Source organism: Corynebacterium sp. HMSC078A10, from assembly GCF_001811565.1.
Classification (GTDB): domain Bacteria; phylum Actinomycetota; class Actinomycetes; order Mycobacteriales; family Mycobacteriaceae; genus Corynebacterium; species Corynebacterium hesseae.
On sequence record NZ_KV805195.1, the window covers coordinates 1 to 56,465 of the forward strand.

A 56,465-nucleotide genomic window follows, 5' to 3' on the forward strand; every position below is an offset into this window, starting at 1 on the left:
AGGTGGAAGGAGTGTGAAGATGGATAGGAGAGATGCCGTTTGCCAGATGCCTTCTGCAGGACGCCTTCCTGGCTTAGGCAGTGATTTACTGCGGAACAACCCCATCCCTCTGCCGAACAACACCAGGTAGCAGTGCCAAGAGTGGCGTTGCTCATCCGCCCTGACCTAAGTCAGGTGCGCAAGGATTCTCAGCTCATAGCCAACACTGACCAGAAGCCAACGGTGGACGTGGCTACCGTGCTTTATGGCTTCACGATGCGCGGCGTCGAGCCTTCGCGTTAACTGAGGGCATCTGTTCGTGCCTTTTTGGACTCCTCATGGTGCCTGGCGTGGGCAACCCTGGCACTATGGAAAGCATGAATACTACTTTTCTGTGGATTGCGATAGCAGTCATCGTCCTGATTCTGCTGGTGGTCTTGTTCATTGTTCTGGGCAAGAAGCGCGGCGAGTCAAAGAAGGTCTCCTTTGAAAAGCCCGCGGAGGAGCCGAAGGAGCTGACCCAGCAGCAGAAGTCCGGCAACTACCAGGCCAAGTCTGGTTTTAATTTTGCCCCGGCTGGCGGCGGCGCTACCAAGGAACCTGTGCCTGCGGCTAAGGCTGACAAGCCCGCACCGGCCGAGCCCAAAGCTCAGCCGCAAGCGGAGAAGAAGTCTGAGCAGCGCGATGCCACCGAGCTCGCTAACGCTCAGCTCAAGGGCACGGAGGAGACTCAGAAGGCGGCGAAGCCTGCGGTGGAACCGACGCCTGAGGCAGAGCCGAAGCCTAAGGCAGAGCCCAAGCCGGAACCGGCTGCACAGAAGGACCAGGTAAAGGAGGAAGAGGATAAGGATTCCTCCGCTGGCCTAGCCGCTGCAGGAACTGCGGGCGTTGCTGCCGCTGGTACTGCTGCTTCCGGCGCCGCTGCCGTTGAGAAGGATGAAGAGGACACAGAGGAAGCTGTCCCGGCCACCGAACCGGAGACTGCTGAACCGGAGCCGGTAGTTGAAGCCCCGAAGGTAGAAGAGGAGGCTCCGGAAGAACCTGAGGTTCCGGCTGCGGAGGAGCCTTCTGCTCAGGTTGAAGCCGAAGAAGAGGCAGCGGAAGTGGTAGAAGCACAGCCTGAACCAGAAGCGCAGCCCGAGCCAGAGGAAGCTGAAGCAGAGGAGGCCGCTGCGGCGGCGGGGGCCCAAGCGGCGTCGGCAAGCGCGGCACTCGAGGCTGAGCCGGAGGAACTAGAGGTATCCGACGACGCTGAGGTCGTCGAGGCCCCGGCAGCCCAGCCGCAGGAGGATATTGCGCCGGCTGCCGGCCGCTTGGGCAAGCTGCGCGGGCGCCTGTCGCGTTCGCAGAATGCCATCGGCCAAGGCCTCATGGGTATTCTCTCCGCAGGTGACCTGGATGATGATGCCTGGGAGGAAATCGAAGACACCCTCATCATGGCGGATTTGGGTACGAAGTCCACGATGCAGGTTACAGACTCCCTGCGCGACAAGATTGCGGAGCGCGGAGTGAGCTCCGAGGCGGAAGCCCGCGCCATGCTGCGCGAGGCCCTCATCGAGGTGGGCCACCCGGAGATGGACCGTTCCATCAAGGCCATGCCGAATGAGGGCAAGCCGGCCGTCATCATGGTTGTCGGCGTCAACGGCACTGGCAAGACCACCACGACGGGCAAGCTGGCCCGCGTGCTCGTATCCATGGGACACAACGTTTTGCTCGGCGCGGCGGATACCTTCCGTGCAGCGGCCGCGGACCAGCTGGAGACCTGGGGTCGCCGCGTGGGCGCTACCACCGTGCGCGGCAAGGAAGGCGCGGACCCGGCTTCCGTGGCCTTCGACGCCGTGGCCGCTGGCGTAGATCAAGGAGTGGACGTCGTTCTCGTGGACACCGCTGGTCGTTTGCACACCTCCGTGGACCTCATGGACCAGTTGGGCAAGGTCAAGCGCGTGGTTGAGAAGAAGACCGACGTCGATGAGGTCTTGCTCGTGTTGGACGCAACGGTCGGGCAGAACGGCCTGACCCAGGCCCGCATCTTCCGCGATGTCGTCGACATCACCGGTGTTGTTCTGACCAAGCTCGATGGCACCGCTAAGGGCGGCATCGTCTTCCAGGTTCAGGAAGAACTGGGCGTGCCGGTCAAACTCGTGGGCCTTGGCGAGGGTGCAGATGACCTCGCGCCGTTTGAGGTTGAGGGCTTCGTGGATGCCTTGCTGGGGGAGAAGTAAGTCCTTATAGATCCCTGGGCTAGACCTAAGTTCTTTCGAGACGCAGCGCCTCCTTTGCGGGGCGCTTTCGTCGTCTTCGTCCCATTAAAGATGTGCTTTGGGGGAGGTCACAATGGTAGTCTAGGACAGTCCTGTCTATGTGAGGCTGATTAAACAGCCCTAACAACGGTTCGTGAGGCTACTCTTTCGTGACACTCTTGTATGTCGTCCTCCTCGCAGCTGTCGCAGTGGCGCTAGCACCAGTAGCCGTCAAGGTTGCTGATCGCGCAGCCGGCTACCCGCTAGCCGGCATTTTTATTATCGCCGCGGCACTGTTGGCTAAAGAATTTCCGGCACTGGCCCGGGGCGAAGAACTGTCCTATTCCGTGACGTGGGTGCGCGATGTCATCGCGCCAGGCGTTGACGTTAATCTCGCCTTCCGGGGCGATGCACTGGGCATTTTCTTTGCCATGTTGGCTCTCGTCATCGGCGCAGTGGTGTTCACCTACTCTGCGGCCTACCTGCCCAAAGGTAAAGGCAACGTCAGTTTTTATGTGCTGATGACAGCGTTTACGCTGTCGATTCTCCTGCTCGTGCTGGCTAACGACGTCGTGGTGCTCTTCCTGGCTTGGGAGCTGGTATCGCTGGCGTCGTTCATGTTGATCGCGCGCAGCGGCAAGTCCGGTGAGGCCGGTTCGCAGCGCACGCTCATCCTGACCTTCATCGGCGGCCTCACCTTGCTGTCCGGCGTGGCGATTGCCGCAACGGCTGCGGGGACCACGAGCCTCGAGGGCATCCTCGCCTCTGATGTGTGGGCCGAGCGCCCAGGCCTGACCGCCGGGGTTGCCATTCTCATTGCGGTCTCGGCGTTTACCAAGTCCGCGCAGTTCCCCTTCCACTTCTGGCTGCCGGAGGCCATGGCGGCCGCCACGCCGGTCTCGGCCTTCCTGCACGCAGCGGCCGTGGTGAAGGCCGGCGTTTATCTGTTGATTCGTTTCTCCACCATCTTCCATGATGTTGCAGCGTGGAACTGGCTGCTCATCGTCGCCGGTATGGGTACCGCAGTGATGTCGGCGGTCTTTGCCGTGCAGAAGACGGACTTGAAGAAGCTGACCGCGTACTCCACTGTGTCCCACCTGGGATGGATTGTGGCCACGATTGGTGTTGGCACCCCGTTCGCTATCGCAGCGGCCCTCGTGCACACGCTGGCGCACGCGTTGTTTAAGTCCTCCATCTTCATGCTCATTGGCGTCATCGACCACGAGGCTGGTTCACGTGACATCCGCCGCCTTGGTGTGCTGTGGAACAAGATGCCGTGGACCTTTGGCTCCATGCTCATTGGTGCTGCCTCCATGGCGGCGGTCCCGCCGCTGTTTGGCTTCGTGTCGAAGGAAGGAATGCTCACCGCCTTCGAGGAGGCACCAATTGGCTCGACCGGCCAGGTGCTGCTGCTCATCGTCGCCGGCGTGGGTGCGTTCTTCACTTTTACCTACTCCGCCAAGATCATCTTCGGTGCCTTCTTCGATGGCCCACGCAACATGTCGCATGTTCATGAGGCGCCGGTCAGGCTGTGGCTGCCCGCGGCGCTGCCCGGTGTGATGTCGGTGCCGATCATCTTCGTCATGGGAGCGCTCGATAAGCCGCTCGATAACATCGTGGCGGCCATCGGCATGGAGGGTCATTCCCACCTCGCGCTGTGGCACGGCCTGAACGTTCCGCTGCTTATTTCCGTGGTGGTGCTTATCGCTGGCATCATCGCGTTGTTCTTCCGTACGCCGCTGTGGACCGCGATGGAGGAGCGCCAGCTCCTGCCGCGCACCGGTAACCAAATCCTGAAGTGGATCCAGGACGTGTGCGCAGCCTTCGGCCGCTTCGTCGGCCGCATGTCGGATACCCACAACCCGTCGAAGCTCATCCTGCCGATTGTCCTCCTCGTCATCATTCTTGCGGGCTCCACTTTGGTGTCGACGGGCGTCGACGGCGTGGCCTTGAACCCGCGCGTGGATGGCCTGGACAACCCGTGGGATCTGCTGCCGCTGGGCATCGTGGCGCTGTCGATGTTTGGCTTGGTTCGTACCCGCAACCGCCTCACGGGGGCGGTCATGATTGGTACCGCGGGTACCGGCGTGACCTTGCAGATGTTCCTGCTGGGTGCACCGGACGTTGCCTTGACCCAGTTCACGGTGGAGGCGCTGTCCGTCATCGTCATGATGATGGTCCTGCGCTACCTGCCGGAGAAATTCCACCCGGTACAGAACACCAACCGTAAGGTTGGCTCCATCGTGGTGGCGGTGCTCGCCGGACTCACCGCATTCCTTGGTGTGTGGGCGCTGATGGGCCGCCACGAGCGCTCCGACTTGTCCATGTGGTACCTCAATAACGCCCCAGACATCACTGGCGGCGATAACGTCGTGGCCACCATCATCGTGGAATTCCGTGCGCTTGATACCTTGGGCGAGCTGTCGGTGCTCGGCATGGCCGCCGTCGTGATCGCCGCGGTCACCTCGACGCTGCCGCGCTTCCCGTTTACCTCCGGTACGCGTCCGGCGCCGTTCGGTCAGTCGCAGCTCAACTCGGTTCCGCTGCGTAAGGGAATTTCCATTGCCATCCCGATTCTGGTGGTCATGTCCTTCATCGTGTTCTACCGCGGGCACCAGGCTTCCGGCGGCGGCTTCCCGGCTGCTCTCATCATGGGCGCGGCCATCGGCCTGACGTATCTCTCACGCGGCACCGATGAGATTGTCTTCGGCCGCATGACCCCGATTCACCTCACCGGCGTGGGCATTATCGTGGCGCTGGTAGCTGGCTTCATCGGCTACATCCCGACGTCGCATAGTTCCGGTGGTTTCTTGACTGCCATCCACGGCCACGCCCTGGGGCAGCACTGGACCACGTCGCTCATCTTTGACCTGGGTATCTACCTGGCGGTCCTGGGCATGCTCACGATGGCCATCAATGCTTTGGGTGGCTATCTGCGGCCAGGCACCGAGCGGGACTTCTTGCCGTGGGTCCACGATGATGATTCCGCGTTGCCGAACACGCCGCGCGTGGTGCTGGAGGATGTCGATGACCCCTACCCCGAATCCATCAACCCGTCTTCGGACCCAACGGCGTTGCTCAATGAATCCGAGGCACGCCGCCGCGCGTCCTCGCCCCACCACACTTCGGCTACAGAGGAGAAGAGCTCATGATCCTCGCACTGACCATTGCATTGCTCATCGGTAGCGCTGTCTACCTCATCCAGCAGCGCGGCCTCGTGCACATCGTGCTGGGCATGATGGCCTTCGGCCACGGTGCCAACCTCATGCTTCTGGCCACCGGCGTGTACTCTTACCGCGGAGAGTCCTTTCCGTCGCAGGTGGGCATGGACCAGATGGCTGACCCGCTGCCGCAAGCCTTTGTGCTGACCGCCGTGGTGATTTCCATGGCAACCTCGACCATCCTGCTGACCATGGCGGCGATGGGCGCGAACGACGACACGGACGTCGTGGAGCCTGTGGATGACAACACCATTGACCACGCTTTCTCCACTCTGGGACGAGATACCCAGAACCGCGAGATTCTGCAGCGCTCGGCCAACAAGATGGATCGTTTGAAAGAACTCGAACAAGAGGAGGACAACTAGATGTATGACACCGTAAGCGCCCTCCTCCCGCTCTTCCCGGCGGTTCCCCTCGTATCGGCGGCGCTCGCATTGCTCGCGCCGTGGCATCGTGTGCGCGATGCCATCATGCTCATCGTTCCGGGCGTGGGTATCTTCGCTTCCTTTGCGCTGCTGCTCTACACCATGAACAACGGTGTGGTGGCGCATAGCGTGGGTAACTACGTGGGTAACGCAGGTATCGCCTTCGCGGCCGATACCTTCTCAGCACTGATGCTCATCACGACGATGATCGTGGCCTTCGGCGCCAACTGGTTTGCCATCGTGGGCGGCGAGACTAAGTCTCGCTACTACCCATCGCTGACGCTTATCTTGATCACCGGCGTGTGCGGCGCCCTGCTCACCGCTGATCTCTTCAACTTCTTCGTGTTCATCGAGGTCATGCTACTGCCGTCCTATGGCCTCATCACCATGTCTGGTACCTGGTCACGCTTGGCTGCCGGCCGCGCCTTCGTGCTGGTGAACTTGTTCGCCTCCACGCTTTTGGTGGTCGGTGTGGGCTATATCTACTCGGTGGCTGGCGTGGTCAACCTGGCGGCGCTCACGGGTGCTGCCGCCGGTAATGGTCCGGTGACGGTGGCCTCGGGCATCATCGTTATCGCCATCGCCGCGAAGGCCGGTGTGTTCCCCGTGCAGTCGTGGCTGCCGCGCACCTACCCGGGAACGTCCGCTGCCGTCATGGGCCTGTTCTCTGGCCTGCACACCAAGGTCGCGGTGTACATGCTCTACCGCCTGTGGGTGCAGCTCTTTGATATGGACCAGCGGTGGGGGACACTCATCATCGTCATCATGATCATCTCCATGCTGGTTGGTGCTTTCGGCGGCCTAGCTGAAAACTCCATTCGCCGCGTGCTGGGCTACCAGATGCTCAACGGTATGCCCTTCATCCTCGTGATGATGGCCTTCACTACCCATGATGCCCAGCGCGCGCTGGCTGCTGGAATCCTGTACACCATTCACCACATGCTCACGGTGGGCTCGCTTATTTTGGCCTCCGGTGCTATTGAGGAGACCTACGGTACGGGCAGGCTCAACAAGCTTTCTGGCTTGGCGCGCCGTGATCCGATTATCGCGTGGATCTTTGCCGCCGGTGCCTTCTCCGTCGTGGGCTTCCCACCCTTCTCCGGTATGTGGGGCAAGGTCCTCATCGTCGCGGAAATCGCCCGTACCGGCGGGGGATGGGCCTGGACCGTAATCACGGTGATCATCATCGCGTCCTTCGCGGCATTCCTTGCCATGTTGCGCGTGTGGCGCCGAGTCTTCTGGGGCAAGGACCTGCCCAAGGAGAAGGTGCCCGATGAACTTGTGATTCGCAAGAAGCTGATGGCGCCCTCGGCAGCGCTCATTTTGGGCTCGCTGACCATGTTCGTTCTATCCGGTCCGGTCATCAGCGTCACGATGGAAGCCTCAGCGGACTTGTTGAATACGGAGGCTTATGCAGACGCAGTGCTTGGCGACGGCCCCGTAGCCCTACCCGACATCGACTCCCTTCAGGAGGGCCGTTAAATGAAGACTGCAGTGCATGCCGTTGTCTACGCGCTATGGCTGATCAAGGAAATCTTCGTCGCGGGTTTCTCGCTCGCCGCGGAATCCTTCAAGCCGCAGAATAACTACCGGCCGGTAGTGGTGCGGTACCCCTTGCGCGTGACTAGCGCGTGGGAGATCTTCTGGTTCACCTCGTCCATTACGGCAACCCCGGGGACGCTGTCCTTGGGTTTGCGCGAGCCGGTGGCAGAAGGCCTGCCGCGCATCGTGCTGGTTCAGGCGGTCATGGGGGATGACCCAGCCAGCATCATGGAAGATCTGGCGGATATGGAGGAGCGCCTCGCCCCGCGGGTGAAGGGAATTGACTATGGCGTTCCTGGTCAGGGCCCCACAAAGGAGCTCGCGCCCACGTTTTACGAGTACCCGCTGGATACGCTGGGCCGCCATATGCGTGCACCCGATATCGCGAAGACGGACGATACCCCGCTGGCCGCGCATGATGTGGAGAAGTATTCCGTGTGGCCCCTGCGCCAGGTTGCGCAGAACAAGGATGCCCGAAAGGATGATAAGAAATGATTGATTTTTCCTCGATGAGCGCCTTTCAATGGGTAGTTTTTGTCTGTATTTTCCTCATTGGTGCATCGGTGTGCGCGGCGTTGGTGCTGGCGTTGCGCTCCCGCGATGAGCTCACCCGAACCGTGATGAGTGACATGGTCTTTTACGGCATGCTGTGCATGTATATTTCGTGGTCCATGACTAATCACGCGTCCATCGTCTATGACATCGCCATGCTCGCGGCTATTGCGGCCGGCGTTCTGCCGACGTTGTCGATGGCCCGCATCATCTCGAAGGGTAGGAGGTAAGACCATGACTATCGCGGAGATTATCGCCTCGATTCTGTTGGTCGTAGCCACGGTCTTGGTCATTGGGACCGCCATCGCCTTGTGGCGTGCGCCCGATGCCCTGACCCGCGTCAACCTGCTGGGGCCGACGGTCGGTTTGGCCGTTCCGCTGCTGCTTGTGGCGAAGTTGGTCGTGGATTTTGCTGAGAACGGGTTTTCCCTGTGGTCGCTGATCAAGGTCATGATCGCGTGTTTCGGCGTGTGGATCATCGCGTCGGTGGGCTCCTTCTACATGGGCCGTTCCATCTACGGCGTGACCGTCACGGATGTGAAGTACGCCAAGCGCATGCGCAAGAGTATGCAGACAGTTGAAGCCTCTGAGGAAGAAATCTAGGGGAGAAGCTTCAGGAAAGCGGTGAGGATAGTGCTGTTCTCACCGCTTTTTAGATCGTGGATGTGATCTAGGACTCATACTTCTTCCTAAATCTATAGAGCTATAGGTATTTTGGGAACTGTACCTATCAAGTTATAGAAAAGAGGTTAGTTGAACTATGACTCCTGATGCATTCTCGTCCGGTGATGCAGCGTGGATGCTGATCAGCGCATCCTTGGTGCTGCTCATGACCCCCGGATTGGCATTGTTCTACGGCGGAATGGCGGGCAATCGCCACGTCCTCAACATGATGATGATGTCCTTCGGCGCGTTAGCGCTGGTCCCAGTACTCTACGTCCTGTGGGGATGGTCAATGTCTTATGCGGGCAGTTCGCTGGCGGGAATCGTGGGCAACCCGTTTGAAGCCTGGGGGCTGCGCGGCCAAATCACCGGGCCCGCCGCCGAGTACATTGCCGGTAGCGCTGGTTATCCCAACGTCATCGACATCGGTTTCCAAGCCACGTTCGCCATTATTTCGATAGCCATCATCTCCGGTGCCCTCGCCGGCCGCGTGAAGTTTTCCGCGTGGTTAACTTTCGCAGGCGTGTGGGTGACCTTCGCCTACTTTCCGCTCGCCCACATGGTGTGGGGCGGGGGGAGTGCTCTCCCATGCCCCGCGCTCACTCGCAGCGTGGCTCTTCGGTGTATCAAACGGTGAGGCCCTCATCGCTCCCATCGACTTCGCCGGCGGTACCGTCGTGCACATCTCCGCTGGTGCGGCTGCCCTGGTTCTGGCCATCGTCGTGGGCCCGCGCGCGGGCTTTCCGAAGCACATCGATAGGCCCCACAACCTCCCGATGGTGATGCTGGGCGCTGCGCTTCTGTGGTTCGGCTGGTTCGGTTTCAATGGCGGTTCCGCCTTCGCTGCGGATGGGCTAGCAGGCTTGGCATGGCTCAACACCACTGTTGCGGCGGCCGCAGCGATGCTCGGCTGGATGCTGGTCGAACGCATCCGAGACCACGCCGCTACTTCGCTTGGCGCAGTATCCGGCGCTATTGCGGGACTCGTCGCCATCACCCCGGCGGCAGGAGCGCTCAGCCCGCTCGGTTCTCTCGCCCTCGGCTTCCTCGGCGGGATTATCGCCTGCCTGTGCATCGGCCTGAAGTACCGTTGGGGCTTTGATGATTCCCCGGATGTCGTTGGAGTCCACCTGTGCGCTGGTCTGTGGGGAACCGTCGGATTGGCCTTCTTTGCCACGGATAACGGCATCCTCACTGGGCACTTTTCGGAAGGCCTCAAGCTGCTCGTCGTCCAAGCGCTCATCGCGATCGTCGCGATGCTGTTCTCAGCTGCTATTACTCTGGTGGCGGCACTCATCATCCGCGCCACCCTGGGGTGGCGGATTGATGATGAAGCCGAAGGCATCGATCTGTCTGAGCACCGTGAGACCGCTTATGATTTCCGTGAGTCCGTGGCGTCGCACCGCCGCCACACCCACGACGCTAGGATTAATCCTGCACCAACCGTCCAGCCGCGGGTCGACACCGCCGGAGCTAAGGAGTAACAGATGAAGCTCATCACTGCCATCGTCAAACCGTTCACGCTGCCGGAAATCCGTGAGGCCTTGGAGCAGCACGACGTGCACGGCCTGACCGTGACCGAGACCCAGGGTTTCGGTCAGCAGCGCGGCCACAGCGAGGTCTACCGTGGTGCCGAGTATGCCACCGACTTCGTACCCAAGGTCAAGCTGGAGGTAGTCACCTCCGACGAACAGGTGGAGGATATCCTTTCTGCCATCGTTGATGCTGCCTATACCGGAAAGATCGGTGACGGCAAGATCTGGATTACTCCTGTTGAGGACGTCATCCGCGTGCGCACCGGCGAGCGCGGCGAGGCAGCCCTGTAAGAAGTGTCTACGGCCGCTCAACTGCGTGAGGAAGCCTATGCCTCGGCGATAGATCTCACGCAGTCCCTGCAGCTTCCGCCCGGCTGTGCGCTTGCCGCCACGGGTTCCTTCGCCCGCCGGGCGATGGCCCCTTTTTCGGATCTCGACCTCATCCTCCTTCACCCGGATGATATGGAGCTGCCCGAAGATGTGGTCGCCGAAATCTGGTACCCCATCTGGGATGCCAAATACCGGCTTGACTACGCTGTGCGCACTCCGCGCGAGTTCGGTGCCATCGCCGGTTCTGATCCCGCCGCCGGCTTCGCGCAGCTGGACCTGGCCTTCGTCGCCGGCGATAAGCAGCTGGTAGATTCTACCCGCGCCCAGGTCTATGCCTCGTGGCGTCGCCTGCTGCAGAGCAACTTCGACGCTTTCGTCGACCTCGCCATCACCCGCTGGCGCCGCTCCGGCACCCTGGCCACGATGACCCACCCGGATATTAAAAATGGGCGCGGCGGCCTGCGCGATATCCAATTCCTGCGGGCGCTCGCCCTCGGCAACCTCGCGGATGCCCCAGCACTTGAGGAGGAGCAGGCCTTGCTTCTCGACGTCCGCACGCTCCTCCACGTCACCGCCCGCCGGCACCGCGACGTCCTCGACCCCGAATTCGCCGCGGAGATCGCCCACGAGCTTGGTTTCGCCGACCGTTATGAGTTGTCCGCGGCCGTCGTCACCGCTGCTACTGCGGTAGACAAAGCCGTGGAGAGGGCATTGGCGACTGCCCGGGGAGTCGTATCCAAACGCAGCCACAACCGCACACGCAAACCCCTCGATATCGGGGTGGTTGATGCCGGGGGCGAGATCCGTCTCGCACGCACCGCCAACTTGGATGAGCCGTGGTTGCTTTTGCGCGTGGCCGCCGCCGCAGCGCGCTCGGGCAGAAGCGTCCCGCCTCATGTCTGGGAACAGCTGCGCGAGTTGCCGGAACTGCCCGAACGCTGGCCCGCCGCTGCGACGGATGCATTCTTCAGTTTATTGTCCTCGCCCCTCAACACTCCGCGCCTCATCCAGGAGATGGACGCGCATGGCCTGTGGGAGCGAATCGTCCCAGAGTGGGAGCACATTCGAGGCTTGTTGCCGCGGGAGCGCACGCACTCTCACACCGTGGACTATCACTCCATCCTTACCGTCGCGCGCTGTGCAGAAGCCCGCACCTCCGTGGCGCGGCCCGATCTGCTGCTCTTGGTGGGGCTCTACCACGATATTGGGAAAGGATATGGCCGCCCTCACGAGCTGGTGGGGGCGGAGATGGTGGCGCGTGCCGCGGCCAAGCTTGGTCTCGACCTGGCGGATCGCTCCCGCGTGCAAACCGTGGTCGCAGAGCACACCACTCTGGCGCGCATCGTCTCCCGCACGGACCCCTTATCCGATGAAGCGCGTGACGAGCTCCTCGAAGCCGTGCGTTATGACTACCTGACTCTGGCGCTCCTCGTTGTGCTCGCCCGCACCGATGCCGAGTCCACCGGTCCTAGCGTGTGGAACCGCAGGCTGGAGAAGGGAATCGAAGCGGTCAGTGGCCGCGCTTTCGCACAACTGGAAGCACTTCGACCAGTTCGTCCTCTGGTTGCCGCCGACCGTGATATCGGACTGCGCCACAACCCCGAGGATGACAGCTTTACCGTCCTGTGGCGCGGCAGCTACCAACGGGAGGCTGTGCGCGCGCTGGCGCTCATCGCAGCGTTGGGCTGGAACATCCTCTCCTCGCGCCTCGTGCGCACTGAGGAGGGCTATGCTGGCGAATTCGATATCCGCGCCCTCCACGGTGCCATCGATCTCGCAACGGTAGAGGAACGCCTCGTGCAGTCTTATAAATCCGGAACTTACACGGTGCTGCCGGATTTTGTACCAGGGCCCGCGACTGCGATGTGGACCAGGGGAGTCTTCGAGGTTCGAATTGATGACTACCCAGGTACCCTAGGCCACGTGCTGGCGCTGCTTCCGGAGTGCGAGTGGCTATCCACCACCACACCGGGCGCCACGATGGTGCTTCACGCAGTGCCGCTTGGCGACGTCCCCCGTGCCACCCTGGTCCGGAATGTGACCCAAGCACTGGTCAACGGCTAAGCTGGGGAAGTTATAAATTTATCCACGATAGTTGAGGGAGCACTTTTAACGTGTTTGAGTCTTTGTCTGACCGCTTGCAATCAGCCCTGTCCGGCCTGCGCGGCAAGGGCAAGCTGACCGAGGCGGACATCAATGCCACAGCACGCGAAATCCGTCTGGCGTTGCTGGAGGCGGACGTCTCGCTCAACGTCGTGCGCGGCTTTATTAAGCGCATTAAGGAACGCGCGGCAGGTGCCGAGGTTTCTGAGGCACTGAACCCGGCGCAGCAGGTAGTCAAGATCGTCAACGAGGAGCTCATCGAGATTCTCGGCGGCGAGACCCGCCGCCTGAACCTGGCGAAGAACCCGCCGACGGTCATCATGCTCGCCGGCCTTCAGGGTGCTGGTAAGACCACCTTGGCGGGCAAGCTTTCCAAGCATCTGGCTTCCAAGGGGCACACCCCGATGCTGGTGGCTTGTGACCTCCAGCGCCCGGGCGCGGTGCAGCAGCTGCAGATCGTCGGCGAGCGCGCCGGGGTAGACGTCTACGCTCCGGATCCTGGCACCTCCCTGGATTCCCACGAGCATGAGATGGGTACCTCTCATGGGGATCCGGTGGACGTCGCCAAGCGCGGTATCGAAGAGGCCAAGCGCACCCAGCACGATATCGTCATCATCGATACCGCCGGCCGCCTCGGCATTGATGAAACCCTGATGACGCAGGCCCGCAATATCCGCGACGCCGTCAACCCGGACGAAGTCCTCTTCGTCATCGACTCGATGATCGGTCAAGACGCAGTGCAGACCGCCGAGGCCTTCCGCGATGGCGTGGACTTCACCGGTGTCGTCCTGACCAAGCTGGACGGTGACGCTCGCGGTGGTGCGGCGCTGTCCATTCGTGAGGTCACGGGCAAGCCCATCATGTTCGCCTCCACCGGTGAGAAGCTCGAGGATTTCGATGTCTTCCACCCGGAGCGCATGTCCTCGCGAATTCTGGGCATGGGTGACCTGCTGACACTGATTGAGCAGGCGGAATCCAAGCTGGATCAGTCCAAGGCGGAGGAAGCCGCCAAGAAGATGGGCTCCGGCGAGATGACGCTCAATGACTTCTTGGACATGATGCTCATGGTGCGCAATCTGGGCCCGATGGGCAACCTGCTCAAGATGATGCCCGGCGGCAACAAGATGAACCAGATCGCCGACATGGTCGACGAAAAGCAGCTCGACCGCATCCAGGCCATCATCCGCGGTATGACGCCGGAGGAGCGCGAGAACCCGAAGATTCTCAACGCTTCGCGCCGCAAGCGTATTGCCCTCGGTTCTGGTGTGAGCGTTTCTGACGTCAATCAGCTCATCGAGCGCTTCACCGAAGCCAAGAAGATGATGTCGCAGATGGCCGGTCGTTTTGGCATGCCGGGCATGGGCGGTGGGCGTTCCGCTACCAAGAAGAAGCCGAAGGGCCGCAAGGGCAAGAATGGCAAGCGCAAGCCGCCGAAGCGTCGTGGTGGGGGAATGCCTGGCATGGGTGGCGGGATGCCGTCGATGCAGGAACTGCAGAAGATGCAGGAACAGCTCGGCGGCGGCATGCCCGGGCTAGGCGATATCAAGATGCCCAAGGGCATGGAGAATATCGACCTCAACAACCTGGACTTTGGGCAGGGCAAAAAGAAATAACGAAGAATGCAGCAGCATTCTTCGTTAAGAAAGGGCCGGCGCTTTTTAGCGCCGGCCCTTTTGGACTAAATGGCTTTATCTGCTGGATATGCAGGATAGGGGATAGGCACCGCGGGTGTGGCCGGTGACGTCTCAGCGGTCTGGGGCACCATGGGACTGTCCGTCGGAATCTGCGGGGGCTGCTGCTGCACCGTCTCGCCATTGAGGAAGGGGGTGATGGCTTCACGGATGAGCGGGATGGCCGAATCCGCAAAGGCCTTGGTGAAGTGGTGCATATCGCGGTAGACCATGATGTTGCCGATGATGACCGGGCAATCGCCGTTGGCATCGCAGAACCACTTCGAGGTGTCCACGGCCAGCATGTTCTTGTACTGGGAGAGGACTTCGGCGCCGGGGTCATAGGGAGCGTAGACCTCTTCGAAACGCATGCCGCAGCCGAGGGAATCCTGGGTGGCTACGTAGCATTCATCAAACTGGAGGCCATTGCCGTGCTCATCGAATCCCCACGGGTTATCACGGAAACCCAAGAAGGGAATATCGTGCTTGGCCAACTCGTCCCAGAAGGCCTTATAGCCGGGCGGGACAGCGTCTGGGCCGTGACCCAAGGGCTGACCGGGGCGCGTTGAATTAGAGACTACGAGGGCCGGGTCCGCGTCGATAATGCGCTTGACCGCTTCCTTGCTCCACTCGGCGCAAGAAGGCTTGACACTCAGTTCATCGCCGAGCTCAATGGGGCAACCCACGCGGGTGAGCGGAACCAGCTTGAAACCCATCTCGCGGCCCAAGTGATCCAAGGCCGAAGAATACTGCTCCGCGTGCGAACCGCCTACCAAGTAGACCTCGACGTCGGAATCAACGTCACCAAAGATGCACGGCGTCACGCCGTCCTTCTGGGTCTCGATGAAGTAGTCCGTTGGCTCTTGTTCCGGGATGAAGCACCAGTTATCGGCGACTGGCGGCTGGATGCCACGCGCGAGAATCGGATCAGGCTTGATCTCTACGTTCTCAGGCGGCGTGATGTTCTCGACGAAGGTCGTTGCCCCTGGGTAGAGCTTCGGGTCGAGGATTTCCTGGTTCGCCTCCTGTAGGCTGCGCAGCCACAGCGGTTGAACGGCCACGAGTGCAACGGTGCAGGCGGCGACGACGACTCCGCCAACGCCGCGCAGAGCGCCGGTGCGCGTGCGAAGGTCGGCGAAACCGCGGTGGACGGGGAGGTCGTCGGCAAGCGGGCGTTTGCGGTGCTGGCGCAGGGGCTTCTCGACGAAACGGTGCGTCACGTCCGCCAAGCCCAGCGACACCACGATGATGATGGATCCGAGCCACCACGGAGGAGTCTCAAGACCGAGCGCGGCGATGGAAATGATGAGTAGCGGCCAATGCCACAGGTAGAGCGGGTAGGCGATATCACCGAGCCAGCGAGATACCCGGGTGGTGAGCACCCGCGAGAACGACCCGCCAGAACCAATGATGATGAGTACTGCACCGCCGATGGGCAGAAGAGACAGCGGCCCAGGGAAGGCCAAGCTGTCGGAGATAACTAGGCCGGTACTAGCCAGAGCCGCCAAGCCGAGAGCCGTGGCGAGGTTGGACAGGCGCTGCGGCATGCGCAGGTGCGAACCATAAATGACGAGCACTGCGCCCAAAGTCAGCTCCCAAGCGCGAGACCATGTGGAGTAGTAATTTTCGGGGGTGCCGAAGAGTCCGTCGCGGGATGCATAGGCAAAAGAGACGACGGTAACTACGAGGAGAATCGGGCCAGCGATGGAATTAATGGAAGAGAAGCGCTGTTCTCGCAGCCCCGTGTTCTTTGGGCGCAGGCGCATGAAAGCGGCCAAGCCAAGGGCGAAGAAGATGCCCAGTAGGTAGAACTGGCCCTGCACTGCCATGGACCACATGTGCTGCAGAGGCGATGTTGTTGCTGAAGCGGCGGCGTAGTCAGCGTTCTGCCGTGCCAATTCCCAGTTCTGGTAGTAGAAGACCGTCGCAGTGATCTGCTTGGTGAGCTCCGTGTTCATGAGCTTCGGCGCGAAGAGCCGGACAAGCACATAGCTCACGCCGATGACGAGCACGAGGGAAGGAACAAGCCGGCGGAGCGTGCGCCAGATGGGCCACCACGGGTTCAGGGAGGCATTCGGCCGTGCGGCATAGCGCAGCTGCGAGCCTAAGAAGAAGTAACCGGAAAGCAGGAGGAAGACATCGACGCCACCTGAGACACGACCAACGAAGACGTGGTACAGAACAACCAAGGCGATCGCGATGCCGCGGAGGCCGTCGAGGTCATAACGGTAGCGGAATGTAGAGGGGGCTTGTTTATTCATAAAAAGAGGATTGTGTGGCGTCGAAATAACCGCATTACAGACTACCCCCTTCGCGGGGTAAGGCCTAACCACGCAAGAGCTAAGGGGAATTTCCTATCTCGTGTGGGTTCCGCTAAAGTTGTTGAGGTTGTTCACGCACCGCGTGGAGGACACGTAAAACTTCATCTCTGCGTAACGTCGGTACCGCCTACGGACGGCCGGCACGTCACGCGCAGGATAAAATTCAAGGGTTGAACCGGCGCGCCACCAAGCGGCGCGTGTCTGAACTGCCCGGTGACTAGAAAAGGAGCCAATCATGGCCGTTAAGATCAAGCTGCAGCGTATGGGTAAGATCCGCAACGCTGAGTACCGTGTCATCGTTGCTGATGCACGCACCCGTCGCTCCGGCAAGGCTATCGAGAACATCGGTATCTACCAGCCGAAGCAGGAGCCGTCCCTGATTCAGATCGATTCCGAGCGCGCTCAGTACTGGCTGGGTGTCGGCGCACAGCCGACCGAGCCGGTTCTCGCACTGCTCAAGGTGACCGGTGACTGGCAGAAGTTCAAGGGTCTGCCGGGCGCAGAGGGCACCCTGAAGGTTGCTGAGCCGAAGCCGTCCAAGCTGGACCTCTTCAACGCTGCACTGGCTGAGGCCAACAACGGCCCGACCATCGAGGCTATCACCGAGAAGAAGCGCAAGGCCAAGGAAGAGGCCGAGGCTAAGGCTGCCGCCGAGAAGGCTGCTGAGGAAGCCGCTGCTGCTGAGGCTGCTAAGGCCGAGGAAGAGGCTGCTAAGGCTGAAGAGGCCGACTCCGCTGAGGCTGAGGAGTCCGCAGAGTAAGTTCTACTCGGCTAAAAGATTAACCCCGCTGACCTGTAGGTCGCGGGGATTATCTAGTTTTTCGGCCGTGGGAGGCGGACCTCCAGAGGATTTTCGAAGTCCAACCCGCGGACAGCGGAGGCAATAACCGACTGCGCCATAGCTTCCACCTTTTCCTCCGGTAGCGATCCCAAATGACCGCTGAGGCACAAGACTGTGAAACCGTGCACCGTGGACCATCCGGCTAGGCAATTCTGCATCATGTGCTGCCTATTGGGTTCCTGGCCAATCGAGCGCGCGTACTGTGCCATGTAGCCGTAGAAATTGAACATGGCTTGTACACGGGGGTCTTCGCCGGGCCCCTCAGCCGCGGCTACGAGCCCGGCCGGAATATCAAAGCTGCTCGCGGCCATCATGCACATAAAGAAGTGCGGCTCTTCCAAGGCATGGTGGAAGTAGGTGAAACCGGCCGCCATCATTTTGTCAATGATGGTGCCCTCCGTCGTTTCGAAGGTATCGCTGAGCTTGGTGATGAGTTCGTAGGTGGCGACGGTCCCGACGGCGTCGAGAAGCGCGGCTTGGTCCTTGAAGTGACGGTAGGCGGCTGTCGGGGAGACGCCGACCGCGCGCGTTGCCGCGCGAATCGTCACCGCCTCCGGTCCACCTTCCCGGCCGAGCTTGATGGCCTCCCGGAGGATCTCTTCATGCAAATTTCCATGGTGATACGGCTTCGAACTACTCACAATAAAAGTATCGTACTAAAAGTCTAGACATTCGCGCCAATGTTCGGCGTTAACATGGTGAGCAGCATGAGTGCAGGTTGATCGCTGCAGGACACCGCATGTGGTATGCGCGCCGGAAGGTGCACGATTTGTCCGGGAACGAGCAGGTGCTCTTCTTCTCCGCAACTAAAAGTCACCGCTCCTTGTAGCACTTGGACAGTGATAGGGTGCGCGGCTTTGTGGTCAGGTAGGTCTTGTCCAGGTAGGAACGAAAAGAGGATGAGGTTCGCACCATCGGCGCTGAGGACCCGCTTAACGGCTGGTCTGGGGCGCGATGGGTTCGGTTCAGGCGCCTCATCGAGCAGGTTTAGCGTTGTGAGGGCGGCGCTGTTGTGGGAGGCGTCGCCAAAGGTGGTCACATCATTGATCGGAAGCTCAGTCATGCCGCCCCAGCGTAGCCCGTTAAGCTAGCAGGCATGGAACTACTCATTGGTCGCGTGGTGAAATCCCACGGCATTAAAGGCGAGGTCTCCGTCGAGGTGACCACCGATTCCCCTGAGACCCGATTCGCCGTCGGCGAGGTTCTCCACGGCACACAAGGCAAGAAGGAACACGAACTCACCATCGCTGCGGTGCGCGCCCACAAGGGGCGCCTGCTCATCACGTTCAAGGAAGTCCCGGACCGCACGGCCGCGGATTCCCTGCGCGGCACCCAGTTCTTCGCCGAACCCCTGGATGACCCGGAAGACGACGGCTTCTATGACCACGAGTTAGAAGGTCTGCGCGTTCTCCTTGATGGTAGTGAGGTGGGCGAGGTGACCGGCGTAACGCACGGACCCACGCAGTCCCTCCTTGAAATCACTCTCACCGAAGGTAAAGAAGCGCTCGTTCCCTTCGTGGAGGAGATCGTGCCGGAGGTTGATTTGGAGGCGGGGACCTGCACCATCACCCCGCCGGAAGGGCTGCTCGACCTATGAGGATTGACGTTCTCACCATTTTTCCGGAGTACCTCGACCCGCTGCGCCACGCGCTGCTGGGCAAGGCCATCGAGCAGGGAAAGCTTGCGGTGGGCGTGCACGACCTGCGCCAGTGGGCCACCGACGTGCACAAATCCGTCGACGATTCCCCCTATGGCGGCGGCCCAGGGATGGTGATGAAGCCTGAGGTATGGGGGCCCGCGCTTGACGACGTCTCCTCCGGCACCGCCTCCACCCAGGACCTGCAGAGCGCTTTGCCGCATCTGAGCAAGCCGCGCCACGACGACATCCATGGCGTCGAGGCACGCTCCTATGGCGAAAGCGAGAATTCGGACAAGCCGCTGCTTATCGTGCCGACTCCCGCGGGAGCGCCTTTTACTCAGGCCGATGCGCAAGCGTGGTCCGCGGAGGAGCACATTGTCTTTGCGTGCGGGCGCTACGAGGGCATCGACCAGCGCGTCGTCGACGATGCGCAGCAGCGTTACCGCGTACGCGAGGTCTCCATCGGTGACTACGTGCTCATCGGCGGTGAGGTAGCTGTGCTGGTCATCGCCGAGGCCGTCGTGCGCCTTATTCCTGGTGTGTTGGGGAACCGGCGCTCGCACGAAGAGGATTCTTTCTCCGATGGCCTGCTGGAGGGGCCCAGCTACACCAAGCCGCGCGAGTGGCGCGGCCTCAAGGTCCCGGACGTGCTGACCTCTGGTGACCATGCCCGCGTGGACCGGTGGCGCCGCGAGCAGTCGCTGGCGCGAACATGGCAGCGCCGCCCAGAGCTGCTGGACGCGGCAGAGTTAAGTGACAGCGATCGCGCCTACCTGGAAACCCTAAAGGAGGATTGAGATGGACGTGAGTACTGACTTGTCAATACTTATGACTGAGGCTGAATGGAACAAGGTCCTCAAAGACATGCCGCAGCGCCTGCACGAAGGCGGAGTCGAGCCACAGGACATCAACGCCGAGGTCGTGTCATTTACCTGCGAACCCGACAACATCTTGGTCAATGAGTACATGGATAAGCACGGCCAGCCGCCGGTGAGCGAACACGTGTGGCGCGTCATCGTCAACGGCGCCTCTGAACTGCCGCTGACCAAGGTCACCGCCGCCGTCGCGGAGTGCTTGCCGCCGCACACACTCTGGTACGGAACCTCAGAGATTGGTCACACTGAGTTTGGCCTGGGCACTTCCTGCGCGTGGCAGGGCGGGGTATAGGGTGAGAAGGTCTTAAGTCCCCGACCCAAAAAGAGGTTTTGTGAATATCGCAGCCACCATCGCTGGAGAGCTGGGCGTCAAAGAACAGTTTGTCGAAGCCGCCCTCAAGCTCATGGCGGAGGGTAACACCGTTCCGTTCATTGCCCGTTACCGCAAGGAAGCCACCGGCGGGCTGGATGACTCCCAGCTGCGTATCATCGAGGAACGCTCGACGTACCTGCGTGAGCTGGAAGAGCGCAAGGAAACGGTGCTCGCTGCGATTGAGGAGCAGGGCAAGCTTACCGATGAGCTGCGCGCACTGATCCAGGGCTGCGAGACCAAGGCGCGCCTGGAGGATCTGTACCTGCCGTATAAGAAGCGCCGCAAGACCAAGGCGGATATTGCGCGCGAGGCAGGACTGGAGCCGCTGACGGACAAGCTCATCGAGGACCCCTCGGCGGACCCGGCCGAGCTGGCGGGGGAGTACCTCACCGAAGGTTTCGAGGAAACGAAGAAGGCCCTCGATGGCGCCCGCGCCATTCTGGTGGACCGCTTCGCACTGGATGCGGATCTGGTGGGCGAGGTGCGCGAGCGCATGTACACCAGCGGTTCCATGAACGCCAGCGTGGTCGAGGGTAAAGAAACCGAGGGCGCGAAGTTCAAGGACTACTTCGAGTTCTCCGAGCCTTTCGAGAAGCTTCCCTCGCACCGCATTTTGGCGCTGCTGCGCGGCGAAAGCGAGGGCGTTCTGCACCTCAACCTCGACGCAGGCGATGACGCCATGTACGAGGGCATGATCGCAGACCGCTTCGACCTGGACGTGTCTACCTCACGCTGGCTTGCCGACGCCGTCCACTGGGGCTGGCGCACCAAACTCTCCATCTCCTCGGGCCTCGACGTGCGCATGCGCCTGAAAGAGAAGGCCGAGGAAGGCGCACTCAAGGTTTTCGCCACCAACTTGCGCGACGTTCTGCTGGCGGCCCCAGCGGGCCAGCGCGCGACGCTGGGTTTGGACCCGGGCTACCGCAACGGCGTCAAGTGCGCGGTCGTCGACCCGACGGGTAAGGTCCTTGCCACCACCATCGTCTACCCGCACCAGCCGCAGCAGAAGTGGGCCGAGGCGGTGAGAGAGTTGGCGTCGTTAAGCGCGGCTCATTCGGTGGACCTTATGGCGATTGGTAATGGCACTGCTTCGCGTGAGACGGAGAAGCTTGCCGGTGAAGTCGCGGACCTCATCGCGCAGGCGGGTGGGAAGCGGCCGAACCCGGTCGTGGTCTCGGAAGCCGGCGCGTCGGTGTATTCGGCTTCGCAGCTGGCAGCCGATGAATTTCCCGACATGGACGTCTCCCTGCGCGGCGCGGTCTCGATCGCGCGCCGACTGCAGGACCCGCTGGCGGAACTGGTGAAGATTGACCCGAAGGCGATTGGCGTGGGGCAGTACCAGCATGACGTCAACCAAGTCGCACTTGCGCGCACGCTCGATGGCGTGGTGGAAGACGCGGTGAATGGCGTCGGCGTGGACCTGAATACGGCGTCGGCTCCGCTGCTGGAGCGCGTGGCTGGTGTGAACTCCACGATTGCGGCCAACATCGTGGCCTACCGCGATGAGAATGGCACGTTTGCCTCGCGCAAGGAGCTGAAGAAGGTGCCGCGCTTGGGGCCGAAGGCCTTCGAACAGGCGGCGGGCTTCCTGCGCATCAATGGCGGTAAGGACCCGCTGGATGCTTCGGCCGTGCATCCGGAGGCGTACCCGGTGGTGGCGCGCATCGCGGAGAAGACCGGTCTGGGGGTTTCGGAGCTCATCGGCAATTCGCGAGTGTTGACGACGCTGTCGCCGGCAGACTTCGCCGACGATACCTTCGGTGTGCCGACGGTGACGGATATCATCGCGGAGCTGGATAAGCCGGGCCGCGACCCGCGCCCAGAATTCAAGACGGCTACCTTCAAGGAAGGCGTAGACAAGGTCTCGGACTTGAAACCGGGCATGATTCTGGAGGGTACCGTGACCAACGTTGCGGCCTTTGGTGCCTTCATTGACGTCGGCGTGCACCAGGACGGTCTTGTGCATGTGTCCGCGATGAGCCACAAGTTCGTCTCTGACCCGCACGATGTGGTTCGTTCGGGCCAGGTGGTGAAGGTGAAGGTCATGGAGGTAGACGTGGAGCGCCAGCGCATTGGCTTGTCGCTGCGGCTTGACGACGAACCCGGCCAGCCCGCCCCCAAGCGCCGCAACGGCGGTGGGCGTTCCGAGGGGCGCGGCGGCCGCTCCGACCGTCGCAACTCCCGCCGCGACGGTGGGCGTGGCCGCTCGGACCGCGGCGGCGGTGGTTCGATGGCCGATGCCCTCAAGAAGGCCGGCTTCTAAAGTTCACCTAGTTGCGCACCAAACCCCCTGACTGTTCAAACGGTTGGGGGTTTGCGAGTTTTCAGCGGCTTCTTCTGTACGGACGGTGGGTTGGACAAGCCCGTGGGGTGGAGCGATCGCCGAAGGCGCGGAGGACCTCGCAAACGTTGAGGTTTCCGCGTGGCGCAAGGCTGAGTCCGCCGAGTTAAGGGGGTCGGGGTGCCGGTTCGGCGTGCGGACGTGTGCGGTTAAGCTGCGGCGAAGATTATTCGTGCGGCGGCGCAGTGGTGGGTGGTGATGGGCGTATGTCCGGCGGATCGGGTGGTTGGCTTGTAGGGGTGCTCGTCGGGCTTGCGGCCTGTCGATTTACGGCTTCTTGGTAGGCCGGCTGCGCTGTAATCGGCGTTCCCCAGGGCGGGATGTAGTCAACCGGTCCTTTCAACCGAAAGACGTAGCCTCTGCCGGTCGGGCTTGTCGGGTCATCGTCGTTGATGCCATTGTGGTAGGCGCACAGCATGGTTAGGTTGGGCGGATTGGTTTCCCCGCCCGCTTGCCAGGGGACGATGTGGTGGACTTGGCAGTAATCGGCTGGCTTGTTGCAGTCTTCGATCGCGCAGGTGGGGTGCTCCGCGCTGGCCATGATGCGCTGCTCGAGGCTGGCAAAGCGCGAAAGCCGGTGCAGCCACACCGGGCCGATGGTGGGGTGGACTAATGTGGCGTAGCCAGTCTCGGCGAATTTGTAGGTGAGAAACTCCGCGCCGCTCATGCGCCCGCCGTTGGTGAGTTCGAGCTCGATGTCGTCGCCGTCGTGGCGGATGATTTTGTCAAGCTCGTCGAGTGTTATCACGACGTTTGTTCCCACTGCCGGCCGAGACCCCACTCCTTCTTTAAAGAAGACCTGGCGGGTGGCGTCCAGGAGGTCGGTGGGGTTAATGGACTCCAGGGTGCTGCGCATGGTGGAGATGTTGAGCGCGGAATCAGTAACCGTGAGCGAGTAAGGACCATTCTTGCGGTAAGTCAGCCGCACTCCTGGTGAAGGCACGCGTTTCGGTTTGAGTTCCTTCACTCGCTGCGCCGCCACTGAAGGCACCCGTTCCGAGGGCACGGAGGCGAGCGCGACGCGCAAATTCCAGACGTCAACCTGCTTCTTCAGCTTCGCGGTGTAGGACTCAATCAGGCTCAGCGTGGCCAGGTCGTGGCCTTGGCGTTGGGCCGCCTGGCGGGCGGTGCGCTGCTTGCCGGTGAAGCGGGTATCGCCGAAATAGATGGCATGAAGCGACGCCAGCTCCTCCGCATCGCCGTGCGAGGCGCCAAGTGCGCGCAAGCTTTCGGGTGTGCTGGTTGCTGCTTCCACCAGCGCAATCCCCGAGTTGCGAAGGCGGATGTAGGTTTCAATATCCCCCATGTGCACAGAGCCTAAAACAGGCCACGCGGCCCCGCAACCGGAGAAGAAAACGCCCTGCCTACAGGCTGTAAAGGGCAGGGGCTTGCCGGATGAAAGCCCGATTCGAATGCACTCGCCCGCCCGTCACAGGGGAGTGCTGGGTGATGTAACTCAGGTGGTGCGCAGCGCGGCACAACGAGACGAATGGCTATAAGTTCACAATGTCAACTTAATCGGTGGTATGTTTGTTGAAACAAATGACTTAGTGGCCTCGCTCACGTTTGGGTGTCTAGCTTTAATGGCTGGATAAACGAATAAAAGCGGACCTGAATCATCACGTCAAGGAGGCAGGCATGAGCCGTGAGGATGAATCCAACCGGGAAGCAGGGGCGAATAGCGCTTCGCGCAGAATGCCGTACGAGGGGAGCGCTGCTACCCAGAGCGCGGCAGGCCACGACAGCGAGGCCATGGGGTGGCACCGCGTCCTCGATTGGCGCCCCACGAGTACCTTGTCGCGCGTGCTCATCGTTTTTCTCCTCGTCGCACCCATCGTTATCGCCGGCACCATGATGTGGGCCATGTGGGACCCTTCCAAGTACATGCGCAACATTGACTTGGCGGTGGTGAATGAGGACGCGGGCGTCGAGAAGCAGGGCACCTATACCAACTACGGTGACCAGGTTGTGGAAGGCCTGATGGAGACGCAGTATCTGAATTTCGCTGAAGTCAGCAAGGGCGACGGGGATGAGGGTCTGCTCAAGGGCAAATACCTCATGGTGGTGACCATCCCGAAGAACTTCTCGGAGCAGGCCGTCACCATCATCAGCGATAAACCGGTAAAACCGGAGATTCACTTCGCTACGAATGACTACTACGGCACGAATGGTTCGGTGATTTCCTCCAGCCTCATCCCGCAGGTGCAGACCAGCGTGGAGAATGCGATTTCCAAGAAATACGCCGATCAGGTCATCGAGGGGCTGAATAAACTCAGCGATGGCCTGGGCACCGCCGCCGAGGGCGCGGGCCGGCTCGACGAAGGCGCGGGGAGGCTGCAGGAAGGCGGCGGGCGAGCGGTCGAGGGAATCGCCAAGCTGGACGCCGGCGCGGGCGATCTCAACAACGGTACGGGCCAATTGCTGGACGGCACGACCCGTCTCAACGAGGGCGTGGGGCGCTTGAGCGGTGGTGCGGCGCAGCTGGATGATGGTGCCGCCCAGCTTGCCGACGGCTCCGACAAACTGCTCGCCGGCACCGGCCGCCTAGCGGATGGCGCGGGCCAGATCGATGGCGGTGTAAACCAGCTCACCGGGATGCTCATCCCGGTGCTCAAGCAGGCGCAGGCTGTGGCCCCGGCGCTGCTGCAGCTTGTCGACGTCCTCCGCGGCCTCGGCATGCACCAGCAAGCTGAGCAACTCTATTCCCTGGTGTCCAAGCTCGACCCGGCTGCCAGTGGAAACATGGTGGCGCAACTGGAGAAGCTCTCCGCCGGCACCGGCCAGCTCTACTACAACCTGTCCGATCCCAATTCGGAGTACCTGGGCGGCATGATAGCGCTCAATGACGGCGCGCACCGCTTGTCCGATGGCTCGCAGCAGTTGCGGGCAGGCGTCGGCGAGCTGAGCAACGGCGCTGCCCAGCTGCAGGATGGTGCTTCCCGCTTGCACGAGGGAACCGGCACGTTGAAGGATGGCACGAGCCAGTTGGCCGCCGGTGGCACGGAGCTCAAGGACGGCATGGACCAGCTCAAGGCCGGCTCCAATGAATTGGCCACTAAGCTTGCCGACGGCGCCGCCAAAGCCCCCTCCATTACCCAGCCGGATACGTCGGCGCAGAACATGGCCGTGCCCATCAACTTCACCTCCTCTAACCTCCACCCAGTACAGACGGTGGTCAGCCCGGTCGACCCGACCGAGAAGAACATCACGGGCGGCGCCTCGCTACTCTTCGTGCTGGTCTTCGGCTTCCTCGTTATGCTGCTTCTGGCGATGACGCTGCCGTATTACCTGGGCCGCCACGGCGAGTCGGCCACGAGCCCGGTGCGCGGCATCCTTGCAGCCTTTGGCGTGGTGGCGGGTCTGAACTTCCTGGTCTTGGCCTTCATGGGTCTGATGTCCTCCACCATGGGCTGGAGCCCCGCTAGCTGGCCGATGATGCTGCTCGTCATCGCAGCGATTGCCGCCGTGGGCGCGGCGACTTACCAGTTCTTCCTCGTAACCTTCGGCCGTAAGATTGGTGCCGTCTTCGCAGTCGGTGCTTTTGCCTTAGGCGTCATGGTCTTCGGCGGCGTGTGGCCGGTGGCGGCTATTCCGCGGCCGCTGAGCATCTTGCATCCTTTCCACCCGATGTCCTATGCAAAGAATGCCTTTACCCGCGCGACCGACGGCATCCACGATGGCACCTTCTGGGCCGGCATCGCGGTGCTGTTCATCGTGACCGCCCTGGCGTTGGTGGCCTCCTGCGTGATTTTCCGGGCTCGCCACCATGGCACGGCGCGCATCCTGGACGAACATCTCTTCCGCAGGCCGGCGGTGGCCGGCGCCTAGAAATCGTGTGCTGCGAGCCCGCCGGGGAGGTTGCGCAGCTCGATGCCCATTCCTGCGGCCAGATCGGCGTAGCGCAGGACAAAGCCAGCGCTGCGCCCGCCGGAGGGACAGGCCACGTAGATCAATTCGGAGGCGCAGGCGGAAAGCGCTCGGCCCACGGAATCATCATCGGTGACGGTGTGCCAGGGCAGCGACACCGTGGCATGGGGAAAGGCCGGGTCCTCAGATATATCGAGGAGGGCAGCGTGGCCGGTGACAAGTTCCGGTGGCAGGGAGCGCCGGGCAGGTAGAGCAGTAACGAGGGGGCGGTCGGGATCGGCACCCACCCGCAGCGTGCGGAAGCTACCGGGGAGCGCATCGTAGGAGGTTACGCGTCCGACCATGTCCCGATGATCTGGGAGTGCGCCGAGCGTGGCGACCGCCGCGGTGGCCATGAGCCCTGCAATCACCGACGTCGTTGCGCCCAGCACCCCGGCCGTCGAGCACTCGAGAGCCTCGCCGTTAGGCGGGGCGGGGAAGAGATCACGCAAGCCCACGCCGCGCCCGTCAGCACATGCATTGCCGGAGTGCCACAGCGCGGCCTGCCCGCCGTAGCGCAGCACGGTTCCCCAGGCCAGCGGGGTAGAGGTGAGCTCGCAGGCATCGGCGACGAGGTATTTCGTGTCGAAGGTATCGGAACCGTCGAGGACGAGGTCAGACCCTGCGCAGAGGTCAAGAACGGTGGAGGAAGTCAGCCGCGCGTTGAGCGCGGTGATCTGTAGCTCGGGGGCAAGCTCGCGGGCGCGCGCAGCGGCCACCTCTGCCTTGGGCTTGCCGACGTCCCCCGCACCAAACAGCACCTGCCTGTGCAGGTTGCTGATATCGACGGTATCGGAATCAATAATCGTGATGCGCCCGATGCCAGCCGCCGCTAGCTGCTGGAGGGCCGGGCAGCCCAGCCCGCCGGCGCCCACGACGAGCACGTGCGCGGCATTGAGCCGCTCCTGGGCCGCATCCCCGAAGCCAGGCAGGAGGCGTTGGCGCGCGGTGCGGGCGAGTTCATCTTTGCTGAGCATAGGTCCCTCTCGCGGCGGCGATCAGTGCCACAGGTCTAGAGAACTTGGTCGGCCCAGGAGGCTAGGCCCTCGAAGGTGGAGGATGCCTGGGCATGTTCGCGCTGCGGGATGCGCCCTGCACTTCGGGCTAGTCGTCCCGCTTCGACGGCGTGGCGCATGGCGGTGGCCATGGCCTCGGGATCCTGGCAGCGGTTGACTGCGCTGGCGAGCAGCACACCGGAGCACCCGAGCTCCATGGCGAGGGTGGCATCGGAGGCGGTGCCGATGCCGGCGTCGACAAGCACGGGCACTGAGGCGCGTGAGCAAATGAGCTCGAGGTTGTGCGGGTTGAGGATTCCCAGCCCAGTGCCGATGGGAGCGCCCAGCGGCATGACGGCCGCAGCGCCGGCATCTTCGAGGCGCTGGGCGGCCACGGGATCGTCGCTGGTATAGGCCAGCACGGTGAAACCTTCGGCGCTTAGGAGCTCGGTGGCGTCGAGGGTCTCCACGACATCGGGCAGCAGCGTGTGTTCATCAGCGATGACCTCTACTTTGACCCACGTCGTGCCCAGCGCCTCACGGGCCATGCGGGCGGTGAGGACGGCTTCGTGCGCGGTGCGACACCCGGCGGTGTTGGGGAGTGGGGCAATGTCTAACCGACGCAACAGGTCGAAGATGCTCTCACCACCACGGGTACCAGCGTGGCGGCGCATGGCCACGGTAGTCAGCTCGGTTCCGGAGGCGACGAGCGCACGCTCAAGGGCGTCGTGGCTCGTGGCCCCTCCGGTGCCCATGATGAGGTGGGAAGAAAAGGTGGTATCGGCGATGGTCAGCATTTAACCTCCTTGGACTGCGGTGAGGATTTCCACGGCTGCGCCCTCGGTGAGTGTGGTGGACTCCCACTGTGAGCGGGGAACGACCTGTTCGGCCACGGCCACCGCGGTGCCGTCGGCGGCAATGCCTTTTTCATCCAGCAGCTGGGCGACGGTGCCCGCTGCCGTGTCATAGGGCTGGCCGTTGAGGATGAGGATCATTGTTGCTCCTTGAGGTGTCGTAGGGGGCTGCAGGCCGCGAGATCAATGCTCGGTTCGGTGCCTTCGATGAGCTCGCGGGTACAGCGCGCGGCCAGGGCCGTGAGCAGAATGCCGTGGCGGAAATAGCCGGTGGAGATGACGAGCTTGTTGCTGACGCGGCCGAGGTACGGCAGATCGTCTGGCGTGCCGGGGCGAGCTCCCGCGCTGGCCTCGAGGAACTCGCATTCTTCGACGGCGGGGAGGACGCGGATGGCGTCGCGAAGCAGCGCGTAGACACCGCCGGCCTGGGCCGTGGCAAGAGTGTCCTCGCGGGTTGTAGCGCCAACCGCCAAGGTTCCATCGCCGCGCGGGATGAGGTAGATGGGGCGGTCCTCCACGAAGCCGCGCACCACGCGGGTGAGCAGCGGCTGGAGCTCTTCCGGTACGCGCAGGCGCAGGATATCGCCGTACACCGGGCGCAGGTGGAGCGGGGACTGTTCAAGCCCGGCCGAGGCAGCCCACTCGATCTCGCGTGCTCCCAGGCCTGCTGCGAGCACCACCTGTTCAGCTTCGAACTCGCCGACGGCCGTCGTGACCACGCCCGTGTCAGCATTGATTGACTGTGCTGCCGTGCGGAAGAAACGCACACCGAGCGCTTGGGCAGCGCTGAGCAGTGCAGCTGTCCATTGACGGGGGAAGACCTGAGTGTCACCCGGGATGCTCACCGCAGCAGCCAGACGTGGCGAGAGCAAAGGTTCCGCGCGCCGGGCTTCGCGCACGGTGATGCGCTCGACCTCCATACCGTGGAGGGACTGATAATCCGCTAGCTCGGTGAGGTGCTGAGCATCCGCGCGATCAGCCGCGACGACGAGGGTCCCTTCGGCGCGGTAGCCGGTGGGGACCTCGGTGTGCTGAGCCACGAGATCGATAAGCTCCGGGTACCACGCGCCGGAGGCACGCATCAGCGGGAAGAGTGGATCCTGCTGGTAGACCACCTCTGCGGCGGGGGCGAGCATGCCGCCGGCATAGTGCGAAGCCCCAGAGGCCGGGGCCGGATCCAAGACCGTGACCTCATGGCCCTGGGCGGCCAGTTCCACGGCGGTGGCCAGGCCAATGACGCCCGCGCCGACAACGATGACTGAAGAATCAGAGCTAGTACTCATCGCGCACCTTCGTCGAAACCGGACAGCAGCTCGCGGCAATAAATTTCCGGGTCATCGGCATGCATGATGCCGCGCACGACGGCTAGGCCGGCCACGCCGGTTGCCGCAAGATCGGCTGCATCGTTGGCGGTGACATCCCCGATGGCCACGAGGGGGACGCGGGAGAGCTTCACCAAATCCGGGTAGGCATCAAGCCCCAACGGGGTGCGCCCGGAGTCTTTCGTCGGTGTGGCGCGGAACGGGCCGCAGCCGATGTAATCAATCAGGTCTGCTACTTCGTTGGCGGCCTCGACTAACTCGCGTGTGCCGGTGGTCAAACCGATAATCGCGTCCGGCCCCAACAGCGTACGGGCAGCGGCCACGGGCAGATCATCCTGGCCGATATGCACGCCGTGCACCGGCTCGCCAGCGTGGCGGAGGGCGGCGGCGACGTCGACGCGGTCGTCGATAAGCACGCGCGTTTTTGGGTTGGCCTGCTCCACCGCGCGGGCCACGTCGCGGCCTAAGTGGTAGAGGTTGCGGGCGGAAATCGGCTTGGAACGAACTTGTACCACCCCGGCGCAGCCCCGGGCCGCAGCGGCAGCGATGCGCACGACGTCCTCATGCGAGCCCGCGCCCGTGACGAAGTAGCAGCGAAGATCAGGCATGTGTGGTCTCTTCTTCCTGATAGAGCTGTGAGCCCTGGGCCTTGAACTCCTCCGACATCTGCTTCTCGCCCGCGCGGGCAGCTGCCACGACCTCCGGATCGATGGCTCCCTTGCCCGGGAAACTTGGCATACCAAGGGAGTCGGAGAAGGTATCCCGAATGTCCTGGCTGATGCGCATGGAACAGAACTTCGGCCCGCACATGGAACAGAAGTGCGCGGTCTTCGCCGGCTCCGCGGGCAGGGTCTCATCGTGGTAGGCCTGCGCGGTGTCTGGGTCGAGGGAGAGCGCGAACTGGTCGTGCCAGCGGAACTCAAAGCGGGCCTTGCTCATCGCATCATCCCAGGCGCGCGCCCCTGGGTGGCCCTTGGCCACGTCGGCCGCATGGGCGGCGAGCTTGTAGGTAATCACGCCGGTCTTCACATCATCGCGGTTGGGCAGACCCAAGTGCTCCTTCGGGGTGACGTAGCACAGCATGGCTGTTCCTCCCATGGCGATGTGCGCCGCACCAATGGCGGAGGTGATGTGGTCATAGCCCGGGGCAATATCGGTGACCAGTGGGCCCAGCGTGTAGAAGGGCGCATCCGAAGCCCAGTCCTGCTCCAGCTCGTTGTTTTCTTGAATCATGTTGAGCGGGACGTGGCCCGGGCCTTCCACCATGACCTGGACGTCATACTCCCAGGCGCGCCGGGTGAGCTCACCGATGGTCTTGAGCTCAGCGAATTGGGCGGTGTCGTTGGCATCCGCCAGCGAGCCGGGGCGCAGGCCATCGCCCAATGAGAAGGCGACGTCGTAGCGCGCGAAGATCTCACACAGCTCATCGAAGTTCTCGTAGAGGAAGGACTCCTTGTGGTGTGCCAGGCACCAGCCCGCCATGATGGAGCCGCCGCGGGAGACGATGCCGGTGACGCGGTCCGTGGTCAACGGCACATAGGGCAGCAGCACGCCGGCGTGAACGGTCATGTAGTCCACGCCCTGCTCGCACTGCTCGATAACGGTATCGCGGAAGATTTCCCACGTCAGGTCCTCAGCTACGCCGTTTACCTTTTCCAACGCCTGGTAGATGGGCACGGTGCCGATGGGCACCGGCGAGTTGCGCAGAATCCACTCGCGCGTGGTGTGGATGTCATCGCCGGTGGAGAGGTCCATGACGGTGTCCGCGCCCCAGCGGGTGGCCCAGCGCAGCTTCGACACCTCTTCCTCAATGGAGGACGTCACCGCGGAGTTGCCGATGTTGGCGTTGATCTTGGTGAGGAACTTCCGCCCGATGATCATCGGCTCCGACTCCGGGTGGTTCACGTTATTGGGCAGGATGGCGCGGCCGCGGGCGATTTCGGAGCGCACAAACTCCGGGTCGCAGTGCTCGCGCAGGGCCACGAACTCCATCTCCTTGGTGATGATGCCCTGGCGCGCGTAATGCATCTGGGTGACGCGCTTGCCTTCCTTCGCGCGCAGCGGCTGGCGACGCTCACCCTTCCACTCCTGGGAAGCCGCACCGCGGCGCTCGGCCGAGCGGCCATCGTCAGCGAGGTTGCGTGCGCGGCCCTCGTACTCTTCGACGTCCCCGCGCTCCGCAATCCATTCGGCGCGCAGGGCCGGCAGACCTACCTCAGGCTCGCACTCTGGGCCGCGGGTGCGGTAGATGCGGAAAGGTTCATTCGGGCCGGTAGGGGAATCATCCAGCTGGATCTCGGTCTCCGGTACCTCCAGGCCGTGCTCCCGTATGGGGGAGTAGGAGTGCTTGGGGTGGATCTCGCCGGAGTCAGAATTCTGAATAGGGGTATGGATAGCCGTCATGGCTGCTCCTCTCTTCCTTCGCTGGTGCTAACCAGACAGGTTCAAACGGTGCAGGCGCGGTATCAGCGCCACTCTCAGCCCACTTCCCGTGGGCACCCGTGGGGTATCAGTGCGCCACCCACCTTAGAGCCCGCAGTAAGGAGATGTCAGGCGTTTGGAACAATTTGTTCTGCGGGGGTGGGGTGTGGAAAGATGGCGATGTTCTGTGTAATAGGCACGAACCGGTCAGCTGCCGCGAGGTGGCGCTAGGGTCCTCTGTCTTAAACTGAAAAGGAAAACACCAATGGCAAACCTCATTGACAAGGTTGATGCAGCTTCGCTGCGCGACGATATCCCGTCCTTCCGCCCGGGCGATACCCTTGACGTCAATGTCAAGGTCATCGAGGGTACCACCGAGCGTACCCAGCTCTTCAAGGGTGTCTGCATCCGCCGTCAGGGCGACGGCATCCGCGAGACCTTCACCGTGCGTAAGGTCTCCTTCGGCATCGGCGTTGAGCGTACTTTCCCGGTTCACTCCCCGAACATTGCCTCCATCGAGGTAGTTCGCCGCGGCCGTGTCCGTCGCGCCAAGCTGTACTACCTGCGCGACCTGCGCGGCAAGAAGGCCCGCATCAAGGAGCGCCGCTAATCTACGGCGCGTCACAGCCCTTCGCCTTTCTCTCATCGCGAGGAATGGCGAAGGGCTTTTGTGATCCACGTTTGGCGGCAAAAAGGGATGTCAACACCACGCCGCGGACCCGCAAGGCCCGTGAGCTTAAGGTGCATTGCTAGGATTTAGCCCGTGGAAAAAGAAAACGACATTACTGAAGGTCCCCAGGAAGTTGGGGGAGAGACGTCGGAAAGCACGGCGCCCCCAGCTGAGGAAAAGAAGCAGATGCCCTGGTTGCTGGAGACGGCCCTCGTGGTGGTCTCTGTGCTCGCGGTCGTCGGCATTTTCCAGAACTTTGTGGGCCGGCAGTACGTCATCCCTTCCGGTTCCATGGAGCCGACGTTGCATGGCTGTGAAGGCTGCAATAATGACCGCATTTTTACCGAGAAGGTTTCGTATTACGGCGATAACAGCCCGGAGCCCGGTGATGTCGTGGTGTTCAAAGGCACCCCGGACTGGGACAGCAATTGGGTATCCCCGCGTTCCGATAACCCGGTCATCCACCGCATTCAGGACGCCCTGAGCTATGTGTCGCTTACCCCGCCCGATGAGAACACGCTGGTCAAGCGCGTCATTGCCACCGGTGGTCAAACGGTGTCCTGCCAAGAAGGGGATCCGGCAGTCATGGTGGACGGCAAGCCTATTGAGCAGGACTATGTGCAGGATCCACCGACCTATCGCGTTGATGAAACCACTGGTTCCTATGCCTGCGGCGGCGCGTACTTTGGCCCTGTGACCGTGCCGGAGGGCAATATCTGGGTGATGGGAGATAACCGCACGGCCTCCGCAGACTCGCGCTATCACATGCAGGATGAGTACCAAGGAACGATCCCTCTGGAGAACGTTCGCGGTAAGGTCATGTTCGTCTTCTTCCCCTTCAACCGCATTGGTGGAGTCGATGACCCGGACATCCAGTCCTAGAGTCCGCGATATTCTGTCGGCGCTAGCAGTCACCTTCGTGGCGCTGGCGCTGATTCAAGCTTTCGTGGGAAGGCTGTACCTTATCCCGTCTTCCTCCATGGAGCCCACCTTGCACGGTTGCCCGGGATGCACGAATGATCGCATCGCCGTGCAGAAGGTGAGCTACTACTTCAGCGATCCACGTCCCGGCGAGGTAGTGGTCTTCGCTGGTCCGGAATCCTGGAACACATCTTTTGAGGTCAAGCGTTCCCGCAATGTGATTGTGCGCGGTGTCCAAAACATGGCTGCCGTCGTGGGGCTAGCACCCAACGGCGATAACATTCTGGTCAAACGGGTCATCGCGACTGGTGGCCAGACCGTGTCCTGCCAGGAAGGGGATTCGGCCGTCATGGTGGACGGCAAGCCCACCAACCAGGACTTTGTCCTTGACCCGCCGGAGATACCCGTCGATGAGCGCACAGGCTCGCTGGCCTGCGGGGGTGCCTACTTTGGGCCCGTCACCGTTCCCGAGGGGCACCTGTGGGTCATGGGGGATAACCGCACAAATTCCTTGGATTCGCGCGCACACCTAGGCGATAAGCTCCAGGGCACCGTTCCAGTGGAGAACGTGCGCGGGAAGGTTGCTGCCGTGGTGGTGCCGATTAGCCGTGCGCACACTATCGAGGACATGTCCCTCTAACCGCTATGCGCCGTCTGAAACAGAAAAGGACCTATGAGGTTGCGCTCTCCAAAGCAGGGCTGGGGCCTGTCGCCGGGGTGGATGAAGCCGGGCGCGGAGCTTGCTGCGGACCAGTGACCATCGCTGCGTGCATCTTGCCGGATCGCATCTTGCCCGGCTTGGAGCGGCTTGATGATTCGAAGAAGCTCACGCCGGCGGCCCGGGAAAAGTTGGAGCCGGTGATCAAACGCCGCGCGCTGGCCTGGTCGGTGGTGCACATAGGCGCGAGGGACATCGATGCCTTTGGCATTCAGCACGCCAACTTGTCAGGGATGCGCCGTGCGGTGGCCCAGCTGGGGATCCGTCCGGGCTACGTGCTAAGCGACGCCCTCTTCGTCCCCGGCCTACCTGCCCCGCAGCTGCCGATCATCGGTGGCGATACCGCCGCGCGATGCATCGCCGCGGCCAGTGTTTTGGCCAAAGTTTCCCGGGACCGCCTCATGGTGGATGCGGCGAAGCAATACCCGGGCTATGCTCTGGAAACCCATAAGGGCTATGGCACAGCTGTGCATCAGGAGGCCATCGCCCGGCTGGGGGCGACGCCTGAGCACCGCATGAGTTATCGCAATGTTGCTGAAGCTCATGCGCGATTCCTCGCGCGCGCCTGAAGGCTTAGGCGGCAAGTGCGAACTAAGCTGGTGCTCAATCTGTGACACCGTGATCCCGGGTAATTGTGAGCGAAGGAGAAGCACACCGTGAGCGCTGAGGAACTCGATAACTACGAGGCTGAAGTCGAGCTGTCGCTGTACCGCGAATACCGTGATGTGGTCAGCCAATTCTCCTATGTGGTGGAAACAGAACGCAGGTTTTACCTGGCCAATGCGGTGGAGCTCATCCCGCACACATCGGGCCCTGACGTCTACTACGAGGTCCGCATGTCCGATGCGTGGGTGTGGGATATGTACCGCTCGGCCCGCTTCGTGCGCTACGTCCGTGTTATCACCTACAAGGACGTCAACATTGAGGAACTGGACAAGCCGGATTTTGTTCTTCCGGAATAGAACTCTAGGAAAGCGTTCTGGATTAAAGAAGGCGGGGAACGCCACGTTGGTGACCCCGGACTAGTTATCCACAGATTTGCGGTGGCGAGGCATTAAGCCCTCGCCATATTGCAGTTAATGGGGTGTTCTGGAAGTGCCGTAAGGGGTGTGCGGCACGGGGATTTTCTTGTGTCGTGCTTACGGCGTGTTGTGTACACGTTCAATTCCAAGGAGCACCATAGTGACAAGAAATCTAGCAACCACTTTGCATTCACCGACAGTGGGCCAGACCATCCGCCCGGCGGATGCACTGGGAAAAGCGGGGGAAAAATTCGCCGCTGACTTTTATCGTGCGCGCGGGGCGCAGGTCATCGCTGCGAACGTCCACTACCGCGTGGGCGAGCTCGATCTCGTCGTGCGTGAACCCGATGGGACCATTGTCTTTTGCGAAGTAAAGACTCGGGCAAACCGCAACTTCGGCGTCGCGGAAGCGGTAACCCCACGCAAGTTAGCGCGCCTGCGCAAGGCGGCCGCGCAGTGGCTGAGTGCCGCGCGGAGTGAAGGGCAGGCGTTGAACAAGGTCCGTTTCGACGTCCTCGGGCTGGTAGCCACCGGGGCGAAGTCGGGGGAGGCGTTTGAGGTGGAATACTTCCAGGGAATCGATCATGGCTCTCGGTAGATGCGACACGATTGCGCTGGATGGAGTCCTTGCCCGGGTAGTCACAGTGGAGGCCAACGTTGGCCCCGGGCTGCCCGGAGTCCACGTGGTGGGGCTGGGTGATGCCGCGATCTCTGAGTCACGAGACCGCATTCGCACCGCGGTGAGCAATTCGCATTTGCCATGGCCCAAGACGAAGGTCGTGGTGTCCATGTCACCGGCGTCGCTGCCTAAAGCCGGGGCGCATTTTGATCTCCCGATGGCTCTGTCCATCCTGGCGGCAGGGCAGAGCGACAAGAACCGGCTCAGCGGGGCGCTCGTGCTCGGTGAGCTAGGACTGGATGGGCAGGTGCGCCCAGTTTCCGGCATCATTCCGGCCATCCTGGCGGCACGCTCGCAAGGCTATGACACCCTCATCATTCCTGTAGGCAACGCGGCGGAAGCGGCATTGGTCCCCGGCATGACAGTGCTCGTAGCCGAGACCCTGTGGGATGCTTTCGCCTGGGCATGCGGGAGTGATTGTTTGCCGGATGCGCGTCTCATCGCCCATACGGAAGTCCCAGCCCGCGAACAGGTGGCGGATTTCAGTGAGGTGGCTGGCCAGAGGGAGGCCAAGTGGGCAGCGGAAGTCGCTGCCGCCGGCGGTCACCACGTGATGATGGTGGGACCGCCCGGTTCTGGAAAGTCGATGATTGCCTCGCGCTTGCCGAGTATTTTGCCGCGCCTGAGCACGGAACAGGCCGTCGAAGCTACAGCCATTCACTCTGTGGCCGGCGCTGTCGGCACCGCGATTTCCCGGGCCCCCTTCATTGCACCGCACGCTTCGGTCACCAGGGCCGCGCTGATTGGTGGCGGTTCGGGGCGTCCGCGGCCAGGTGCGGTGAGCCTAGCCCACCATGGTGTGCTCTTCCTCGATGAAGTCAGTGAGGTTCCCGCGCAGGTTCTCGATAGCTTGCGCGCCCCTTTAGAAGAAGGTCAGGTGCGCCTGACGCGAGCGAGCAGAGAAGTCATCTTCCCCGCACAATTCCAACTGGTACTAGCCGCGAACCCTTGCCGGTGTGGTGCCGAAGAACCCGCGCGCTGCGAATGCCGTGCGGCTGACAGAATGAACTATCTGTCGAACCTTTCAGGGCCGCTGCGGGATCGCCTCGACATCATCGTGTCGCTATCGGGGCAATCCGCAGTGCTTCATGCCGAAGGGGAGGAAAGTTCCGCGGACATAGCGCAGCGCGTGACTGCCGCCCGGGAACGGATGAAAGCGCGCTGGGAGGCTGACGGGTTGGGTAGCGTGGTCAATGGCGCCGTGTCCGCTTCTTATCTGAGGCGCCACCGCCCGGCGGCGGAGTCGGCGATGATTATGCTTTCCGCTTATCTAGCGGAAGGTGAGCTGAGCCAACGCGGAGTAGATCGGGTGCTGCGTCTGGCATGGACCTTGGCAGACCTTGATGGCTCCGCACGCCCCGAGCTGGACCATGTCAGTCGGGCGCTGGATCTCCGCGGCGCCGGAACCATCGAAAGGCTGGCAGCATGAGCGAGCTTAACCTTTTGACTAGTCGGCACACGTGGGCCTATCTCAATCGCGTGGTGGAGGGTCCTTCACCAACTCTTCACGCGCTGTTGACCCAATACTCGGCTGAGGAGATTGCTCGGGGAATCTACAAAGGAGAGGATTGGATTGGGCCCCTGAGGCAAGCCACGGCTTCGCGGCGTGAGTGGCTGCGGCAAGACGAAGACCTGGCTGTAGCAGATGCGGAAGGCGCTCGGCTTATTACGCCCGCGGATGCTGAGTGGCCCGGGGAAGAGTTCTCCCGTGCCTTCGGTTTCTATCATCAAGGGGTGGTTGATGCCCCGGCAACGTTTGATGACCAAGCAGTTCCACCGCACAGTCTGTGGGTACGCGGTGGAAACCTGCGCGAAGCGGTATCCCAATCTGTGGCCCTCGTGGGCACGCGCGCGGTGAGTCGCTATGGCTGGGAAGCTGGCACCCTTTTAGCTAGCGGTCTCGCCGCTCATCACTGGACAGTAGTCTCCGGCGGGGCGGTGGGCGTTGATACAGCAGTCCACGAAGCTGCTCTGGATGCAGGAGGCTTAACGGTGGCGGTAGCGGCGTGCGGCATCGATATTTCCTATCCGGCGCGCAATGCCGCACTCTTTGACAGGATCGCTGGGAAAGGGTGCATCGTGTCTGAATTCGCGCCGGGCACGCGGCCGCAGCGTCATCGTTTTCTATCCCGTAACCGTCTTGTGGCGGCGATGACGAGCGGCACCGTGGTGGTTGAGGCAGGATTCCGTTCTGGCGCGCTCAACACCTTGAATTGGGCGGAAGCATTGGGCAGGGTTGCCATGGCAGTACCAGGCCCTATAACGACGTCTGGATCGCTGGGCTGTCATCAACGCATCCAGGATGGGCGGGCCCAACTGGTGGCTTCGGCAGACGAGGTTCGGGGGCTGGTTGGCAAAGCAGGCGAGGTGGACGTGGCGGGTCAGTATGAACTGGAATTTCAGCCGACTGCGGTGCAGCGTCTGTCTCGCAATGAACTTCGGGTGTATGACTCCACACCGCCGGAAACCGCGGAGGAAGGCGCGAGCGCAGAGGATATCGCGGCGGCTGCAGGAATGCGGGTGGCGCTGACTATTCACCTGCTCGTGGCGATGCAGAAGATGGGGGTGATCACCCGCTCAGGAGCGATGTGGCAGCGCACCTGAGTACACTCATGAGACATGAGTGGTGAAAGTGGCAGTAGTGAGCGGAACGTGGGCAGCCAGCTCGAAGAGGCGATCGAGGACTTCGCTGAATTCCAGCGCATCGTTCGCGGCCGCTCTGAAGCGACCGTCCGCGGCTATTGCTCTGACCTGCGCCTGCTGGCAGCGGAAGTCCCCGAATTCGCAGCATTTACGCTGAATTCTCTGCGCGAATGGTTAGCCCACGCCGTTGCTGAAGGTAAGTCCCGCTCCACCTTGGCGCGTCGGACCGCCGCGGTGCGCGCTTTTTCCACGTGGGCTGCGCGTGAAGGCTTCCTAAAAACTGATGTGGCGCAGCGTCTTGCCACGCCCAAGGTGGGCAAGCATCTGCCCACCGTGATGTCACCCACCGCGGCGGGGGAGCTGATGGGCAATGCGGTCTCTACCGACGAGATTCACTTTCTGCGCGATAGTGCCATGCTCGAATTCCTCTACGCCACCGGTGTGCGCGTGGCGGAACTCGTCGGCCTCGACGTCGGCGATATCGACCTTGCCCGCCGCACAGCTCGCGTGACCGGCAAGGGCAATAAGCAGCGTGTCGTCCCCTTTGGGGATGCTGCTCATGACGCGCTCTGCGCTTGGCTGAAGACAGGCCGCCCCGAGCTCGCCGGCGAAACGGAAGCGGTGTTTGTGGGCACACGCGGCGGGCGCATCGACGCGCGTCAGGTCCGTCGCGTCGTCGAGCGCGCCGCACAGGTCACGGGTGCGCCGGGCCTCACCCCGCACGGGCTACGCCACTCCGCAGCTACGCATCTGCTCGAGGGCGGAGCGGATCTACGCATCGTGCAAGAATTGCTCGGCCATTCCTCTCTGCAAACCACGCAGGTCTACACACACGTTTCTGCTCAGCGGCTTAAGGACGTCTACGCCCGTTCTCACCCACGGGCTTGAGCCGAATGACAGGTTCCCCGAGCAGGTCTAGTGGGTTGACGTAGTTCTCTCGGCCCTCAATCGCGCCCCAATGCAGCCCCGGATAGCCGTCCACGGACGGGGCGAGCGTTCCGATTACGTCCCCTTCTTTCACACTCTCGCCCTTCTTGACCCGCGCAAACACAGGTTGATAAGTGGTGCGTAGGCCGTTGCCATGAGCAATCGAAAGGGCCGGTTTGCCCGCTATGGAGCCGGCGAAATATACGACACCATCGCCGGCGGCGCGAACCTTCCCGCCGACAGGTAGGTCCAGATCGACACCGCGGTGGCCAGCCATCCACCGCTTCTCAGGAGGCTCGAAGCCACGTAAGACTCGAGAAGCAACCGGTTCCCCGGTGGTGGGGTCGACGAAGGCGGCGGCTAAGGGGACGTCGACAAGCACAGCCCACGTGAACAGGAGACCCAATAGATAAAGAAGACGGTGACGCATGACCTCAAGCCTGCGCGTGGGCGCGGTTCAAAGAAAGAGCCGGTGATAGATCTGTGGATAACGTGTTAAAGAAGAAACCCATGGTGCGTCAGGGGAAAGATTCGCGCATCCATCAACAATCCTGTGGCGATGTTTTGGTCGCGCCGTTTGGAATCACCGCCTGCGCAGTACTAAGCTTGCCCACAGCAGTCTGTGCTCAAACCCAATAGGGTTCCGTATGGATTGACTACGCGCGGCGAAGTAGTCGCTTCCTGGGTTAAGGAAGAGACAGTCTGTGGTTGACGCGGTCCCCACAAAGTTGGGGTGTTGACCAGGGCCTTCGTTGCTAGGGTGCGGAATAAAACACCGCACAATTTTTGCAAAACCGAAACAACGTATAGAAAGCGAGCGAATCATGGCAGTTGTAACCATGCGCGAGCTCCTCGACGCTGGTGTCCACTTCGGTCATCAGACCCGTCGCTGGAACCCGAAGATGAAGCGCTTCATCTTCACCGACCGTAACGGCATCTACATCATCGACCTGCAGCAGACGCTGACCTACATCGATGAGGCCTTCGAGTTTGTTAAGGAAACCGTCGCACACGGCGGCACCATCCTCTTCGTTGGTACCAAGAAGCAGGCTCAGGAAGCCGTTGCTGAAGAGGCAACCCGCGTTGGTATGCCGTACGTGAACCACCGCTGGCTCGGCGGCATGCTCACCAACTTCCAGACTGTCTCCAAGCGCCTGAAGCGCATGAAGGAGCTGCAGGCTATGGATGCGGCTGAGGACGGCTACAAGGGCCGCACCAAGAAGGAAGTTCTGATGCTGACCCGCGAGCGCACCAAGCTGGAGCGCGTCCTGGGCGGTATCTCCGATATGACCAAGGCTCCGTCCGCACTGTGGATTGTTGACACCAACAAGGAGCACATCGCGGTCAAGGAAGCTCAGAAGCTCAACATCCCGGTTGTTGCCATCCTGGACACCAACTGTGATCCGGATGAGGTCGACTTCCCGATTCCGGGCAATGACGACGCAATCCGCGCTACCAAGCTGCTCTCCGGCATCATCGCCACCGCTGTGGACGAGGGCAAGAAGGCTCGCGAGGAGCGCCAGCTTGCTCAGGCCAAGGAGGCTGCCGGCGACACCGCTGAGAAGGACGCCCGCGACGCTGCTGAGGCTGCCGCTGCGTCTGATCCGGCTTCCGCTGAGAAGTCCGAGGACGCCGAGAAGTCCGCAGAGTAATCTGCATACCTTAAGCCCCCGTACCGCACGGCCCACAGTGTCCGCGGCGATGGGGGCTTTTTCTCACGTGTTTTTCTTGGCTCGCTAAGGCACGTGACACACTAGAGGGTTGAAACGCCACGCAGAGGTTTCCCTCCGCTGGGGGAGTGGGCGAAAAACTACCACCCCCTCAACGCGACGTGGTGGTAGTGATTCGGCTACGCTGTTTCAACGAATACCGTTTAATTCCAAGGAGGATCGCTCCAACTATGGCGAACTACACTGCTGCAGACGTAAAGGCATTGCGTGAGGCCACCGGCGCCGGCATGCTCGATTGCAAGAAGGCTCTCGACGAGTCCCAGGGTGACTACGACAAGGCCGTTGAGTACCTGCGCATCAAGGGCGCAAAGAACGTGTCCAAGCGCGCTGAGCGTGAGGCTACCGAGGGCCTGATCGCCGTTTCCGGCAACACGATGGTTGAGATCAACTGCGAGACCGACTTCGTGGCCAAGAACGAGGCTTTCAAGTCCTTCGCTTCCAAGATCGCTGAGGCTGCCGGTGAGGCCAAGGTCAACTCCGGTGAAGAGCTCAACAACCTGGAGATCGACGGCAAGAAGGTTTCCGAGGTCGTCGACGAAGAGTCCGCAAAGACCGGCGAGAAGCTGCAGGCCCGCCGCGCAGTCACCATCGAGGGCGACAACGTTGCTGTCTACCTGCACCAGCGTTCCGCTGACCTGCCGCCGGCAGTAGGTGTTCTGGTTTCCTACGAGGGCAACGCAGAAGGCGCTCACGCAGTCGCTCTCCAGATTGCAGCCATGAACGCTGAGTACCTGACCCGCGAGGACGTTCCGGCTGAGATCGTTGAGAAGGAGCGCGAGATCGCTGAGGCCACCACCCGCGAGGAGGGCAAGCCGGAGGCAGCCCTGCCGAAGATCGTGGAAGGCCGCCTCAACGGCTTCTACAAGTCCGTGGTTCTGCTGGAGCAGGCAGCTCTGTCTGACTCCAAGAAGACCGTCAAGCAGGTTGCAGACGAGGCCGGCACCACCATCACCGGCTTCATCCGCTACGAGGTTGGCGCTTAAGCCTTCCTGAGACTCGTGCAGTCCGGGTTTAGAGCCTAGTGACTGCGAGTGCTCCCTCCTCCTCTTTCTTCCCCAAGGGCTGAGTGCCCGGTGGGGAGAAACTGGGGGAGGGAGTTCGCCGTTTTGCCCCCGCCCCTGAGGGTGGGGGGTCGCACGCAGCTGAATATATGACAGCGCCTTCCTATGGTTAAGATGGAACAGAATTATTCAAGCGCTTAACTGAAGCGTCGCCATGCGTGAAGGAGACGATGAAGACCGTGACTACCCCTGAACCGAAGCGAACCGGATACAAGCGAGTCATGCTCAAACTGGGTGGTGAGATGTTCGGCGGTGGCAAGGTCGGCATCGATCCTGACGTTGTAGAAAATGTTGCCCGCCAAATCGCCGAGGTGGCGAAGCAGGGGACTGAGATCGCCGTGGTGATCGGTGGCGGTAACTTCTTCCGCGGTGCCGAGCTTTCCCAGCGCGGTATGGACCGCGCTCGCTCGGACTACATGGGCATGCTAGGCACCGTCATGAACTCCTTGGCTCTGCAGGACTTCCTCAAGCAGCAGGGCATCGACTGCCGCGTGCAGACTTCCATCAACATGGCCCAGATTGCGGAGCCCTACCTGCCGCTGCGCGCCGACCGCCACCTAGAGAAGGGCCGTGTGGTCATCTTCGGTGCTGGTATGGGTATGCCGTATTTCTCCACCGATACCACCGCGGCGCAGCGCGCGCTGGAGATCGGTGCGGAGGTCCTCTTCTTGGCCAAGGCCGTCGACGGCGTCTATTCCGCCGACCCGCGCACGAATCCCGATGCGGAGCTGTACTCCGAAATCACCCCGCGCGAGGTTATCGAAAAGAACCTTAAGGTGGCCGATGCCACGGCGTTTAGCCTGTGCATGGACAACAATATGCCGATTCTGGTCTTCAACCTCCTCACGGAAGGCAATATCAAGCGCGCCGTGAACGGCGAGAAGATCGGCACGCTGGTTCAGTCCTAGTACAAACCGGCCGCGACCTGCTAGATTCTTTCCCAGTACTTTTGACTATTTCAAGGGAGTTGTAACCCTCATGATCGACGAGATCCAGCTCGAAGCTGAAGAGCACATGACCGCTTCGGTGGAGCACACCCGCGAGCAGCTGATTACCATCCGTACCGGCCGCGCCAACCCGGCCATGTTTAACGGCTTGGTTGCTGAGTATTACGGAGTGCCGACTCCGATTACCCAGATGGCCACCATCTCGGTCCCTGAGCCGCGCATGCTGCTTATCAAGCCTTATGAGCAGTCCGTAATGAATGAGATTGAGAACGCCATCCGCAACTCAGATCTGGGCGTGAACCCGACTAATGACGGCCAGGTGCTACGCGTGACCATTCCGCAGCTGACTGAGGAACGCCGCCGCGACATGGTCAAGTTGGCTAAGAGCAAGGGTGAAGACGGCAAGATTGCTATCCGCAACATCCGCCGCCGTGCCATGGAGCAGCTCAAGAAGCTCCAGAAGGATGGCGACGCCGGCGAGGATGAGGTTATCGCCGCCGAGAAGGAGATGGAAAAGATCACTTCCGGTTACATCGAGCAGGTGGACAAGCTCGTTGCCAATAAGGAAGAGGAGCTCATGGAGGTTTAACCTCCACTCTTCTAAGAGCGTTGATTTGCCGCCGCGCCAGGCACCGGCCAGCACGGCGGTCTTTTCTGTGTAGAGCCAGACCACCCACGATTACCTGAGGAGCATGCGTGAGCACTGAGCACTCGAGCCGGATGCCCAAACCCAAGAATTCTGCGGGGCGAGACATGCCCGCGGCAATTGCCGTCGGCGTCGGCTTGGGCGCGCTCGTCGTCTTTGCGGTGTGGGCTGGGCCTCTCGTGTGGTACCTCGTCGTCGCAGCCGCAGTGGGGTTGGGCATGTGGGAGGTGCTTACCCGTTTGCGGGAGCACTCTTACTATGTTCCGCGCACCCTACTGATCGTTCTTGGCCAAGCAATGCTCTGGGTCTCGTGGTTCCTTAACGCCCCAGGCCTTGTCGCTGTGTATGTGGTAGCGGTCCTTGCCCTCATGTTTGGGCGCCTCTTCCATAATGGCAGGCACCGCCCGCCGATTAACTATCTTCGCGATATGTCGATGGGCATCTTCGTGCTGACCTGGATTCCCCTGTTTGGCACGTTTGCCGCAATGCTCTCACGAGTGGAAACGCCGTTTGCTTCGGGGGCGGCGTCGATTGTCGTGTTTATGCTCTGTGTCGTCGCCTCAGACACCGGTGGCTTCATCGCTGGCGTTATGTTCGGGTCGCACCCCATGGCCCCAGCCGTTAGCCCCAAAAAATCGTGGGAAGGCTTTACCGGTTCGGTTGTTTTCGGCACCCTTACCGGCGCGCTTTCTTTCGCATTCCTGCTTCACCACAAGCCATGGGTGGGCGCGCTGATGGGACTCGGTCTTGTCTTCTGTGCAACCCTCGGTGATTTGGTGGAATCCCAGTTCAAGCGCGAGCTGGGAATCAAGGATATGTCTGCCTTGTTACCGGGACACGGCGGCATCATGGACCGCTTGGACGGCATGCTGCCGTCCGCGATGGTGACGTGGGTGGCGATGAGCTTCCTCACCACCCTTGCACCTTAGGTTTAGCGGCGAGCTTGCTTGCGCACCTGGCGGCGCAGCTCGAACATGCGCCAGCCGCCGACGAGGGCCATGATGAGGGCACCGGCGATGGCGCAGATCAGGTAGGTGACGCCCGCCGGGAACTGGACGGACCAGTTAAGGAAGTTCAGCGGTACCTGGTGTTGGTTCTGCAGGATGAAGATGATGAGGACGATGAGCAGCAGGAAGCCCACGATAAGGGCAATCCACGTGCTGGCAGCGAAAGAGCCCTTCACCTTGCCATCACTCTTATTCTCATAAGCCGTCGTGGTTGGAACTGGCTCGACCGAGCCTTCGGTGGCGGGGGATTCCGTGGTGTAATCAGTCAGCGGCTCCTCGGCCGGGGTGGTGGTGCGGAATTCCTCAGGGGAGTTTTCTGGATTCGTCATGCATCTATTAAATAGGTTGAGATGTCACTTTCGCCACTCCAGCAGAGCTTAGATTGGATAATGTGGCCGAAAACGTGGAAAATGGGCTCTACCATGGCTGAACCACTGAAACTGAATTTCTCCGCTCCGCGCCGCGGGCTACCCCCGAAGCATTTCGCGGACCTGACCGAGGCCGAGCGCATTGAGGCGCTCGCGGAACTTGGCCTGCCCAAATTCCGCGCAAAGCAGCTGGCCAAGCACTACTACGTCCACCACACCGCCGATGCTTCCGAGATGACGGATATCCCGGCCGCCGCCCGCGAGGCGGTCCAAGAGCGTTTGTTCCCCACGCTCATGGAGCCCATTCGGCAGACCTCCACCGATGATGGGGAAACCACCAAGTCCCTGTGGCGCTTGCACGATGGCACCCTGTTGGAGTCCGTGCTCATGCGCTACCCAGGGCGCGCCACCCTGTGTATCTCCTCCCAGGCTGGCTGCGGCATGGCCTGCCCATTCTGTGCCACCGGCCAGGGCGGGTTGGACCGCAACCTGTCCACCGCGGAAATCGTGGAGCAGTTTAGGCACGCTGCCCGCCTCATGGAAGAGGAGGGCGGACGTCTTAGCAACGTTGTCTTCATGGGTATGGGCGAGCCGCTGGCCAACTACAAGCGCGTGGTCCATGCGGTGCGCCAGATTACCGGATCTGACCTCACAGGTTTCGGCCTTTCCCAGCGCAATGTCACGGTGTCCACGGTCGGCTTGGCTCCGGCCATCCGCAAGCTCGCGGATGAGGACCTGTCCTGCACCCTCGCAGTCTCCCTGCACACCCCGGATGATGAACTGCGCGATACCCTCGTGCCGGTTAACAACCGCTGGCCGGTTGAGGAGGTCCTCGATGCCGCTAAGTACTACGCCGATAAGTCGGGCCGCCGCGTGTCCATCGAATATGCGCTGATCCGCGATAAGAACGATCAGGATTTCCGCGCCGACATGCTGGGCCGGAAGCTGCATGCGGCACTGGGATCCAAGGTCCACGTCAACGTCATTCCGCTCAACCCCACACCGGGTTCGGAGTGGGACGCCGCCCCGAAGGCGCGCCAGGACGAGTTCGTTCGCCGCGTCATCGCGCAGGGCGTGCCGTGCACCGTGCGCGATACCAAGGGCGATGAAATCGCTGCGGCCTGTGGCCAGCTCGCTGCCGACGAGCGCGAGACCGCTTAAGCATCCAGCTCACAGTTTCCTAACAATAGTTTTGCTGGAGAACAAGGCATTAATGGTTCTTGATACCGTTAATGCTTATGACTCATCCTTATCGCGAGGACTTAGCCACAGATCCACGCACCCAAGCTTTAGCGGTGCGCGATCTGCGCAAGTCTTTTGGTTCTCAGATCGCTGTCAACAGCCTCAACCTTGATGTCCCGCGCGGATCCATCTACGGCATAGTGGGGCCGAATGGCGCGGGCAAGACCACGATGCTGACCATGGCGTGTGGCCTCCAGCGCCCTGATGCCGGCCACAGCTTCATCGCCGGCCACAACGTGTGGGAGGAACCCATCCCCGCCAAACAGGCCATGGGGCTGCTCATGGATGGGGCGCCGGTCTTTGACCGTCTCACTGGCGCTGAATACCTTCACTACCTCGGCGCCCTTCACAAGTTAGAGCGCTCCGAGTCGCTGCGTCGTGCGCAGGAGCTTCTCGACGCCCTCTCCCTCTCCGAGGCCGCCGATAAACGCATCGCGGACTATTCCGCCGGCATGACCAAAAAGATCCTCCTGGCCGGGGCCGTCCTGCACAACCCGGAGGTGCTTATCCTTGACGAGCCTCTGGAAGCCGTGGATCCGGTCTCCGGGCGCCTCATCCAGCAGATGCTGCGCGCCTATGCCTCCCGCGGCGGCACGGTTATTTTGTCCTCACATGTCATGGAGCTCGTCGAGGGGCTGTGCGACCACGTCGCCATCATCAACGGCGGCCAAGTCATCACCGCGGGTCACGTCGACGATGTCCGCCAGGGCCAAAGCCTGAGCGATCTCTTTATCGCGGCCGTCGGCGGGCGGGACCTGGATGCCTCGAAGTTTGGGTGGCTGCGTTCGCCAGCGGCAGGTGACGCTGAATGACATCCACTCTGTTCAGCCTTCATCGCACTCTGTGGTGGCGAAGCGTTTCCTCCAACCCGGCGACGCTCATGATGGGGCTCATGATGCTGATCTACGGAGCAATCGGCCTCTTTTCCATCGCAGCCATGGTATATGCAGATATCACCACGCCCGGACACGGCTACCAAGCACTGACCGTCGGCGTGGCGGGCGGCATGCTCATTTACATACTCCTCGCTCTCTTTATGCCGGCGGGGGAGAATCAATTGAGCCCGACAACTCTGGGAGCCCTTCCTCTGACTCCCCGTGAGGTCCTTCCGGGCTTGTTCTTCTCCGGTCTGCTGACCACCCGCGCCATCATGTCGGTCGTCTTTTCCCTGGTGTATGCGATCATCGGCAGCATTTTCCTCATCCTGACAGGAACCGGGTGGGCTGCGGTGCCCTTCGTCGTGGGCATGGTGCTGTCGTGCGCGACGACCATCATCGTTGGCGAATGTCTTGGCCAAGTGGCTTCCGCTATCGCGGATTCCCAAAAGTCGCGCACCCAAATTGCGGCGATGGTGGTTATGGGCCTGCTGGTCTTTGGCATGCTGCAGGCACAGAGCGTCCTCGAGTCCTTGCCTCCGCTCGATTCGGTGGGCACCATCATGGCCTGGACTCCGTTGGGTGCCGGGGTGGGGTGTGCGCTCGCGCTTGTCGACGGCCACCTCATCACCGCCCTATCCCAACTCTTGATCGCGGTGGCCAGCCTTGTCCTGCTGGTATGGGCGTGGTCCCGTCAGATAGGCGGCCTCATGCGCAACCCCGGAACAGGCGGTGACGCAGCCAGCGAAGTGACGGGCAAGGGTGTGTCCAAGTTGGAGTTGGGCGCCTGGACTTATTCCAGCCCGGCGGCGATGGAATACTCTCGCGCACTGCGTTATCTCACCCGCGATAAGCGGCAAACCGGCATGCTCTACACGATGCCTTTGTTTGGCGTGCTGACCCTATATCAGTTGTGGAAGGGCGATGATTTCACCGCCTATTTCATGCTGTGCTTCAGCGCGATCGTGCTCTCTTCGCTCTTGGCTAATGATTATGGCTTCGATGGGCCATCGAATTGGGTCCACATGGTGGCTCCGGTTGCTCCGCGCACCATCCTTCATGCGCGCCACCTCGCACACGTCACTATTCCCTTGATCGGGTTTGTGCTGCTTGCCGTAGTGGTACTTGTCTTTAGCGACAACCTCACCTTGGGCATGTTGTGCACAGCTGTGGCTCTAGGCGTGTTCATTTCCACGGCGGCGGTGGGCTTGGGACTGACCGTGCTTAACCCTTATCCCTTGTCAGCCCCGGGACAGAACCGGTGGAATGACAAATCCGGCTATTCCGCTGGCGCTTTCTTCACGGCGTTCGTCGGCATGATGCTGGTGTGGGTGCCCGCGCTTCCCGGCATCGTGGTTTCTGCCCTCAGCTATGAGCGCGGCGGCTGGCTGCTGTATGCCGCTGTGATAGTTTCTCTGCTGGTTCCGTCACTTGTCTACGCCGCTGTCTGGCGCTTCGCCGGAAAGAGGGCGCAGGAGCGAACCCCGGAGATTTACGCCACGGTAAACCGTTACGTGAGCTAGGGGTTGAGCAGATAGTACAAAAGCTCCCTTCCATGTGCAGTTCATTCATGAACTGCGGGAAGGGAGCTTTTGTTTACAGCGAAGAAGCTTTAGTTAGCCACCGGCTTGGCAGCGTGGCGGCCGTCGGACACGCCGCGGAGGTGAGCGACGCGGGAGGGCTCAATGTTGAGGGCACGCAGCTCGTCATCGGTCAGGGAAGCGTAGACGTTGCCAACGGTCTTCTGCTCGTATGCCCAGTCCGGCTCCTCGTGGCCCACCGGCTTGTTGCGGGCAGTCAAGGTGCGTACCTGGGAGAGCTTCGGCTGCAGAGCGTAAATGACCAAGCCGAGGGCGATGAGGACTGCCAGGGCGATAAGCCAGACCGTCTCTACGTGGCCCTTGTGGTTACCAAAGTTATAAGCAAGCAGGAACGCGACGGACGTCCAGCCGGCGATCTGTACGCCTGAGCGGCTGATGCGGGACCAACCGAAACCTGCGGACGGGACGTCATCGGTGGATACGCCGTCGAAAACCTGCGATGCCGGCTTGTGGGAAGACACTTGCTCTCCTTTGCGTGTACATGCGGCCCGCCCTGGTTAGAACTAGTTGCGTGAGGCGAGCGCACGAAAATGCCAGTTATTCTGTGTAGTAGTTTAAATGATTCAGCCGATAACCGCGATTAAACACCCCCGCCTATCGCTATCGGAGCGCACAGGACTCCGACTAGGGTTGACCGGCTAGGGTTGAGAGGGTGAGTACCCAACGCATTCTTATTCTCGGCTCTACTGGCTCGATCGGCACCCAGGCTCTGGACGTTATCGCGGATAACCCGGATAAGTTCACAGTCGTAGGCATTGCCGCCGGCGGCTCCAACCCGCAGCTCATCATCGAGCAGGCTCGTGCCCTCAACCTTTCGTTTGACCACGTGGCCGTCGCCAAGCCCGATGCGGCACGCACCGTCTCCGAGGCCCTCGGTGGCACCGTGCTCTCCGGCCCAGATTCCGCAGAGCAGCTGGTTCGGGCCATCGATGCGGATAAGGTCCTCAACGCGCTCGTCGGTTCAATGGGCCTAGCCTCCACGGTCGCGACTTTGGAAAAAGGCGAGCTTCTAGCGCTAGCGAATAAGGAATCCCTCGTCGCTGGTGGCTCCATCGTGACCCGCCTGGCGGGGGAGGGTCAGATTATTCCGGTGGATTCCGAGCATTCCGCCATGGCGCAATGCTTGCGAGCGGGCAGTGATGTGGAGCTTGATCACCTCGTCCTCACCGCCTCCGGTGGTCCCTTCCGAGGCTGGACCCGCGAGGAGATGTGGGATGTCACCCCGCAGCAGGCTGCGCAGCACCCAACGTGGTCGATGGGGCAGATGAACACCCTGAATTCCGCCACGCTGGTCAACAAGGGCTTGGAGCTCATTGAGGCCACGCTGCTTTTCGACGTCTCCCCAGAGCGCATCGAAGTCACCGTCCACCCCCAGTCCATCGTCCACTCGATGGCAACGTTCACTGACGGCTGCACCATCGCGCAGTGCTCGCCACCGTCGATGAAGCTGCCGATCTCCCTCGCATTGGATTGGCCGCGCCGCGTACCGGGTGCCCAGCCGGCATTGGATTTTTCCACCGCGCATGACTGGCATTTCGAGCCGCTGGATGATGAGGCCTTCCCGGCCGTTCGCCTGGCGCGCGAGGTTGCCGCCGCCGGAGGTACCCACGCTGCCGTGTACAACGCTGCCAACGAGGAGGCGGCCGCGGCCTTCTTGGCGGGGCGCATTCACTTCCCGGAAATTGTTGACGTTGTCAGCCACGTCGTGGATCAGGCCGCGCAGTTCGCTGGTGTACCCTCTAGCGTCGATGATGTCCTCGCCGTGGAAGGCGAGGCCCGCCGTCGCGCCAACGCGATGGTGGATTCGCTCGATCGTTAGAAAGCCCCCTAATCTATGGCAAATGTCCTCGGCATAGTTCTCTTCGCCTTGGGGATCGGCATCACCGTTGCCCTGCACGAGGCCGGTCACATGTTTAGCGCTCGTGCCTTCGGCATGCGTGTGCGCCGCTATTTCATCGGCTTCGGTCCGCGCGTTGCGTCCTTTACGCGTGGACACACCGAGTATGGCCTCGCTGCCTTCCCGGTGGGTGGTTTCTGCGATATCGCAGGCATGACGGCGCAGGATGAGTTCCTCACGGAAGAGGAAAAGCCCTATGCCATGTACACGAAACCGGCGTGGCAGCGCATCATCGTGCTGGCCGGCGGCATCACCGTCAACCTGCTTTTAGGATTTATTATCCTGCTGATCATCGCCATGACGACGGGCTTGCCCAACCCAGACGCGGATGTGCGCCCGCGCGTTGGCGAGGTGTCCTGCGCGGCGAATCAGAAGGCCGATGGCGAACTCGAACCGTGCCAGGGAGTAGGCCCTGCTGGTGAGGCGGGCGTGGAACCTGGGGACATCGTTCTCGCGCTGAACGGCGAGACCATGGACTCCTTTGCGCAGCTTCGCGATACCGTCATGAGCTACCCCGGTGACACTGTCACCCTCAGAGTCGAACGCGATGGCGAGCCGCGTGACTTCGACATCACGCTTGCTACGGTGACTCGACTCAACGCCGAGGGGCAACTGGTGGAGGTCGGCGCCATCGGTATGAGCAACCAGATTATCGATATCAGGGAGATCTACTCCTTCGTCGACGCCTTCCCGGCGACCGCCCGCTACTCGGGCTATGCGCTCAACGCCACGGTCCAAGGAATCGCGCAATTCCCAGCCAAGATCCCGGGCGTGGTGGCCTCCATCTTTGGGCAGGAGCGCGATGTTAACGGACCAATGTCTGTGGTGGGAGCCTCCCGGGTGGGCGGCGAGTTGGTCGAGCGGAGCCTGTGGTCATCCTTCTTCATGATGCTGGCCACCCTCAACTTCTTCCTCGCGCTGTTTAACCTCATCCCACTCCCGCCGTTCGATGGCGGCCATATCGCCGTCATTATTTATGAGAAAATCCGCGACGCCCTGCGCCGCCTCATGGGCAAGGACCCGAAGGGGCCCGCGGATTACACCAAGCTCATGCCGGTGACCTATGTGCTGGCTTTCCTCCTCATGGCGGTGGGTGCTCTCATCATGATTGCGGACGTGGTTAACCCAATTCGGCTGTTTGGCTAGTGATCCACCTGCGGTGCGCGGTGCTAGAGTAGGGGCGTTAAAACCCAATTAGCAAGGAGCACACATGTCGACCCCTATTGGTCTTGGAATCCCCGACGGCCCGCCTCCCACCCTGGCGCCGCGCCGCAAGACGCGTCAGCTCATGGTTGGCCAGGTGGGCGTGGGCTCTGATCACCCGATTTCAGTGCAGTCGATGACCACGACGAAGACGCACGACGTCAACGCCACCCTCCAGCAGATTGCACAGCTGACCGCGAGCGGCTGTGACATCGTTCGCGTTGCCTGCCCGAAGACGGTTGATGCGGAGGCTTTGCCGGCGATTGCGCAGAAGTCCCCGATCCCGGTGATTGCAGATATCCACTTCCAACCCAAGTACATCTTTGCCGCCATCGATGCCGGCTGCGCTGCGGTGCGCGTCAACCCGGGCAACATCAAGGAATTTGATGGCCGCGTTAAAGAGGTGGCGAAGGCCGCCGGCGATGCCGGTATCCCGATTCGCATCGGCGTCAACGCGGGCTCCCTGGATAAGCGCATCATGGAGAAGTACGGCAAGGCCACCCCGGAGGCTCTCGTCGAGTCTGCGTTGTGGGAGGCCGGCCTCTTCGAGGAGCACGGCTACGGCGATATCGCCATTTCCGTCAAGCACAACGACCCCGTCGTCATGGTGGAGGCCTACCGCCAGCTCGCCGCTCAGTGCGACTACCCGCTGCACCTCGGCGTCACCGAGGCCGGCCCGGCATTCCAGGGCACCATCAAGTCTTCCGTGGCTTTCGGCGCCCTGCTCGCCGAGGGCATCGGTGACACCATCCGCGTGTCCTTGTCGGCGGATCCGGTCGAGGAGATCAAGGTCGGTGACCAGATCCTGCAGTCCCTCAACCTGCGCCCGCGCAAGCTCGAGATTGTTTCCTGCCCGTCCTGTGGTCGCGCACAGGTGGACGTCTACAAGCTCGCCAACGAGGTCACCGAAGGCCTCGACGGCATGGAGTTCCCGCTGCGCGTGGCTGTCATGGGCTGCGTGGTCAACGGTCCGGGCGAGGCCCGCGATGCCGACCTCGGCGTGGCCTCCGGTAACGGCAAGGGCCAGATCTTTGTCAAGGGTGAGGTCATCAAGACCGTTCCCGAGTCCAAGATCGTGGAAACGCTCATCGAAGAGGCAATGCGCTTAGCTGAAGAACAAGGTTTGGAAGCTGTGGAGGGCGCCAAGGCTGAGGTCCGCGTTACCAAGTAACCCACCTGCGGTGTGGGGCGGCCGTCTAGCCGCCCCAGGCTGCTACGCTGCCCAAGCATGAAGAGGTTCGTGGCGCTGCTCGGTGCGGCAGGTATCGCGGCGTCGTCATTGGTGGGATGCACCCCCAAGCCGGTGTCTGCGCGTCCAGTCGCTGAGCAATTCCTGGAAGACATGGAAACCCGCAATAACGAGGACTTGGTGCAGCTTGTCGATGATGGCAGCACAGCTACGAACACGCTTGACGCAACCTTCGCGGGCCTGCAAGCCGAGGGGCTCGACGTCGAATTGACCGGGGTTGATCAACAAGAGGCCCAAGCCACCGCGCACTATTCGGTGACGTGGACCCTGCCTCGTAATCGTTCCCTGCGCTATGACACCTCGATGGCCTTAACGCGCAAGGAGAAAGACTGGACGGTGCGCTGGCAGCCCAGCATTATCCACCCCGATCTCGGTGCGCACCAACACCTCGAATTGCGCTCAATTGCGCCGAAACGCGCCGGCGTGGTCTCCTCCGATGGAGTGGAACTCATGTCTCCGGGCTTGCAATACCGCCTCGTTGTCGATACCGACGCCGTAGACGACCCACGCCCCGTCGCCGCGAAAGTATCCGGCGCGCTGAGCCAAGCTCATCAAGAGGATGATTCCATCCCGGAGATTGACTCTGGTGAGCTAGCCAAGAATCTCGAGGAGGTCGATGGTTCCTACTCAGTCACCATGCTCAATGAGGCTCAGGCAGCGCGGCTGCGCCCGGTTCTGGAGAACCAGAAAGGGATCCGCTTCAACGAGGAACCCGCGCTTATCACGCGCGATACTGGCTTGGCCCCGGACATCCTCGCCCGGGTGCGGTCGATGGTCTCCGAGGAGGTCGACGGAACAAATGGATGGTCCGTTTCTGTCGTCAACGAACACGGAGCCGCGCTTTCCGACGTCGAGCATCACGAACCCGAGGCAGCTCCGTCCATCAAGGTATCGCTGGACTATGACGTCCAGCGTGCCGCGCAAGAAGCCGTCAATCAGCGTGCTGAATACGAGGCCATGCTCGTGGCCATGCGCCCTTCGACCGGCGAGATTCTAGCCGTGGCCCAAACCCCGGAGGCAGATAAGAAGGGCGATATCGCCCTCCAAGGTCAGTTCCCACCGGGTTCGGTGTTTAAGATCATTACGGCCTCGGCGGGCGTCGACAAGCAAGGCCTGTCTCCAGACTCTCTCGTTCCGTGCCCCGGCACCATGGAGCTGTATGGGCGCACCGTCACCAACTACAACGGGTTCTCCCTTGGCTCGGTGCCGCTGCGTCAAGCCTTTGCACAATCCTGCAACACCACTTTTGCGCAGATCTCAACGGATCTGCCGAAGGGTGAGCTACGTGATGTGGGCAAACAATATGGTCTGGGAATTGACTATGAGGTGCCGGGCTTATCGACGCTCACCGGCTCCGTCCCCGAGGGCGAGACACCCCTCGAGCGCACGGAATCTGGTTATGGACAGGGCCTCGACCTTGTCTCTCCCTTCGGCATGGCGCTTGTCTCCTCGACGGTCGCGGCGGGCAAGACCCCGACGCCGACGCTTATTGAGTCACGCGAGACCAAGGTGTCCGAAAAGGTCCCCGCGCCCAGCGAGGAAACATTGACTCAGGTGCGGGACATGATGCGCCAGGTGGTGGCAAGCGGTACGGCATCAGGGATGCAGGCGCAGGGCACCGTCTACGGCAAGACCGGTGAAGCGGAGATCAACGGCGGCTCACACGCCTGGTTTACCGGCTACCGCGATGACGATATCGCTTTCGCAACTCTGGTTGTTCTGGGCGGTGGATCGACGATTTCCGTCAACATCACGGACAATTTCCTGCAGCGCCTCGACGCCCTCCGCGCGGAAGGCCACGGCGAGGTTGCGCCCGCACAAGAGCAGTAGCGTGCGCTCATTAGCGCGCCAGTGATGTCCTTTGTCGGGCGCTGGGGAAGAGGGCTACCATGAGTAGTTATGACTAAGCGCGCGATGCTGAAGCAAGAAAAAGATACTCCAATCCGCAAGGTACCGAAGGACATTGAGCGCCCGGAGTACGTGTGGAAGGACACGGTCCAGGAAGCTCAGGGCGAGCCATTCGTGCAGACACCAGAGGTTATTGAGGCCATGCGTGAGGCCTCCCGGATTGCCGCCAATGCCCTCCAGGAGGCAGGAAAAGCAGTGGCGCCTGGCGTGACCACGGATGAGATTGACCGTGTGGCGCACGAGTACATGTGTGATCACGGTGCGTACCCGTCGACTTTGGGCTACCTGGGTTTCACGAAGTCCTGCTGTGTCTCCCTCAATGAGATTGTCTGCCACGGCATTCCGGACACGACGGTGATTGAGGATGGTGACATCGTCAATATCGACGTCACTGCGTTCAAGAATGGTGTCCACGGCGATACGAACGCTACGTTCCTCGCAGGCAACGTCACCGAAGAACACAAGCTGTTGGTCGAGCGCACCAAGGAAGCGATGATGCGCGGCATTAAGGCCGCAAAACCGGGCCGTGAGATTAACGTTATCGGACGCGTCATCGAGTCTTATGCACACCGCTTTGGCTACAACGTGGTCACTGACTTTACCGGGCACGGCGTAGGCCCTACCTTCCACAACGGGTTGGTTGTGCTGCACTACGATTCCATGACCTACCGCGACATCCTCGAGCCTGGAATGACCTTGACCATCGAGCCGATGATCAACCTGGGCTCCCTGGATTATGAGATCTGGGATAACGGCTGGACTGTCCAGAACACCGACGGCAAGTTCACCGCCCAGTTCGAGCACACCATTGTCATCACCGATGACGGCAACGAGATCCTCACTTTGCCGGACGAGGCCTAGCGTTTAAGCGCCAGCGTTTAAGCGCCGAGCGCTTAAACCTAGCCAAGATGAAACAAAGCCCTCCACTTCCCGTGCACTACACGGTGGGGTGGAGGGCTTTGTGCTGCCAGTAAAGAGCGCTAACTAGAAGGAGACGTTCTTC

Annotated in this window: 53 protein-coding genes, 1 pseudogene and 1 riboswitch (1 of these 55 running past the window's edge); of the genes and pseudogenes, 40 read left to right on the forward strand and 14 right to left on the reverse strand. The window is 61.6% G+C overall.

The window, feature by feature from the left end; all coding sequences use genetic code 11:
- Positions 1 to 141 precede the first annotated feature (141 nt).
- The 12 genes and pseudogenes from HMPREF2808_RS13470 (at position 142) to ffh (ending at position 14,203) form a co-directional block, all read left to right on the forward strand.
- Positions 142 to 282: a hypothetical protein gene (locus tag HMPREF2808_RS13470; RefSeq protein WP_168162408.1), complete on the forward strand. Its 141-nt coding sequence runs from the start codon at positions 142 to 144 to the stop codon at positions 280 to 282.
- Positions 283 to 356: 74 nt separating this feature from the next.
- Complete coding sequence (gene ftsY / locus HMPREF2808_RS03660) at positions 357 to 2,201, forward strand: signal recognition particle-docking protein FtsY (protein ID WP_070527591.1); 1,845 nt, start codon at positions 357 to 359, stop codon at positions 2,199 to 2,201.
- Positions 2,202 to 2,389: 188 nt separating this feature from the next.
- Positions 2,390 to 5,371 (forward strand): DUF4040 family protein, encoded by a 2,982-nt coding sequence (locus HMPREF2808_RS03665; protein WP_070526898.1) that lies wholly within the window; start codon positions 2,390 to 2,392, stop codon positions 5,369 to 5,371.
- Positions 5,368 to 5,805 carry a cation:proton antiporter subunit C gene (locus tag HMPREF2808_RS03670; RefSeq protein WP_070526901.1) on the forward strand — a complete coding sequence of 146 codons (438 nt, stop codon included), beginning with the start codon at positions 5,368 to 5,370 and terminating at the stop codon, positions 5,803 to 5,805. Before HMPREF2808_RS03665 ends, HMPREF2808_RS03670 begins: the two co-directional genes overlap by 4 nt.
- Positions 5,806 to 7,347 (forward strand): monovalent cation/H+ antiporter subunit D family protein, encoded by a 1,542-nt coding sequence (locus HMPREF2808_RS03675; protein ID WP_070526904.1) that lies wholly within the window; start codon positions 5,806 to 5,808, stop codon positions 7,345 to 7,347.
- Positions 7,348 to 7,902, forward strand: coding sequence for a monovalent cation/H+ antiporter subunit E (locus HMPREF2808_RS03680; RefSeq protein ID WP_070526907.1), 555 nt, complete (start codon positions 7,348 to 7,350; stop codon positions 7,900 to 7,902).
- The gene (locus HMPREF2808_RS03685) at positions 7,899 to 8,189 is read left to right on the forward strand and encodes a cation:proton antiporter (RefSeq protein ID WP_070445483.1); all 291 of its coding nucleotides are present in this window, start codon (positions 7,899 to 7,901) and stop codon (positions 8,187 to 8,189) included. The genes HMPREF2808_RS03680 and HMPREF2808_RS03685 overlap by 4 nt, the downstream gene beginning before the upstream one ends.
- Positions 8,190 to 8,193: 4 nt before the next feature.
- Positions 8,194 to 8,562 carry a Na+/H+ antiporter subunit G gene (locus HMPREF2808_RS03690; protein WP_070526910.1) on the forward strand — a complete coding sequence of 123 codons (369 nt, stop codon included), beginning with the start codon at positions 8,194 to 8,196 and terminating at the stop codon, positions 8,560 to 8,562.
- A 157-nt stretch (positions 8,563 to 8,719) separates the two neighbouring features.
- A pseudogene (locus HMPREF2808_RS03695) lies at positions 8,720 to 10,106 on the forward strand (ammonium transporter).
- A gap of 3 nt (positions 10,107 to 10,109) precedes the next feature.
- Positions 10,110 to 10,448: a P-II family nitrogen regulator gene (locus tag HMPREF2808_RS03700; protein ID WP_070526914.1), complete on the forward strand. Its 339-nt coding sequence runs from the start codon at positions 10,110 to 10,112 to the stop codon at positions 10,446 to 10,448.
- Between the two features lie 3 nt (positions 10,449 to 10,451).
- A complete protein-coding gene (locus HMPREF2808_RS03705; protein WP_070526917.1) occupies positions 10,452 to 12,551 on the forward strand; it encodes a [protein-PII] uridylyltransferase in 2,100 nt (699 codons plus the stop codon).
- Positions 12,552 to 12,601: 50 nt separating this feature from the next.
- On the forward strand, positions 12,602 to 14,203 hold the full coding sequence (ffh, locus tag HMPREF2808_RS03710) for a signal recognition particle protein (RefSeq protein WP_070526920.1): 1,602 nt from the start codon (positions 12,602 to 12,604) through the stop codon (positions 14,201 to 14,203).
- Positions 14,204 to 14,268: 65 nt separating this feature from the next.
- On the opposite strand, the gene HMPREF2808_RS03715 is transcribed toward ffh, so the two are convergent.
- Positions 14,269 to 16,521 carry an acyltransferase family protein gene (locus HMPREF2808_RS03715; RefSeq protein WP_070526924.1) on the reverse strand — a complete coding sequence of 751 codons (2,253 nt, stop codon included), beginning with the start codon at positions 16,519 to 16,521 and terminating at the stop codon, positions 14,269 to 14,271.
- Positions 16,522 to 16,816: 295 nt separating this feature from the next.
- Here HMPREF2808_RS03715 and rpsP point away from each other — a divergent pair, with 295 nt between their 5' ends.
- The gene (gene rpsP / locus HMPREF2808_RS03720) at positions 16,817 to 17,341 is read left to right on the forward strand and encodes a 30S ribosomal protein S16 (protein WP_046648030.1); all 525 of its coding nucleotides are present in this window, start codon (positions 16,817 to 16,819) and stop codon (positions 17,339 to 17,341) included.
- 53 nt (positions 17,342 to 17,394) lie between these two features.
- Here rpsP and HMPREF2808_RS03725 read toward each other — a convergent pair whose 3' ends face one another.
- Entirely contained in the window at positions 17,395 to 18,063 is a 669-nt protein-coding gene (locus tag HMPREF2808_RS03725; protein WP_070526927.1) for a TetR/AcrR family transcriptional regulator, read from the reverse strand.
- A gap of 23 nt (positions 18,064 to 18,086) precedes the next feature.
- Positions 18,087 to 18,485 carry a cupin domain-containing protein gene (locus HMPREF2808_RS03730; protein WP_070526931.1) on the reverse strand — a complete coding sequence of 133 codons (399 nt, stop codon included), beginning with the start codon at positions 18,483 to 18,485 and terminating at the stop codon, positions 18,087 to 18,089.
- Positions 18,486 to 18,518: 33 nt separating this feature from the next.
- On the opposite strand from HMPREF2808_RS03730, the gene rimM reads away from it, so the two are divergent.
- The 4 genes from rimM to HMPREF2808_RS03750 are packed head-to-tail and all read left to right on the forward strand — an operon-like array spanning position 18,519 to position 22,572.
- A complete protein-coding gene (rimM, locus tag HMPREF2808_RS03735; RefSeq protein ID WP_070526934.1) occupies positions 18,519 to 19,019 on the forward strand; it encodes a ribosome maturation factor RimM in 501 nt (166 codons plus the stop codon).
- The gene (trmD, locus tag HMPREF2808_RS03740) at positions 19,016 to 19,858 is read left to right on the forward strand and encodes a tRNA (guanosine(37)-N1)-methyltransferase TrmD (protein WP_070526936.1); all 843 of its coding nucleotides are present in this window, start codon (positions 19,016 to 19,018) and stop codon (positions 19,856 to 19,858) included. The genes rimM and trmD overlap by 4 nt, the downstream gene beginning before the upstream one ends.
- A 1-nt stretch (position 19,859) precedes the next feature.
- On the forward strand, positions 19,860 to 20,228 hold the full coding sequence (locus tag HMPREF2808_RS03745) for a hypothetical protein (protein WP_070526939.1): 369 nt from the start codon (positions 19,860 to 19,862) through the stop codon (positions 20,226 to 20,228).
- Positions 20,229 to 20,268: 40 nt separating this feature from the next.
- Positions 20,269 to 22,572 (forward strand): Tex family protein, encoded by a 2,304-nt coding sequence (locus tag HMPREF2808_RS03750; RefSeq protein ID WP_070623808.1) that lies wholly within the window; start codon positions 20,269 to 20,271, stop codon positions 22,570 to 22,572.
- A 244-nt stretch (positions 22,573 to 22,816) separates the two neighbouring features.
- Here HMPREF2808_RS03750 and HMPREF2808_RS03755 read toward each other — a convergent pair whose 3' ends face one another.
- A complete protein-coding gene (locus HMPREF2808_RS03755) occupies positions 22,817 to 23,956 on the reverse strand; it encodes an HNH endonuclease signature motif containing protein (protein ID WP_070526948.1) in 1,140 nt (379 codons plus the stop codon).
- Between the two features lie 332 nt (positions 23,957 to 24,288).
- Here HMPREF2808_RS03755 and HMPREF2808_RS03760 point away from each other — a divergent pair, with 332 nt between their 5' ends.
- Positions 24,289 to 26,478, forward strand: coding sequence for a YhgE/Pip domain-containing protein (locus tag HMPREF2808_RS03760; RefSeq protein WP_070623811.1), 2,190 nt, complete (start codon positions 24,289 to 24,291; stop codon positions 26,476 to 26,478).
- Here the strand turns inward: HMPREF2808_RS03760 and HMPREF2808_RS03765 are convergent.
- From HMPREF2808_RS03765 to thiC, 6 genes are all read right to left on the reverse strand, one after another.
- Entirely contained in the window at positions 26,475 to 27,533 is a 1,059-nt protein-coding gene (locus HMPREF2808_RS03765; protein WP_070623814.1) for a ThiF family adenylyltransferase, read from the reverse strand. The genes HMPREF2808_RS03760 and HMPREF2808_RS03765 overlap by 4 nt on opposite strands.
- 35 nt (positions 27,534 to 27,568) lie before the next feature.
- Positions 27,569 to 28,348, reverse strand: a complete 780-nt coding sequence (locus tag HMPREF2808_RS03770; protein ID WP_070526959.1) for a thiazole synthase — start codon at positions 28,346 to 28,348, stop codon at positions 27,569 to 27,571.
- Positions 28,349 to 28,546 carry a sulfur carrier protein ThiS gene (gene thiS / locus HMPREF2808_RS03775; protein WP_070623817.1) on the reverse strand — a complete coding sequence of 66 codons (198 nt, stop codon included), beginning with the start codon at positions 28,544 to 28,546 and terminating at the stop codon, positions 28,349 to 28,351.
- Positions 28,543 to 29,688, reverse strand: a complete 1,146-nt coding sequence (gene thiO / locus HMPREF2808_RS03780; RefSeq protein WP_070623819.1) for a glycine oxidase ThiO — start codon at positions 29,686 to 29,688, stop codon at positions 28,543 to 28,545. The genes thiS and thiO overlap by 4 nt, the downstream gene beginning before the upstream one ends.
- Positions 29,685 to 30,335, reverse strand: a complete 651-nt coding sequence (locus HMPREF2808_RS03785) for a thiamine phosphate synthase (protein ID WP_070526969.1) — start codon at positions 30,333 to 30,335, stop codon at positions 29,685 to 29,687. The genes thiO and HMPREF2808_RS03785 overlap by 4 nt, the downstream gene beginning before the upstream one ends.
- Positions 30,328 to 32,130: a phosphomethylpyrimidine synthase ThiC gene (gene thiC, locus HMPREF2808_RS03790; protein WP_070623822.1), complete on the reverse strand. Its 1,803-nt coding sequence runs from the start codon at positions 32,128 to 32,130 to the stop codon at positions 30,328 to 30,330. Before thiC ends, HMPREF2808_RS03785 begins: the two co-directional genes overlap by 8 nt.
- Positions 32,126 to 32,240: riboswitch (TPP riboswitch) on the reverse strand. Its footprint overlaps the gene before it by 5 nt.
- A gap of 173 nt (positions 32,241 to 32,413) precedes the next feature.
- Here thiC and rplS point away from each other — a divergent pair.
- From rplS to HMPREF2808_RS03835, 9 genes are all read left to right on the forward strand, one after another.
- Complete coding sequence (gene rplS, locus HMPREF2808_RS03795) at positions 32,414 to 32,758, forward strand: 50S ribosomal protein L19 (protein WP_010190405.1); 345 nt, start codon at positions 32,414 to 32,416, stop codon at positions 32,756 to 32,758.
- A 153-nt stretch (positions 32,759 to 32,911) separates the two neighbouring features.
- Complete coding sequence (gene lepB, locus HMPREF2808_RS03800) at positions 32,912 to 33,700, forward strand: signal peptidase I (protein ID WP_070526975.1); 789 nt, start codon at positions 32,912 to 32,914, stop codon at positions 33,698 to 33,700.
- Positions 33,678 to 34,379, forward strand: coding sequence for a signal peptidase I (gene lepB, locus HMPREF2808_RS03805; RefSeq protein WP_070526978.1), 702 nt, complete (start codon positions 33,678 to 33,680; stop codon positions 34,377 to 34,379). The genes lepB (HMPREF2808_RS03800) and lepB (HMPREF2808_RS03805) overlap by 23 nt, the downstream gene beginning before the upstream one ends.
- Before the next feature lie 5 nt (positions 34,380 to 34,384).
- Positions 34,385 to 35,026, forward strand: a complete 642-nt coding sequence (locus HMPREF2808_RS03810) for a ribonuclease HII (RefSeq protein WP_070526981.1) — start codon at positions 34,385 to 34,387, stop codon at positions 35,024 to 35,026.
- A gap of 87 nt (positions 35,027 to 35,113) precedes the next feature.
- A complete protein-coding gene (locus HMPREF2808_RS03815) occupies positions 35,114 to 35,419 on the forward strand; it encodes a DUF2469 domain-containing protein (RefSeq protein WP_005528899.1) in 306 nt (101 codons plus the stop codon).
- Between the two features lie 220 nt (positions 35,420 to 35,639).
- A complete protein-coding gene (locus tag HMPREF2808_RS03820) occupies positions 35,640 to 36,077 on the forward strand; it encodes a YraN family protein (RefSeq protein ID WP_070526984.1) in 438 nt (145 codons plus the stop codon).
- Complete coding sequence (locus HMPREF2808_RS03825; RefSeq protein WP_070526988.1) at positions 36,064 to 37,587, forward strand: YifB family Mg chelatase-like AAA ATPase; 1,524 nt, start codon at positions 36,064 to 36,066, stop codon at positions 37,585 to 37,587. The genes HMPREF2808_RS03820 and HMPREF2808_RS03825 overlap by 14 nt, the downstream gene beginning before the upstream one ends.
- Entirely contained in the window at positions 37,584 to 38,762 is a 1,179-nt protein-coding gene (gene dprA, locus HMPREF2808_RS03830; protein ID WP_070623825.1) for a DNA-processing protein DprA, read from the forward strand. The genes HMPREF2808_RS03825 and dprA overlap by 4 nt, the downstream gene beginning before the upstream one ends.
- A gap of 15 nt (positions 38,763 to 38,777) precedes the next feature.
- Positions 38,778 to 39,689, forward strand: a complete 912-nt coding sequence (locus HMPREF2808_RS03835) for a tyrosine recombinase XerC (RefSeq protein WP_070526994.1) — start codon at positions 38,778 to 38,780, stop codon at positions 39,687 to 39,689.
- On the opposite strand, the gene HMPREF2808_RS03840 is transcribed toward HMPREF2808_RS03835, so the two are convergent.
- A complete protein-coding gene (locus HMPREF2808_RS03840; protein ID WP_070526997.1) occupies positions 39,652 to 40,158 on the reverse strand; it encodes a murein hydrolase activator EnvC family protein in 507 nt (168 codons plus the stop codon). The two genes, HMPREF2808_RS03835 and HMPREF2808_RS03840, sit on opposite strands and share 38 nt — an antisense overlap.
- A 394-nt stretch (positions 40,159 to 40,552) precedes the next feature.
- Here HMPREF2808_RS03840 and rpsB point away from each other — a divergent pair, with 394 nt between their 5' ends.
- The 5 genes from rpsB (at position 40,553) to HMPREF2808_RS03865 (ending at position 45,041) form a co-directional block, all read left to right on the forward strand.
- Positions 40,553 to 41,380, forward strand: coding sequence for a 30S ribosomal protein S2 (rpsB, locus tag HMPREF2808_RS03845; RefSeq protein ID WP_046648052.1), 828 nt, complete (start codon positions 40,553 to 40,555; stop codon positions 41,378 to 41,380).
- Between the two features lie 248 nt (positions 41,381 to 41,628).
- The gene (gene tsf, locus HMPREF2808_RS03850; RefSeq protein WP_070527000.1) at positions 41,629 to 42,441 is read left to right on the forward strand and encodes a translation elongation factor Ts; all 813 of its coding nucleotides are present in this window, start codon (positions 41,629 to 41,631) and stop codon (positions 42,439 to 42,441) included.
- A 248-nt stretch (positions 42,442 to 42,689) separates the two neighbouring features.
- The gene (pyrH, locus tag HMPREF2808_RS03855; RefSeq protein ID WP_070527003.1) at positions 42,690 to 43,427 is read left to right on the forward strand and encodes a UMP kinase; all 738 of its coding nucleotides are present in this window, start codon (positions 42,690 to 42,692) and stop codon (positions 43,425 to 43,427) included.
- Positions 43,428 to 43,497: 70 nt separating this feature from the next.
- Positions 43,498 to 44,055 (forward strand): ribosome recycling factor, encoded by a 558-nt coding sequence (gene frr / locus HMPREF2808_RS03860; protein ID WP_070527006.1) that lies wholly within the window; start codon positions 43,498 to 43,500, stop codon positions 44,053 to 44,055.
- A 131-nt stretch (positions 44,056 to 44,186) separates the two neighbouring features.
- Positions 44,187 to 45,041, forward strand: a complete 855-nt coding sequence (locus tag HMPREF2808_RS03865) for a phosphatidate cytidylyltransferase (RefSeq protein WP_210383636.1) — start codon at positions 44,187 to 44,189, stop codon at positions 45,039 to 45,041.
- Positions 45,042 to 45,043: 2 nt separating this feature from the next.
- On the opposite strand, the gene HMPREF2808_RS03870 is transcribed toward HMPREF2808_RS03865, so the two are convergent.
- Complete coding sequence (locus HMPREF2808_RS03870; RefSeq protein WP_070527012.1) at positions 45,044 to 45,448, reverse strand: LapA family protein; 405 nt, start codon at positions 45,446 to 45,448, stop codon at positions 45,044 to 45,046.
- Between the two features lie 93 nt (positions 45,449 to 45,541).
- Between HMPREF2808_RS03870 and rlmN the strand changes: the two genes are divergently transcribed.
- From rlmN to HMPREF2808_RS03885, 3 genes are all read left to right on the forward strand, one after another.
- Positions 45,542 to 46,648 carry a dual-specificity RNA methyltransferase RlmN gene (rlmN, locus tag HMPREF2808_RS03875; protein ID WP_070527595.1) on the forward strand — a complete coding sequence of 369 codons (1,107 nt, stop codon included), beginning with the start codon at positions 45,542 to 45,544 and terminating at the stop codon, positions 46,646 to 46,648.
- A 71-nt stretch (positions 46,649 to 46,719) separates the two neighbouring features.
- Positions 46,720 to 47,541 carry an ABC transporter ATP-binding protein gene (locus HMPREF2808_RS03880; protein WP_070623828.1) on the forward strand — a complete coding sequence of 274 codons (822 nt, stop codon included), beginning with the start codon at positions 46,720 to 46,722 and terminating at the stop codon, positions 47,539 to 47,541.
- On the forward strand, positions 47,538 to 49,127 hold the full coding sequence (locus HMPREF2808_RS03885; RefSeq protein WP_246818506.1) for an ABC transporter permease: 1,590 nt from the start codon (positions 47,538 to 47,540) through the stop codon (positions 49,125 to 49,127). Before HMPREF2808_RS03880 ends, HMPREF2808_RS03885 begins: the two co-directional genes overlap by 4 nt.
- A gap of 89 nt (positions 49,128 to 49,216) precedes the next feature.
- Here the strand turns inward: HMPREF2808_RS03885 and HMPREF2808_RS03890 are convergent, their stop codons facing one another.
- A complete protein-coding gene (locus HMPREF2808_RS03890; protein WP_070533158.1) occupies positions 49,217 to 49,666 on the reverse strand; it encodes a DUF2631 domain-containing protein in 450 nt (149 codons plus the stop codon).
- Between the two features lie 191 nt (positions 49,667 to 49,857).
- Here HMPREF2808_RS03890 and dxr point away from each other — a divergent pair, with 191 nt between their 5' ends.
- The 5 genes from dxr (at position 49,858) to map (ending at position 56,323) form a co-directional block, all read left to right on the forward strand.
- The gene (dxr, locus tag HMPREF2808_RS03895; protein ID WP_070623831.1) at positions 49,858 to 51,024 is read left to right on the forward strand and encodes a 1-deoxy-D-xylulose-5-phosphate reductoisomerase; all 1,167 of its coding nucleotides are present in this window, start codon (positions 49,858 to 49,860) and stop codon (positions 51,022 to 51,024) included.
- Between the two features lie 15 nt (positions 51,025 to 51,039).
- On the forward strand, positions 51,040 to 52,248 hold the full coding sequence (locus HMPREF2808_RS03900; protein ID WP_070623834.1) for a M50 family metallopeptidase: 1,209 nt from the start codon (positions 51,040 to 51,042) through the stop codon (positions 52,246 to 52,248).
- Between the two features lie 64 nt (positions 52,249 to 52,312).
- Complete coding sequence (ispG, locus tag HMPREF2808_RS03905) at positions 52,313 to 53,476, forward strand: flavodoxin-dependent (E)-4-hydroxy-3-methylbut-2-enyl-diphosphate synthase (RefSeq protein WP_070445607.1); 1,164 nt, start codon at positions 52,313 to 52,315, stop codon at positions 53,474 to 53,476.
- A 57-nt stretch (positions 53,477 to 53,533) separates the two neighbouring features.
- Positions 53,534 to 55,384, forward strand: coding sequence for a penicillin-binding transpeptidase domain-containing protein (locus HMPREF2808_RS03910; protein WP_070623836.1), 1,851 nt, complete (start codon positions 53,534 to 53,536; stop codon positions 55,382 to 55,384).
- A gap of 69 nt (positions 55,385 to 55,453) precedes the next feature.
- The gene (gene map, locus HMPREF2808_RS03915; RefSeq protein WP_070623839.1) at positions 55,454 to 56,323 is read left to right on the forward strand and encodes a type I methionyl aminopeptidase; all 870 of its coding nucleotides are present in this window, start codon (positions 55,454 to 55,456) and stop codon (positions 56,321 to 56,323) included.
- A 123-nt stretch (positions 56,324 to 56,446) separates the two neighbouring features.
- Here map and HMPREF2808_RS13680 read toward each other — a convergent pair whose 3' ends face one another.
- Positions 56,447 to 56,465, reverse strand: partial view of a hypothetical protein gene (locus HMPREF2808_RS13680; RefSeq protein WP_230310860.1) — the end only. The gene runs 416 nt beyond the window's last position; the window shows 19 of its 435 coding nt (coding positions 417–435); the start codon falls outside the window, past its right edge — the gene reads right to left on this strand; the stop codon is at positions 56,447 to 56,449.

Coding starts and splice junctions, on each gene's coding strand:
- HMPREF2808_RS03865 (WP_210383636.1), top strand. CDS start 44,187: ATGCCCAAACCCAAGAATTCTGCGGGGCGAGACATGCCCGCGGCAATT.
- HMPREF2808_RS03765 (WP_070623814.1), bottom strand. CDS start 27,533: ATGCTCAGCAAAGATGAACTCGCCCGCACCGCGCGCCAACGCCTCCTG.
- HMPREF2808_RS03675 (WP_070526904.1), top strand. CDS start 5,806: ATGTATGACACCGTAAGCGCCCTCCTCCCGCTCTTCCCGGCGGTTCCC.
- frr (WP_070527006.1), top strand. CDS start 43,498: ATGATCGACGAGATCCAGCTCGAAGCTGAAGAGCACATGACCGCTTCG.
- HMPREF2808_RS03715 (WP_070526924.1), bottom strand. CDS start 16,521: ATGAATAAACAAGCCCCCTCTACATTCCGCTACCGTTATGACCTCGAC.
- HMPREF2808_RS03910 (WP_070623836.1), top strand. CDS start 53,534: ATGAAGAGGTTCGTGGCGCTGCTCGGTGCGGCAGGTATCGCGGCGTCG.
- trmD (WP_070526936.1), top strand. CDS start 19,016: ATGAGGATTGACGTTCTCACCATTTTTCCGGAGTACCTCGACCCGCTG.
- HMPREF2808_RS03900 (WP_070623834.1), top strand. CDS start 51,040: ATGGCAAATGTCCTCGGCATAGTTCTCTTCGCCTTGGGGATCGGCATC.
- tsf (WP_070527000.1), top strand. CDS start 41,629: ATGGCGAACTACACTGCTGCAGACGTAAAGGCATTGCGTGAGGCCACC.
- HMPREF2808_RS03730 (WP_070526931.1), bottom strand. CDS start 18,485: ATGACTGAGCTTCCGATCAATGATGTGACCACCTTTGGCGACGCCTCC.
- HMPREF2808_RS03685 (WP_070445483.1), top strand. CDS start 7,899: ATGATTGATTTTTCCTCGATGAGCGCCTTTCAATGGGTAGTTTTTGTC.
- HMPREF2808_RS03870 (WP_070527012.1), bottom strand. CDS start 45,448: ATGACGAATCCAGAAAACTCCCCTGAGGAATTCCGCACCACCACCCCG.
- HMPREF2808_RS03700 (WP_070526914.1), top strand. CDS start 10,110: ATGAAGCTCATCACTGCCATCGTCAAACCGTTCACGCTGCCGGAAATC.
- map (WP_070623839.1), top strand. CDS start 55,454: ATGACTAAGCGCGCGATGCTGAAGCAAGAAAAAGATACTCCAATCCGC.
- HMPREF2808_RS03770 (WP_070526959.1), bottom strand. CDS start 28,348: ATGCTGACCATCGCCGATACCACCTTTTCTTCCCACCTCATCATGGGC.
- rplS (WP_010190405.1), top strand. CDS start 32,414: ATGGCAAACCTCATTGACAAGGTTGATGCAGCTTCGCTGCGCGACGAT.
- thiC (WP_070623822.1), bottom strand. CDS start 32,130: ATGACGGCTATCCATACCCCTATTCAGAATTCTGACTCCGGCGAGATC.
- rlmN (WP_070527595.1), top strand. CDS start 45,542: ATGGCTGAACCACTGAAACTGAATTTCTCCGCTCCGCGCCGCGGGCTA.
- rimM (WP_070526934.1), top strand. CDS start 18,519: ATGGAACTACTCATTGGTCGCGTGGTGAAATCCCACGGCATTAAAGGC.
- ispG (WP_070445607.1), top strand. CDS start 52,313: ATGTCGACCCCTATTGGTCTTGGAATCCCCGACGGCCCGCCTCCCACC.
- HMPREF2808_RS03680 (WP_070526907.1), top strand. CDS start 7,348: ATGAAGACTGCAGTGCATGCCGTTGTCTACGCGCTATGGCTGATCAAG.
- rpsB (WP_046648052.1), top strand. CDS start 40,553: ATGGCAGTTGTAACCATGCGCGAGCTCCTCGACGCTGGTGTCCACTTC.
- rpsP (WP_046648030.1), top strand. CDS start 16,817: ATGGCCGTTAAGATCAAGCTGCAGCGTATGGGTAAGATCCGCAACGCT.
- dprA (WP_070623825.1), top strand. CDS start 37,584: ATGAGCGAGCTTAACCTTTTGACTAGTCGGCACACGTGGGCCTATCTC.
- HMPREF2808_RS03785 (WP_070526969.1), bottom strand. CDS start 30,335: ATGCCTGATCTTCGCTGCTACTTCGTCACGGGCGCGGGCTCGCATGAG.
- lepB (WP_070526978.1), top strand. CDS start 33,678: ATGACCCGGACATCCAGTCCTAGAGTCCGCGATATTCTGTCGGCGCTA.
- thiO (WP_070623819.1), bottom strand. CDS start 29,688: ATGAGTACTAGCTCTGATTCTTCAGTCATCGTTGTCGGCGCGGGCGTC.
- HMPREF2808_RS03840 (WP_070526997.1), bottom strand. CDS start 40,158: ATGCGTCACCGTCTTCTTTATCTATTGGGTCTCCTGTTCACGTGGGCT.
- HMPREF2808_RS03835 (WP_070526994.1), top strand. CDS start 38,778: ATGAGTGGTGAAAGTGGCAGTAGTGAGCGGAACGTGGGCAGCCAGCTC.
- HMPREF2808_RS03745 (WP_070526939.1), top strand. CDS start 19,860: ATGGACGTGAGTACTGACTTGTCAATACTTATGACTGAGGCTGAATGG.
- HMPREF2808_RS03690 (WP_070526910.1), top strand. CDS start 8,194: ATGACTATCGCGGAGATTATCGCCTCGATTCTGTTGGTCGTAGCCACG.
- ftsY (WP_070527591.1), top strand. CDS start 357: ATGAATACTACTTTTCTGTGGATTGCGATAGCAGTCATCGTCCTGATT.
- HMPREF2808_RS03885 (WP_246818506.1), top strand. CDS start 47,538: ATGACATCCACTCTGTTCAGCCTTCATCGCACTCTGTGGTGGCGAAGC.
- HMPREF2808_RS03825 (WP_070526988.1), top strand. CDS start 36,064: ATGGCTCTCGGTAGATGCGACACGATTGCGCTGGATGGAGTCCTTGCC.
- HMPREF2808_RS03755 (WP_070526948.1), bottom strand. CDS start 23,956: ATGGGGGATATTGAAACCTACATCCGCCTTCGCAACTCGGGGATTGCG.
- HMPREF2808_RS03810 (WP_070526981.1), top strand. CDS start 34,385: ATGCGCCGTCTGAAACAGAAAAGGACCTATGAGGTTGCGCTCTCCAAA.
- pyrH (WP_070527003.1), top strand. CDS start 42,690: ATGAAGACCGTGACTACCCCTGAACCGAAGCGAACCGGATACAAGCGA.
- HMPREF2808_RS03880 (WP_070623828.1), top strand. CDS start 46,720: ATGCTTATGACTCATCCTTATCGCGAGGACTTAGCCACAGATCCACGC.
- thiS (WP_070623817.1), bottom strand. CDS start 28,546: ATGATCCTCATCCTCAACGGCCAGCCCTATGACACGGCAGCGGGCACC.
- HMPREF2808_RS03670 (WP_070526901.1), top strand. CDS start 5,368: ATGATCCTCGCACTGACCATTGCATTGCTCATCGGTAGCGCTGTCTAC.
- HMPREF2808_RS03760 (WP_070623811.1), top strand. CDS start 24,289: ATGAGCCGTGAGGATGAATCCAACCGGGAAGCAGGGGCGAATAGCGCT.